This window comes from Acidisoma sp. L85, assembly GCF_009765865.1.
GTDB lineage: Bacteria > Pseudomonadota > Alphaproteobacteria > Acetobacterales > Acetobacteraceae > Acidisoma.
Window position 1 is genome coordinate 128,597 of record NZ_LMUQ01000061.1, and the last position, 57,671, is coordinate 186,267.

Consider the following 57,671-nt stretch of genomic DNA (forward strand, 5'->3'; position numbering starts at 1 on the left):
ACCATGCATGCCGGCTGGGATCCAGGCCGGCATGCCGCCAAAGCCGCGCGAAGGCGAGTTCGACCGGCGCGTAGGACATGTAGGCGCAGTAGGAGAGCCCGCCGAGCGCCGTAAGGCCCGGCACCCGGCCAAGAACGCGGTTTCGATTGGCCGCGAGCGAAAGAAGGCAAAGGAAGATACCGCCCACCGCCACGGCATCGGCGGCGGAATCTGGCGTCCCAGCCAAAATGCCGAGCGTCGCCACCATAAGCCCCACAAGACCCGCCAAAGCCGCGTTACGCTGCCCCATGGCCGGCAGCATGATGGCGATCGCCATTCCGGCCAGGAACTCCGGAAAAAACCGCCAGAGCGCACCGGCATAGGTCAGGTTGAGACCGGCGGGCGAGAGTAGCGCCACGGCCCCCAGCGCGGCCCACAGGACCAGGGAGCCCAAAGCCGCAATCCTCACTCCGAAACCCGAGACAAGGCTCAGAAGGAGAGGAAAAGCCAGATAGCCGGCCCATTCCGTGCTGACCGACCAGGACGGATAGTTCCAGCTCCAGCCTTGGCTGGCGCCCCAGCCATTCAGCATGAGGAGCTGCAGGAAAAACTCGCGTCCACTGGCACGACCTGCCTGATGTGGCGCAACGCCTGCCGCCTCGGCGAGCAGGAACCAGCCGCCGAGCAGCAGAAGCAGGGTGAGGTGGACAGGATAAAGCCGGACGAGACGGCGCCACCAGAAGAGCAAAACGTCGCGGGGTCGCAGTCCCAGGCTTGGATAGCGATGGGCGAGCACACAGCCCGAGAGGATGAAGAAGCCATCGACGCCGAGGTAGCCGCGCTTCACCCAGGGACGCAGAAGCGGAAAAGCCAGATGAAGGTCGAGATGATAGGCCAATACCCAGAGCGCAAGTAATGCGCGCGCGGCCGTCAAATCCGGCAACTTCCGCGAGCTATCATCAACTAACAGACCAGCGGTATCTTCGTTGTAGGAATATTGGTTCGTAACTACGCGACTAGGTAAATGTTTCGATAAAAATTCGTGCACAACGACACAATAGCTCGTGACAGGAGGCTGCCCGCTAGATAAAGAAGTGCCCGCGACGCCATCGCGCCGCGGGCCAAGTTTAGGGAGGAAACGCCAGTCACACGACAGAATGAGGACCTAACCTCATCCGTGACTGAAGCATGCGGAGATAATCCGCCCTCGTCCATTAGAAAAGTCTGAAGTTTTCCCGGTTTTTTTCGAATACGAACGAGTTATGCCCGTTTCGTAATCAGTCTTGCGTTGGATGCCTCAGACGATGGCAGGCCCGCGTCAGCGGGCCTGCCATTTCTATGTCAGCGCTTCCACCATCCGCGCTTCTTTTCCGCACCCACCGTATCGACTCCAACCACCACCGGCTGGATCACCGGAGCGGCCGAACGCTCGGCTTGTTCAGCATAGGGATCGGACGCCGGGGCCTCGGTGCCATCGGGCGGGATCAGTGGCGCGGGGTCGAAGACATTGCTCCTGATGCCCGAGTTGAGCGGCGGCTGGTGCACCATCTCCTCCTCAAGCTGAGCATCCTCCTCGCTTGGCATGCGCGGCGTCGGCGCCGCAGCCGCACGAGCGCGTGGCGCAGCGCGCCGACGAGGCGCCGGCGCGCTGTGAACTTCGTCCGGCGCCAATTCGCCTAGCAGCTCCAAAGGCGCCGCGGCCTCCTTTGGCTTCCGGGCCCTTGGGGTGCGCGCGGGAGCGCGCCCCTTGCGCGCCACCGGCGCCACTTCGACCGCTTCAGCGGGCACCACGTCGGCAACGGGCGCCGCAACCTCGGGCGTCTCGACCGCCGGACTCTCAGCCGCGACGGCCATGTCCGCCGTCGAAGCTTCGTCGGCCGCGAAAGCCTCGGCGGCTGCCACCGCGCTTTGCTCCGGGACATCAGACGGCGCGAGTCGCGTGGGTTGTGGCTCCGGCACAAAGTCTAGCGCCGCGAAGAGCTCATCGACCTGCCCCGCATAGGGATTGGCCGGGGTTGGACCGCGATACGGAACCGGCTCACCGGTGCCGCTAACCTCGCTGCGCCGCCCGCCACCGCGACTGCTGCGCCGGCGGCGGCCACCGGTCGTCTCCGCCATAGCCACCGGCTGCGGCATCTCGGGCGATGGCCCGATCGGCGGCATGATGTCGGGACCAGGGCCGCTGGGATCACCCGGAATCTCCGGCCCCGGACCATTCGGCACAGGCAATTCGGGTTCGCGGCCCGGACGCTCCGGTATTTCGGGTCCCGGACCGGGAACCGGACGATCGGGCAGCGGCGGAACGCCCGGATCCCGTGGCCCGGGCGAAGGCTCGTCCGGAGAGATCGGCGGGATCGCCGGCTCCTGCGGCGCGGGCGTGGGATCGGCTGCCTGAAGCAGGTCGCCGTCTTCCTCGTCGTCGCTCTCGAAGCCGCCTTCCGACTGGAACTCGCCTTCGCCCTGGAACGGCTGCGTATTATTCGCGGCGCCAGCCTCCTGGCCTTCCTCACGACGGCCGCCACGACGGCGGCGGCGACGGCGACGGCGACGCTCCTGTCCTTCCTCGCCACTCGCGCTCTGCTGCGCATTGGGCTGGACCTGCGCCTGCACCGCGGCAGCGATGATGGCCGCCTCGGGAACGGGCACGGATTGCGGTGTCGAATGCAGCACTGCGGCGGTTTCCCCTGCTTCATCCTCCGCGGCGGTGTCATAGACCGCAGTGGCGGAGGTGTTCATGGCGATCGGGCCGCCGATCTGCGGCGCCTCGCCACTCTGCACATAGGGTTTCGAACGCTCGATGCGCACCTGCGGCGCCAGTAAACTCTCGTCCTGCAACAGGATGATCTGGATGCCGTGAATACGCTCGATCGCCGCCAGACGCTCGCGCTTGAAGTTGAGGATATACATCGCGACCGCACCGGCGAGATGCACCTGCAACTCGGACGCACGGCGTCGCGCCGCCTCTTCCTCAAGCGCACGCAGCACATGGATGGCCGAACTTTCGACGCTGCGGACGTGCCCGAGGCCAAGGCAATGCGGGCAAGTCACGAAGGCGGTCTCGGCGAGCGACGGGCGCAGCCGCTGACGGCTCATTTCGAGCAGGCCGAAATGGCTGATCTGGCCAATCTGGATCCGCGCGCGATCGTTTTTCAGCGCTTCCTTGAGGCGCCGCTCCACCATCGCATTGTGCTTGCGGCTCTCCATGTCGATGAAGTCGATCACGATCAGCCCGGCGAGATCCCGCAGGCGGAACTGGCGCGCCGCCTCATCCGCCGCTTCGAGATTGGTGCGCAGCGCTGTCTCCTCGACATTGCGCTCGCGCGTCGAGCGGCCGGAATTCACATCGACCGCGACCAGCGCCTCGGCCTGGTTGATCACCAGATAGCCGCCGGATTTGAGCTGCACGGTCGGGCTCATCATGGCGTCGAGCTGCAACTCGACCTGATGCTTGGCGAAAAGCGGCAGGTCGCTGTCGCGCCATAGCTGGACCTTGGAGACATGCTGCGGCGTCAGCATCCGCATGAAGTCGCGCGCGGCCTTCCAGCCGGCCTCGCCATCGACCAGCACTTCCTCGATATCGCCGGTATAGCCGTCGCGGATCGCCCGTTTGATAAGGCTCGCCTCCTCGTAGATGAGGGACGGCGCCACCGATTGCAGCGTGTGGTCGCGAATATCGTCCCACAACCGCAACAGATACTCGCAGTCGCGCCGGATCTCGGGCTTCGGCCGGTTGGCGCCGGCGGTGCGGACGATCATGCCCATGCCCGCCGGCATATCGACTTCCTTAATGACCTCGCGCAGGCGCTTGCGATCGGCGAGCGAGGTGATCTTGCGGGAAACCCCGCCGCCGCGCGGCGAATTGGGCATCAGCACGCAGTAGCGGCCGGCCAGCGACAGGTAGGTGGTCAGCGCCGCGCCTTTATTGCCGCGCTCCTCCTTCACCACCTGGATCAGCATGATCTGGCGGCGGTGGATGACTTCCTGGATCTTGTAGTTGCGCATGAAGCGGGTGGACTGGCGCCGCTCGGGCGCCTCCTCGCCGCCATCATTGCCCTCGGCGCCGCCGATATTCTCCGGCGCCTCCTCGGTCGCGTCATCCTGCGCGACGGAAACATGGCCCTCAGGCTCCGCGAAGGACGGCAGATCCGCCTCGGCCAGTTCGGGAGGCGCCTCAGCCGAGATTACGATATCCCGCGCCATCGCCGCAGGCTGCGCCCTCGGCGTGGATGTCGCTTCGCTTTCTTCCTCGGCCGGCGGCTCGACTGAAGCGCCTATAAGGGCTTCGGCCGCAACGGTCGGCTGTTCGGCGGGCGCGTTTTCGAGTTCCGCTTCAACCGCCGCCTCGAAGGCGGGCTCGATCGCATCGAATTCCGAAATGATCGGGGCTTCGCTCTGCGCTTCGGCAAAGCCGGACACCTTGCGGCCCCGCGAGGCCGCGCGATCCTGAGCGGCTTCCTCGGCCGCCTCAGCCTCCTCCTCGGCGCGCAACTCGGCCGCCTCGATCTCGAGCAGGCGCTGCCGGTCGGCGACGGGGATCTGGTAATAGTCGGGATGGATTTCGCCGAAAGCCAGGAAGCCGTGGCGATTGCCGCCGTATTCGACGAAGGCGGCCTGAAGGCTGGGTTCTACCCGGATGACCTTCGCGAGGTAGATGTTACCCTTGATCTGCTTCTTGGTGGAGGTCTCGACGTCGAAATCCTCGAGCTTCGTGCCGTCCAGGATAACGACCCGGGTCTCCTCCGCATGGGTCGCGTCGATGAGCATTCTTTTCGTCATGTACTGAAAAACTCCGGCGTGCCCGGAATGCGGGCACGGCCGCCGATACGCGGCGACTTGCAATGAGTGAAATAAGGTGGCGGCTGGTCCACGGATCGGACGGCCTTGCTCTCACAATGAGGCTCTGAAAGGCCGTCGTCATCGAACGTGTCCCTACCACCGGGGGATGCGCCGCTCGCTCACGAACGGCTGTGTTGATAAGGCGCGGTCCTGGCTCGCTCCCGCACCGCGTCACGCTCGCGGCGCGCCGCGGAGGCGGAAACGGATGAGGCCGGGTTAGACCCGTTTGCCTGAACACGCAGAAGCGGGGAGCCGGAGCCGACGATCGGCACATCCAGCACACGCCCTGCCTATAAGGATGAGCCAAACCGCCAGGGGTTGCAAGGCGACCCGATCGCCGAGGCCGATTATGCCGCAAATTAATATCGGCCATCTCAAAGGAAAGATGATTTCGCGAAGCTCACCTGTTAAGTTCTGCCCCGTGAACGCTCAAAACACTCAGGGAAATGCGCTTCCTGCCTCCCACGCCATGATCGAGCGTAGACTCGTATTGGGCACGGGCGTTATCGCGAGCCTGTTGTTGCCGAGCTGGATCCTGCCCGCCCTTGCCCAAGCGGAGACCCTGAGAAAGCGGTTGCACCGCGGCGGCAAACACGCCCCCGCGACGGTCGCGCGCTCTTCCAAGCATTCTCCGGTCGTCATGCTCGACCCGGGTCACGGCGGCAAGGATCCGGGCGCCATCGGCGTCGCCGGCACCTACGAAAAGCACGTGGCGCTCGCGGCCGCGCATGACCTCAAGTCGCGCCTCGAGAAGGGCGGCCGCTACCGCGTGCTGATGACCCGCGCCGGCGACCGCTTCATCCCGCTGGAGGAACGCGTCGGCCTAGCTCAGCAGCACGGCGCCGATCTCTTCGTATCCATGCATGCCGATTCGGTCCCCGACCACAGCGTGCGCGGCGCGAGTGTCTACACGCTCTCCACCAACGCCTCGGACGCCCAGACCGCCGGCCTCGCCGCGCGCGAGAATAGCGCGGACCGCTTCGGCGGCCCAGGTTTCACCGGGGTCTCCCCCTCAGTTGCCCGGATACTGGCAAGTCTGGTCGGCCAGGAGACGCGGATCGGCTCGGCGACCTTGCAGCAGGACATGGTGCGCTGCCTGACCGGCGGCACGCAGATGCTTAACCAGCCATCCCGCCACGCCGCCTTCGTCGTGCTGAAATCGGCCGAAATTCCCAGCGTCCTGGTCGAGATGGGCTTCATGTCCAACTTCAAGGACGAGACGGCGCTGCGCCAGCAATCCCACCGCCAGCAGATTACCCAATCGATGTCGGATGCTGTGGATTCCTGGTTCGCCGCCCGCGATGGTGCTCGCATGGCTGGCTGAAGACCAGTCATCCAGCCTGCGGAAGGGCGCCCGGCTGAGGTGTCGCAGCCAACAGCCTGTCGCTGTCGTCCTTGAGGGTAACGCCACTGATTTGCCGCGCCAGAGCCTGGTCGATCAGCCAGCCCACCCGCCGCGCCGCCTCATCCAATACCATGCCTTCTGGCCGGATATTGGAAACGCAGTTGCGATCCGCATCGGTCCGGCCGAGCCGGGGCCCAAAGGTGACGTAAGCGCCCAGACTATCCGGCGAGGACAGACCCGGCCGCTCACCGATCAGCACCAGCATGAGCTTGCTTTCCAACAACTCGCCGACCTCGTCCCCCAAAGCCACCCGTCCGCGCGGCGCGAGGCAGATCGGACCCACCGTTCGGCCGCCGCGCAGAATGACCGGAACCATCAGCGCGAGCAGTGTCGCCGCGTGGCTGCCCGTCGCCAAGGCGGAGAGCCCGCCCGCGACCAGGATCGCGACCTCGGCACCCGGCCCCGCCGTCTTGAGACGAAGCGCCGAATCGGATGCCAGACGACGGCCAAGATCCGGCCGCGTCAGGTAAGTCGCCTGATCCATACAGCGGCTTTCGACATGCAGCACGGTCAGGCCAAGAGGCGTCATCGCTTCCGCCACCGCATCCAAATCCAGCGACGCATGCACCGCATCCCGCGCCAAGGCATGGGCGGCGCGGAAAGCGAGATGGTCGGTGGTTGCTATCCCAGGTCCCGCGCGGCCGAGCCCGATACGCGCGGCGGTCAGGCCGCGAAGATGGCTCCAGCGATCACCGCCGCTCATGCCGCGATCAGTTTGTGGAAGCGCTCCGGCATTTCCAGTGGCCGCACGCGTCCGGCCGCATCCATCAGCCCGGCGCGCTCCAGCCACGCCTCGAATTCCGGCGCGGGCTTCAGCGCCAGCATCTGCCGCAGCGCGAGGACATCGTGGAAACTCGTGCTCTGATAACCGAGCATCACGTCATCCGCGCCGGGCACGCCCATGATGAAGGTCAGGCCGGCCGCGGCGAGCGTGGTCATCAGCAGGTCCATGTCATCCTGATCCGCCTCGGCATGGTTGGTGTAGCAAACGTCGCAACCCATCGGCACGCCGAGCAGCTTGGCGCAGAAATGGTCTTCCAGCCCGGCCCGGATGATCTGCTTGCCGTCATAGAGATATTCCGGCCCGATGAAGCCCACGACGGTATTGACCAGCAGCGGCGAGAAGGCGCGGGCGACGGCATAGGAACGCGCCTCGATCGTCTGCTGATCGCAACCATGATGCGCGTCGGCGGACAGCGCGCTGCCCTGGCCGGTCTCGAAATACATCACGTCCTGACCGATGGTGCCGCGCCCGAGCGAAAGCGCCGCCTCGCGCGCCTCGCGCAAGGTCGAAAGGCCGAAGCCGAAGCTGGTATTCGTGGCCTCCGTGCCGCCGATCGACTGAAACACCAGATCGACCGGCGTTCCGCTATTCATCAGCTCGATCGCTGTCGTCACATGCGTCAGCACGCAGCTTTGCGTCGGCACTTCCAGCCGCTGGCGTAGATCATCGAGCATGCTCAGCAGGTCATGCACACGCTGCGGACTGTCTGAGGCTGGGTTGATGCCGATCACCGCATCGCCGCAGCCCAGCAGCAACCCATCAACGATGCTGGCGAGAATGCCGGCGGGGTCATCGGTCGGATGGTTCGGCTGCAGGCGGGAGGCAAGACGGCCCGGCAAACCGATCGTATTGCGGAAGCGAGTGACCACGCGCCGCTTGGCGGAGATCAGGATGAGATCCTGAATGCGGCAGATCTTCGAAACCGCCGCGACCATCTCGGGTGTGAGGCCCGGTGACAGCGCCCCCAGCGCCTCGCCATCCGCCTCATCCGATAGCAGATGATCCCGCAAGCCGCCGACAGTGAGATGGCGGATCGGCGCGAAGGCGGCGGCATCGTGACCATCGACGATGAGCCGCGTGATCTCGTCGCTCTCGTAGGGCACCACGCTCTCGCTGAGAAACGCCGCGAGCGGCAGAGCGGCCAGCGCCATCTGCGCCGCCACGCGCTCCGCCATGCTGGCCGAGGCCACGCCCGCAAGCACATCGCCCGAACGCAAAGGTGTCGCGCGTGCAAGCAATGTGCGGAGATCGGAAAAGCTATAACGCGTGCCGCCGACGGTCTCTGCATACATGGCAACCGGTTCCCAATCCGCTCGGACGCCGAGCACTGCCACGGCACCACCCCCAACCCTCCCTTGGCGGGAGGGGAGAGGTTTTCCCTGGCTAGATTTGCCTCCCTGCAAGGGAGGGGCCAGGGAGGCGTCGCTTGGAGCGACCATAAGGCTGAAAGCGAGGCGCACCCAACGCCCCTTGTCAAAGCGTTCCATCCGCAAGCCGCAACACTCGTTTCGCGGCAGGCAAGCTAATACCCGAGCTTAGACCTTTGGCGCGGCCATGCTATCGGGTGCCCTTCCGCCATCCGAGGCCTGCGGCAAATAGTATGACGAGCCCCCGGCGGATGCCGAACCTAGGACCCGCAGGACCGCGCCGCATCCCGCTCGCGCCCAAGCGCCGAATCGTCGCCCGCCGCCGTCCGCTCGAATGGTCGCTCGCCGTCTCGCTGTGCCTGCACGCTGCGATACTGCTCTATTTCATCATCAATATCCCGCTGAAGCCGCCGCCTGAGGCGACGCCTTCGCCCGCCGTCGATGTCGTCTTCGAGGGCGGCGAGAAGAAAAGCAGCGCGCCGAAAGGCGTGCGCGGTCCCGCGCAGCGGGCGCGCGAAGCGGCGCCACAGGGCGCCGTGCCCCGTCCACCCTCTCGAGTAGCGGAACAAGCCGCGCCGGCGCCCGAGCCGCTCCCGCAACCGCCCCCGCCAGCACCTCCCGCGCCGACTCTGCCGCAACCGCCTGCCCCGCCACCTCCGGCGCCGACTCCGCCGAAACCCACTCCACCGAAACCGACGCCGCCGACACCCATTCCGGCGCCGAAGCCGCCAGCAACACCTAAGGCCCCGCCCCTGCCCAAACCGGCGCCCGTTTTGCCTTTGCCGCAGATCAAGCTGCCGCCACCTCCACCGGCTCTGCCGCCAGCTCCTGTCCCGCCGCCGGCTCCGCCGGTTGAGAGCGAACAGCCCGAGGTCAATCTGGCGCTTCCGCCCGAGCCGCCTTTGCCTGAACTTCCGCCGCCGCCGCCGCCGCCGCCTCGGCCACCAGCCCCCCCATCGCCCCGGCTTGCGCGCCAGGCGCCCTCACGCCGCAGCACCTTGGGTGGCGGCGTCATGATGAACGGTCTCTCCTTCAACGGCGGAGGCAGTCTCAGCGGCGGCCGCAGCACGCGCGGGCTGAACCTATCGCTCGACCAATCGGAGGCCCCGGCGAATGGCGCCGATCTCGCGATTACCGGGGCGATCGGCGCCGACTGGCGCGCCGCCTTCGCGCAATGGGTGGAAGACCATAAATACTATCCGCCAGGCGCGGGCATGCTCGGGCAGGAAGGGCACGTCGTCGTCCATTTCACGGTCGATCGCACCGGCCATGTGAGCGCCCTGTCCTTTGTCACCACCTCCGGCTACGCGCTGCTCGACCAAGCCTGGCTCGGACTATTTCGTGGCGCCGACCTGCCGCCCTTCCCGGCGGGCACCAAGGCGGACAGCGTCGCGATCACCGCCTCGATGCATTACGAGATCATCCGCCCTTAGAGAGTGGGCGCCTTCAGTTTGGCCGTGCCCATTCCTCCCGTCATGCTCGGCGAAGGCCGGGAATCCACGGCTTGCTTTCTGCGCCAAGGCAAGACGTGGATGGCACGCCTTCGCGTGCCATGACGGATCCTCGGTCGCGGTTGAGTATCAGATTAAGCATCCCTCGCGCCCCAACGCGCCGCGTCAATGCATCGTCGCGGCTTGGCGGGGGTTAGACGCCGCGTCGGTCGCGAGCACCTCAAGGCGCATAGAGGTCTCCGGCGCAAGCAGTCTCTGATCCGCCCAGACAAGGACCTGAGCCAGTACCGACGCCGCGCATTGCGCCGCCATCGCCGCCTCGTCGCGCAGGATCGAGCGCAGCAGGATCATCGACTCCAGTGACCGCGCCTGCTGTTGGAGGGCAACCACATGCAGCAGCCGCTTCTCGTCGGCAGACACCGAGCGGTCGCACAGACAGCGAATCGCGATCGGGCGATAGGCCCCCGCCGGCGTTGCCAGCGCCATCATCATCGCGCCGAGCGGCGCCACCGCCTCGCGGCATCCCAGCATCTCCAGCACAGCACCCGTCTCTGGCGAATCGGGCAAACCACGGCGGCGCGCCGCAAGCCAGGCCCGCATCGCCAGCAGCAAAGCGGTCTCCACGGGGGGCAGATGGTGCTGATCATGATGAGCCACGAGTGACGCTCCGATGCAATTGCGAGGCATTCGCAATTGCAATCTACGGAAACGGCTGAGATTGCACAACCGCCCGCCGGTTCTGACGTCAGAACTGATGTGGCAAGTCAGCCTTTCGCGGGAACCGGCACCACGCTCATCGTGGCGGCTGGCGGGCCATAGACATCCCGCGCGCGCTTGAGAAAGGCATAGACCATCCGGCGCACCGCCTCGGTGAAGACAGCGCCGATGGCCATTTGCAACACCCTGCTGCGGAATTCGAAATCAACGAAGAAGTCGATCAGGCAGCCGCGCGGATCCTCGGAAAACTTCCAGCGATTGTTGAGGTAACGGAATGGGCCGTTCTCGTAGCGCACGGTGATATGCCCTGGCCGGTCCAGGGTCACGCGGCTGGTGAAGCTCTCGCGGAACGGGCCGAAACCGATGGTGAGGTCGGCGACAAGTTCCGCATCGGTGTGGCTGCGGATGCGGGCGCCGACGCACCAGGGCAGGAACTCGGGGTACCGCGCGACATCCGCGACCAGGTCGAACATCTGGTCCGGCCGATAGGGCACATGCTTCTGCTCCGCGTAACGCGGCATCAGGCGCCCATGGCGGAGAGTGCTGTCAGCCGCTCGGCCCGCGCCGCCTTCAACGCCGCGAAATCGGCATCGGCGTGGTAGGAGCTGCGGGTCAGCGGCGTGGACGACACCATCAGGAAGCCCTTGGCGCGGGCGAGCGTCGCGTAGTCGCCAAAGGCGTCGGGCGTCACGAACTCGGTGACGCTGACGTGCTTGGGTGTCGGCTGGAGGTATTGGCCGAGCGTGATGAAATCGACATCGGCGATGCGCAGATCGTCCATGACCTGACCGATCTCGGCGCGCGCCTCCCCGAAGCCGACCATCAGGCCGGACTTGGTAAAGATCGCGGGGTTCAGCATCTTCACCTGGTCGAGCAGCCGCAGCGACTGGAAATACCGCGCACCCGGCCGGATTGTCGGATAGAGGCGCGGCACGGTTTCCAGATTGTGGTTGAAGACATCGGGCGCCGCCTCGGCGACGATCTCCACCGCGCCGGGCTTGCGCAGGAAGTCGGGCGTCAGCACCTCGATCGTAGTACCGGGAGCCGCGGCTCGGATGGCACCGATCACCGCCGAGAAATGCCGCGCCCCGCCATCGGCCAGATCGTCCCGGTCGACCGAGGTGATGACCACATGGCGCAGCCCGAGCTTAGCCACCGCATCCGCGACACGCACAGGCTCGCCGGCATCCAGCGCATCGGGCATTCCGGTGCGAACATTGCAGAACGAGCAGGCGCGCGTGCAGGTCTCGCCCATGATCATCATGGTGGCGTGACGCTGCGACCAGCACTCGCCGATATTCGGGCAGGCGGCTTCCTCGCAAACCGTCACCAGCTTATTGGCGCGCATGAGTTCGCGCGTCTCGTGGTAGGTCGGATGGTTGGGCGCGCGGACACGGATCCAGTCGGGCTTGCGCGCGATGGCATTGTCAGGGCGGTGCGCCTTCTCCGGGTGGCGGAGGGTCGCGGTGCCGCCTTCGCGGTGGTCGATCAGAATGCGGGTCGCCATCAGTCTCCCCACGGAGCGGATCAGTAACTAACAGTCATGCTCGTCGGAACAAACCTGACGGGGCGAGCGGGATTAGAAGTGTATGGCGCGGCCCCAGGCGTCAAGCACGGCCTCATGCATGGTCTCGCTGACCGTGGGATGCGGAAAGACCGTCTCCATAAGCTCCTGCTCGGTCGTTTCCAGAGTCCGCGCGATGACATAGCCCTGGATGAGTTCAGTGACCTCGGCCCCCACCATATGGGCGCCCAGCAGCGCGCCGGTCTTGGCATCGAAGACAGTCTTGACCATGCCCTCGGGCTCGCCCATCGCGATGGCCTTGCCGTTGCCGATGAAGGGGAAGCGGCCGACCTTCACCTCATAACCGGCGGCCTTGGCCTTAGCCTCCGTCAAGCCGACGGAGGCTACTTGCGGCCGGCAATAGGTGCAGCCGGGGATATTGCCGATGTCCATGGGATGGACATGCTGTCCGGCGATTTTCTCGATGCACACGACACCCTCATGACTCGCCTTGTGAGCAAGCCACGGCGGGCCGGCGAGATCGCCTATGGCATAGACGCCCTCCTCCTCCGTCCGGCCGAAGCCATCGACTGTGACGTGGGTCCGATCGACCTTCACCTTGGTGCCTTCGAGGCCGAGGTTCTCGACATTGCCGACGATACCGACAGCCGAAATCACCCGGTCGACGGTAAACTCCTCGGTCTTGCCACCCGCCTCGACTGTGACGGTGACGTTATCCGCGCCTTTCTTGGCGCCCTTAACCACCGCGCTGGTGATGATCTTCATCCCCTGCTTCTCGAGCGCCTTGCGGGCGAAGGCGCCGATTTCCTCATCCTCCACCGGCAGCATGCGGTCGAGCGCTTCGACCACCGTCACCTGGGCGCCCATGTTCAGATAGAAGCTGGCAAATTCGATGCCGATGGCGCCGGAGCCGATCACCAGCAGGGTCTTCGGCATCATTGTCGGCACCATGGCCTGCTTATAGGTCCAAATCAGCTTCCCGTCGGCCTCGATGCCCGGCAGTTCGCGGGCGCGGGCACCGGTCGCCAGGATGATATGCGGCGCCTTGAGGGTGACGACAGGCTTGCCGTCCTTCTCCACCGCAAGGGTGTTCTTGCCGGCGAGCTTGCCCTGGCCGTCAAAGACCGTGACCTTGTTCTTCTTGAGCAGGAAGCCGACGCCCGACGCGAGCTGCTTCGCCACCGCGCGTGACCGCTTCACAACCTTTTCGAGGTCGAAGGTGATTGCCTCGCCGGAGCTGAAGCCGAATTCCGGCAGATGGTGCAGCAGGTGGTTTATCTCGGAGGTGCGGAGCAGCGCCTTGGTCGGGATGCAGCCCCAGTTGAGGCAGATACCGCCGAGATGCTCGCGCTCCACCACCGCGGCCTTGAGGCCGAGCTGGGCGGCGCGGATGGCGGCGACATAGCCGCCGGGTCCGCCACCGACGACCACGACGTCGAATTGCTGTTCGGCCATGGTGGCCACTCCCTATGTTAAACCGGCCGAGGGCCGCCACTTCGTCAGACCCGGCAGAGGCCGAGTGTCGATGTCTTAGCGCCGGTCGCCCCGCCTCAAGGCCTCACCGCTGGCCCATCACATAGGCGCGACCGGTCCATTCCGGTCATGCTTCAGCCACGGGCCAGGGCTTCCAGCGCTTCGCCTTCCAGGCGCTGGCGTGTCCAGCCGGACTTAGGCCGCGCGCCGATGCCGCGATAGAAGCGGAGGGCGTTTTCGTTCCAATCCAGCACGTCCCAATCCATGCGGGTGCAGCCTTGCTCGACGGCTCGCGCGGCGAGGAAGCGAAAAATCATGCGCGCTACGCCCTGGCCCCGGCGTGCAGGCTCGACGAAAAGGTCTTCGAGATAGAGGCCGTGGTGTCCGTGAAAGGTGCTGAAGTTGTAGAACCAGAGGGCGAAGCCGACCGCAACGCCATGGGATTCGGCGATAAGCGCCTCGGCCCGTGGCGGCGAACCGAACAGCGACTGCGAGAAATCCGCTTCCGTTGCGGTCACCTCATGCGCCAGACGCTCGAACTCCGCCAAGGCACGGACGAAGCGAAGGATCGTCGCCTCGTCCCCAGGACGAGCCAATCGGAGCGTTACGGCGCCCGGCGTGTCCACGGCCCCCCGCCTAGAGCATGAGGTTCAGCGGCTCTTCCAGAATCGCCTTGAACGCCTGCAACCATTCGGCCCCGAGCGCGCCATCGACCACGCGGTGATCGACGCTGAGCGTGGCGCTCATCACGGTGGCTATGGCCAAAGCGCCATTCTTCACCACCGGCCGCTGCTCGCCCGCACCGACAGCCAGGATCGCAGCCTGTGGCGGGTTGATGATGGCCTGGAAGTCCTTCACCCCGAACATGCCGAGATTGGAGACTGAGAAACCGCCGCCCTGGAACTCCTCCGGCTTGAGCTTGCCGGCCCGTGCCCGCAGGCCGAGGTCCTTCATCTCGTTGCTGATCGTCGCCAGACCCTTCTGATCGGCGCGGCGGATGATCGGCGTGATCAGCCCATCTGGAATAGCGACTGCGACCGAGATATCAACGTCGTCGTAGAAAGCGACGCCTTCTTCGAGGAAGCTGGCATTGACCTTCGGCACGCGGCGCAGCGCGAGCGCCGAGGCTTTGATGACCATATCATTGACCGACAGCTTGAACGCCCCGCCGCCATCCTTAGCGGAGCGGGCGTTCAGCTCGCCGCGCAGCTTCAACAGCGCATCGAGCTCGATATCCATCGTCAGGTAGAAATGCGGGACGGTCTGCTTGCTCTCGGTGAGGCGCTTGGCGATGACCCGGCGCATCGAGGTATGCGGCACGAGCTGGTGCGGCGCGGTGATCGAGGCGGCCTTTGGCGCCGCGGCAGCGGGTGCCTTCGCGGCGGCTGGCGCTGCTGCGGCAGGTGCCTCCGCCTTCGGCGCGGCTGCTGGCTGGCTTTGCGCCGCCTCTACATCGGCGCGGACAATCCGTCCGTTTGGCCCGCTACCGGTAACGCCCGAAAGATCGACGCCGTGTTCCTTAGCGATGCGTTTTGCCAGAGGCGAGGCGATGATGCGGCTACCCCCCGCGCCGTTCGGCTGAGACTGTGCAGCCGGTTGCGCCGCCACCTGAGCGGGAGCCGCTTGAGCCGGGGCCGGCTGCGTGGGAGCGGTCTGTGCGGCAGGCGCGACTGTGGTCGGCGCGGACTTCGGCGCGCCGGTTGCTGGTGCCGCGACATCATCCGGCACCGCCTCACCCTCGGCCACCAGGATCGCGATCGGGGCGTTGACCTTCACCCCCTCCGTGCCGTCGGCGACCAGGATCTTGCCGAGTACGCCCTCATCGACCGCCTCGACCTCCATGGTCGCCTTGTCGGTCTCGATTTCTGCGATGATGTCGCCGGCCTTCACCGTCTCGCCGGTCTTCTTGAGCCATCGGGCGAGCGTGCCCTCCGTCATGGTCGGCGAGAGAGCGGGCATCAGGATGTTGGTCGCCATCGGCGTGCTCCCTCAAACTATCTTGCGAACGGCGTCGACGACCCAATCGGGCTGCGGCAAGGCCAGTTTTTCGAGATTGGCAGCATAGGGCAGCGGCACATCGAGGCCATGCACGCGAACCGGCGGAGCATCCAGCCAGTCGAAGCAATGCTCGATGATCTGCATCGCGATCTCGGCGCCGATGCCGGCGAAGGGCCAGCCCTCCTCAACCGAAACCAGACGGCTGGTCTTCTTCACGCTCTCGACGATGGTCGCGGTATCGAGTGGGCGGAGCGAGCGGAGGTTGATGACCTCGGCGCTGATCCCCTGTTCGGCGAGCTTCTCGGCAGCCTGAAGCGCCACGCCCACCATGATGCTGAAGGCAACGATGGTGACGTGCTCGCCGACCCGCTCGACCTTGGCCTTGCCGATCGGCAGCACGAAGTCCCGCGAGGTCGGGCAAGGGAAGCTCTGGCCGTAGAGCATCTCGTTTTCGAGCACGATGACCGGGTTCGGATCGCGGATGGCGGCCCGCAACAGCCCCATGGCATCGGCCGATGACCAGGGCGCAACGACCTTGAGGCCGGGGCAATGGGCGTACCAGGACGCATAGCACTGGCTATGCTGGGCGCCCACGCGCGAGGCGGCGCCATTGGGGCCACGGAAGACGATCGGCGCGCCCATCTGACCGCCGGACATGTAAAGCGTCTTGGCGGCCGAGTTGATGATCTGGTCGATCGCCTGCATGGCGAAGTTGAAGGTCATGAACTCGACAATGGGCTTAAGGCCGGTCATCGCGGCGCCGACGGCCATGCCGGTGAAACCGTGCTCGGTGATCGGCGTGTCGATGACCCGGCGCGGCCCGAATTCCTCGAGCAGGCCCTGGCTGATCTTATAGGCGCCCTGGTACTGGGCGACTTCCTCGCCCATGAGAAAGACATTCTCGTCGGCGCGCATCTCATATGCCATGGCGTCGCGCAGCGCCTCGCGCACGGTCATGGAGGTGGTGGCACCCCAATCCTTCTCGGGCTCCGACTTGGCAAGCGCCGGGCCTGGCGCGGCGGCGGCAGGTGCCGGAGCGGCAGGCGCTGGCGCCTTGGCTTCCGCCGGTTCCGCCTTGGCCGGCGCTGGAGCCGAGACGGCACCCGGCTCGCCGCCGATTTCGGCGATCGGCGTGTTCACCGCGACACCCTCAGTGCCTTCCTCGACCAGGATCGAGGAGAGCTTGCCCTCATCGACGGCCTCGACCTCCATGGTCGCCTTGTCGGTCTCGATCTCGGCGATGACGTCGCCGGCGCGGATTTCCTCGCCCACCTTCTTGAGCCAGCGGGCGAGCTTGCCTTCTGTCATGGTGGGGGAAAGCGCCGGCATCAGGATCTGCGTCGCCATCAGAGTCAGGCCTCCACCAGGATGTCGGTCCAGAGTTCGCTGGCATCCGGCTCCGGACTGGACTGCGCGAAATCAGCGGCGTCCTGAACCACGGCCTTAACCTCGTCGTCGATCTGCTTGATATCGGCCTCATCCACACCCTGCTCGGTCAGCAGCGCATGGACGGATTCAATGCAGTCGCGCTCACTACGCATCTTCTGCACCTCTTCCCGCGTGCGATATTTCGCCGGGTCGGACATCGAGTGGCCGCGATAGCGATAGGTCTTCATCTCGAGGAGGAACGGCCCCTTCCCCGCGCGGCAATGCGCGATGGCCTGGGTTGCCGCCTCCTTCACCGCGATGACGCTCATGCCATCGACCTGCAGGCCGGGGATGCCGAAAGCCTGGCCGTTCTTGGAGAGGTCCTTGGAAGCCGAGGCCCGCTCGACGCTGGTGCCCATGCCGTAGCGGTTGTTCTCGATCACGAAAACCACCGGCAGCTTCATGAGCGCCGCGAGGTTGAAGCTTTCGTAGACTTGGCCCTGGTTGGAGGCGCCCTCGCCGAAATAGGTCACGGACACATTGTCGTTGCCGCGATACCAATTGGCGAAACCGAGGCCGGTGCCGATGCTGACCTGGGCGCCGACGATGCCGTGGCCGCCGTAGAAGCCCTTGGCTTTGCTGAACATATGCATCGAGCCGCCCTTGCCGCGGGAATAGCCCGTGGCGCGGCCCGTGAGTTCCGCCATCACGCCGCGCGCTTCCATGCCGGTCGCCAGCATGTGGCCGTGATCGCGATAGCTGGTGACTACCTCATCGCCTGGTTTCAACGCGGCCTGGATGCCCACCACTACGGCCTCCTGGCCGATATAGAGGTGGCAGAAGCCGCCGATCAGACCCATGCCATAGAGCTGGCCGGCCTTTTCCTCGAACCGGCGGATAAGGAGCATATCGTGATATGCCCGGAGCAGATCGTCCTTGCCCATCGATGTTTCCCGAATTTTGGTGCGTCGCTTGGGATCGGCTGCAAGTGGCATCCCATTCTCCGTGCTGGCCCGACCGTGCCAGAGGCTGGCGGCGGCGGCGGTCTCTCGAAGCGATAGCTATGTACCGCGAGCGGCACGGCCTGCAAGACCCCTAACCCCTTATGCTGCAACGCAATAATAGCAGTTAACCGAATACTGGTTAACACGCTTGGAATGCAATCCTTGGCTGTGGCTCGGTCGCTGGGAACCCCTCGAAACCGGTCCTGCGGCGGCAGGCGACACGGTCGCCGCAATCCACGTCGAAAACGCAAGTGTAACGGAATTTTTATCTTGCGGCGCTAGTTCCTGAGCGGGCGGCAGCCCAGCCGCAAGCGCAGGTAAATCAATTCGATGCCGGTTTTCATCCCCGACGACACCGCCGATGCCGCCGTCGAGGGCGCCCTGGCTCGCTCGACCTATTCGGTGGATGGCGCAGGGATCAAGGTCGGGATCATTTCCGACAGTTTCGATGCGGATGGCAGCTATGCCGCGGATGTGACCAGCGGCTACCTGCCAGCGGGGATCCAGATCCTGACCGACAACGCTGATGGCACCAACGAAGGCCGCGCGATGGCAGAGTTGATCCACGAGACGGCGCCCGGCGCGGCGATCGCTTTCGCTGATGTGACCGACGGCACCGGCGATGCGACCCAAGGGAACTTCGCCGCCGCCGTGGACGCCTTGGCGGCAGCGGGCTGCAACATCATTGTGGACGACGTTTCGACAAGCGACGAGCCGACCTTCCAGCTCGGCAACGACCTCGACACCGCGATCGCGAGTTTCATCGCGGATGGCGGCGACTACTTCACCGCCGCTGGCAATGACGGCGCCGATTACGACCAGACGACTTTCAGCGCTGGGCTCACCACCATTGCCGGCCTGGGCGAGGTAACCGCCGAGAGCTTCGCGCCGAGGGTGTATCAGGACGCGCTGACCTTGGCGCCGGGGGCGACCGAAGTGGATGTTCGCCTCAGTTGGGACCAGCCTTTCGCGAGCATCGGCGGCGGGGGCGCCTCAGGTGAAGGCTCCGACGACAGCCTGAGTCTCTACCTTATGAACGGCAGCGGCCAGATCGTGGCGGAGTCGGTCGCCGACCAGTCAGGCGGCAATCCGTATCAGGATCTCGACTACACGGCGCCTGCCGGCTCCGACGGGCATTTCTCGATCGTGGTTGCGCTGGCGGATGGCCCGGCGCCGACAACGATCCGCCTGGATCTGGCGAATGATCCGGGCACGCTCGCTTTCCAGGGCGGCGGAGACGGCGATCTCTCCGGCCAGTCGCTAGTCCCCGGCGTCAACAATGTCGGCGCCGTCGATGTCGATGAAACGCCGTCCGAGGATGTGTCGCCGCCGGTCGTTGAAGGTTTCTCGCAATATGGCGGCGGGGAATTGCTGTTCGACGGCAATGGCGTGACGCTACCCATACCGCAGGCGACATCGGGGATCGCCTTCGTCGCGCCGGATGGCGCGACGACGAGTGTGGGACGGCAATTCGCGCCGTTCTATGGAACCTCCCCGGCAGCGGCGGTGGCGGCCGGAGTCGCGGCGCTCATGCTCGAGGCCAATCCAGCGCTTACACCTGCCGAGGTGACGGCGGGGCTCGAAGCCTCCGCCATATCGATGGCGTCACCGGCGCAGAGCGGCGCAGGTTTGATCCAGGCGCCGGCCGCGGTCGCCGAGGCGCTCGGGATGGCGTGTTTCGCCGCGGGCACGCGCATCCGCACGCCCTCCGGCGAGGCAGAGGTCGAAACGCTGCGGGTCGGCGATCTGGTCTCCGTCGCGCGGGGCGGGGCGGAGGCGATTCGCTGGCTCGGCCGGCGCCGGGTGGATTGCCGGCGGCACGTCTCGCCGCATGCCGTTTGGCCGGTTCGAATTGGGGCGGAAGCCTTCGGGGCAGGTGCGCCTCTCCGCGATCTGTTTTTGTCGCCGGACCATGCCGTTCATGCGGAGGACGTGCTCATCCCGATCAAGCATCTCATCAATGGCGTCAGCGTGCGGCAGGCCGGGCGGGACGAGATCCACTACTTCCACATCCAGTTGCCGCGTCATGAGGTGATCCTGGCGGAGGGGCTGCCGGTGGAGAGTTACCTCGATTCCGGCGACCGGCAGGTCTTCGACGAGGGCGTGAGCGACGCACATCCGTTGTTCGGCGGGCTGCGGCAGGATCTGCCCTTGTTGTGGGATGGCGTAGCGGTCGCCGCGCTTTGCGTCACCGGGCCGCCGGTCGAGCGGGTGCGAGAGGCGCTGACGCGACGGGCGGAGGCAATGCGGGCGGAGGTGGAGTGAGCGGGTTGGGGCTGAAAGTCGTGTTGTGGGTTGTGTTGACCAGTTCCGCAGGTGTCCCGTTATGCTCGGCGCAGGCCGGGCATCCACGCCTTACTTGCTCCACGAAGGCAAGGCGGGATGGCACGGGGTGCCCCGCACGCCTTCGCGTGCCATGACGGTGTGTGCGGCGAGCGGCGGCTTACAAAGCCCCCGTTGCAAACGCATTGTTAGCTGCGCTCAGCACCGCCTTCATCGAGGCCTCGCCGCTATCGACATCGATGCCGACGCCATAAACCGTGCGGCCATCCGGCAGAGCGCATTCGATGTAAGCCGCGGCCTGGGTGCCGGAGCCTTTGCCGATCGCGTGCTCGTCGTAATTGACGATGTCGAGCGCAATGCCGCAGCCTTGCCGCAGCGCATCGGTGAAGCTGGAGAGCGGGCCGTTGCCCGTGCCCTCGATAACCCGCCCCACACCGTTGATCTCGATCCGGCCGACGAAACGCCTGCTGCGGTCCGCCCCGGTGACTGTGTAGTCGACCAGGACGAGCCGGCCATCGCCGTCGAGGTGGTAGGCACGACGGAAGGCGGCGACGATATCGGCGGTCGTCGTTTCCCGTCCGGTGCCATCGGCGATCTCCTGCACGACGCGGCTGAAGGCGATCTGCAGGCGGCGCGGCAGGCGGAGGCCCTGATCCTGCTCCAGGATCCAGGCGACGCCGCCCTTGCCGGACTGGCTGTTGACGCGGATCACCGCCTCGTAGGAGCAGCCGATATCGGCCGGGTCGATCGGCAGATAGGGCACTTCCCAGGTCGGATCGTTCTGCTTCGCGCGAGCGGCGAAGCCCTTCTTGATCGCATCCTGATGCGATCCCGAGAAAGCCGTGAAAACCAAGTCCCCCGCATAGGGATGGCGGGGATGGATCTCGATCTGGTTGCAATGCGCCACCGTCCGCACCACCGAAGGCACGTCCGAGAAGTCGAGCTTCGGATCAACGCCCTGCGTGTAGAGATTGAGCGCCATCGTCACGATATCGACATTCCCGGTCCGCTCGCCATTGCCGAACAGGCAGCCTTCGACGCGATCGGCACCAGCCATCAGGGCCAATTCCGCCGCCGCGATGCCGGTGCCGCGGTCGTTATGCGGATGCACCGAGATAATGGCGCTGTCGCGGCGCGACATGTGGCGGCAAAACCACTCGATCTGGTCGGCATAGACGTTGGGAGTCGCTACCTCCACCGTCGCGGGCAGGTTGAGAATGATGGGGCGATCGGGCGTCGGGCGCCATTCGTCCATCACGCGCTCGCATACCTCGAGGGCAAATTCCGGCTCGGTGAAGCTGAAGGTCTCCGGCGAGTATTCGTAGGTCCAGATGGTGCCCGGCCGCTCCTCCGTCAGCTGGCGGATCAGCCGGGTGCCGGAGACGGCGAGATCGATCGTGCCCTGGCGATCCTGGTTGAAGACCATGCGGCGAAACAGTTCGGACGTCGCGTTGTAGAGGTGGACGATGGCGCGATGCGCGCCGTCCAGGCTGTCGATGGTGCGGCGGATGAGTTCCTCGCGGGACTGGGTCAGCACCTGGATCGCGACATCCTCAGGGATCAGACCCTCGGTGATGAGCATGCGAACAAAGTCGAAATCGGTCTGCGAGGCGGAGGGGAACGCGACCTCGATCTCCTTGAAGCCTGACTTGATCAGCAGATCGAAGAAACGCCGCTTGCGCTCCCCATCCATGGGATCGATTAGCGATTGGTTGCCGTCGCGCAGATCGACGGAACACCAGCGCGGCGCCTGGGTCAGGCGGCGCGACGGCCATTGTCGGTCGGGCAGATCGACGGTGGCGGCGGCGTGGTATTTGGTGGCTGGGGCGCTCAGCATCATGGGGCGCTCTTTCTTTCCGTAACGGTCTCGGGGCTCGGGCGGCTGGCTACGGTCGCGCGCTGGCCGTCAGCGAGCGCGACCGCACCGAAGTCGCGCGAAACGCGCGCCGGAAGGTTTTAGGCTCGGTAGCCGATTGGTGCAGGGAAACATTGAGACTTCGCAAAGATCGGAGGAGAGGAGTGCCGGGCGCCGGATCAGCGCGCGGCAAGGCGCGACCTTCTTTAGAAGGCCGGGGTGGTAAGTCGCCCCAACAGCGCCTTGGCGCTGATATTCCTACGATCGCTCATGTCGTGATCATTGCCCGCGCAGAAGCGGCGCTGCAAGCGAAAGGGCGCGAAAGCGGCATGCGTCCGCCGAATGGCCGTCAGCCGGTCCGCCGCAGCGCCTCGCCCATCCGCGTCAGCGATTGCTCCTCGAAGTCCAGTTCTTCGAGCAGCAAGCGCACCGTCTCGTCATTAAGGCGGCGCGCAGTACGGAGCCTGCGTAGCTCGACCCGCTCGGCACGCACGGCGCGTAGCCGGATCGCCATCTCGGAGCGTTGCTCGGCCAAAGCGCCGTCATGGGCGACATCGTGATCGTCGTGGCTTTGCAGGCGGCGGCCGTAATCCGCGAGCACCATGTCACTGGCGCTTTCATAGGCAAGCAGGGCGTCGCCGGTCCGCCGGGCAAGCGCCTGGGGGCGGAGACGCTGCATTTCCTGGACGGCCGCCTCCGCCATTTCGCGGCGGGCCTGTGCGGCCTGCTCCGCGATCGGGTCGGTTTCCGGCATGTGCATCAAAGGCAGCAGCAGCGGAAGACCGACCGCCGCGATCACGAGCGAGAAGAGGATGACGCCGGCAGCGACCGCGATCAGCACGGCCCGCGCCGGAAATTGGTGGCCGTTCGCGGTGACGAGCGGGAGAGAGAGAATGCCCGCGAGGGTTACGGCACCGCGCACCCCCGCGACAGCGAGGCCCATCATCTCCGGCATCCCCGGATTGGGGAATTTTTTGCGGCGGAGGGAGTAGACCAGCCGGCGTGCCGCGATCGAGACGACGACCCAGACCAACCGCAGCGCATATAACGTCACGGTCACGACCAGGGTCAGCGCCAAAAGATCCCAAGGCGAATAGCCCGCGGACCGCGTAAGCCGGATACCGTCGCGAAAAATCTCCGGAAGCTGCAGCCCGAGCAGCAGGAAGATCACGCCGTTGAAGGCGTATTCGACAACACCCCAGATCGCCGCGGTCCCCAGACGGGTGTGGCTCTTGCCTCCGCCGAAGGGGTTCATGGCATTGCTGGTGAGGCCAGCGCTGACCGCGGCGAGAATGCCAGAGACGCCGATTTCCTCGGAGATGAGATAGGCGACGAAGGGCAGCAGCATGACGAAGGTGACGTAGATCGCCGCCTCATCGATCCGCCGGGTGAGCACGTATTTGTCGAGGAGGGCGAAGCCGTAGCCCAGCGCGGCACCAACGGCGAGGCCGCCCACCGCGATGACGACAAAACTCGCCGCCGCATAGCCGAAGGAGAAGGTGCCCGTCACGACAGCGGCGACGGCGAAACTGAAGGACACCAGGCCAGAGGCGTCGTTGAGCAGCGCCTCGCCTTCCAGAATATGCATGAAGCGGCGCGGGGCGGGCCTTCCGGCAAGGACACCGCTGACGGCAACCGCATCGGTGGGAGAGAGTGCGGCGGCGAGCGCGAAGGCGGCCGCCAGAGGAACAACGGGCAGCACCCAATGCACGACATGACCTAAGCCCACGACCGTGAAGAGAACGAGGCCGACGGAGAGCGCTAGAACCGGCCCGCGCTCCTCCATCAGCTCGCGCTTCGGGATGCGATAGGCGTCGGCGAAGAGCAGCGGCGGGATGAAAAGAAGGAGGAAGACGTCAGGATCAAAATCGACGCGGAGGCCGGCATAGGCTGCCAGAGCGCCAATAGCGACTTGCAGCAGCGGCAAAGGCACGCGCACCACGCCGACCGCCAGATTGCTGAGGGCAGTTACGAAGAGCAGCAGGAGGATGGTGGTGACGAGGTGCATCTAGCGTTTCGCTAGAGCGTGATGATCTAATGCGGAGCCGCGCCCCAGAGATCCGTCATGGCACGCGAAGGCGCGCCATCCACGCCTTGCCTTTGTTTCGCAAGCAAGGCGTGGATGCTCGGCCTTCGCCGAGCATGACGTAGTGGAATGAGCGAGGTTAGACCTAGAGACATCTCGCTGCAGGCTCGTCGTCAGGAGCCTCGGCCTCCGTCCCGTCCATCTCATGCTTGGCGAGAGCCGCGCGTCCGCGCCTCGTCTTCGGCCCCGTCGCGATGTGATTCGATTGGAGGCCCGGTCATCGCCGGCATCACCCATCCCGCGCAGGAAGGTGCCGGAGGCGGATCACCGGCCTAAGCCAGGACCCGCCCCGCGACGGCATCGAGCTTGGCGAGGAGCGCCGGGTCGCGATGCGCCGGGGCGGTGATGAGGCTGTGATTGAGTGCGCGGTCGCAGCCCGAGTGGCAGACATGCCGGTTAAGGTCCAGCGACGGCACCAGCTTGCGGACGAGGTTGCGGGCATTGTCCGCATTGGCGAAGAGCGTGCGGACCACTTCATCCACCGTCACTGCGTCATGGCCTTCGCGCCAGCAGTCATAGTCGGTGACCATGGCGACCGTCGCGTAGCAAAGCTCGGCCTCGCGGGCGAGTTTGGCCTCGGGCATATTGGTCATCCCGATGACGCTGCAGCCCCAGGAGCGATAGAGGGTGCTCTCGGCATAGGTCGAGAATTGCGGCCCTTCCATCGTGATGTAGGTGCCGCCGCGCGTGACCGGCAGGCCGAGTTCACGCGCCGTTTTCTCCAGCGCATCGCCGAGCCGGCCGCAGACGGGTTGCGCCATCGAGACATGGGCGACGCAGCCTCGGCCGAAGAAGCTTTTCTCCCGCGCGAAGGTGCGGTCAATGAACTGGTCCACGATCACGAAATGGCCGGGTGGCAATTCCTCCTTGAGGCTACCGACGGCGGAGAGCGAGATCACATCGGTCGCGCCGGAGCGTTTCAGCGCGTCGATATTGGCGCGGTAGTTGAGGTCGGTCGGCGACAGCGGATGGCCTCGGCCATGGCGCGGCAGGAAGATGCAGCGCAGCCCGTGCAGCCGGCCGAACAGCAGGGAATCGGAGGGATCGCCCCAAGGTGTCTCGACCCGCCGCCACTCCTTCTCCTCGAGATCCGCGATATCATAGAGGCCGGAGCCGCCGATGACGCCGAGCACGGTTTCCACGGTGTCAGTCACGCGGCAGGCCCGTCCAGATGCGGCGCTTCAGGAGGTAGGTCAGCAACGTGAGGAAGGCGAGGAAGAGGATGACCTGGACACCGGTGATGCGCCGCTCCTCCAGCGAGGGGTCGGAGGCCCAGGCTAGGAAGGTCGCGACGTCGTGCGACATCTCGGGCACCGTCGCCTTGGTGCCGTCCGCGAAGGTCATCTGGCCGGCGCGCAATGGGTTTGCCATGGCGATCTGGTTGCCGGGAAAGGCGTCGTTCCAGTTGCGGTTGTTGAACATCGCGGCGCCGGGAGGCGCGTCACCGTAGCCGGTGAGGAGACGGTAAACGTAATCGGCGCCGCCCTGCCGCTGGCGGGTGATCAGCGCCAGATCGACCGGATAGGCACCGTTGGATGCGGCGCGTGCGGCCTGGGGATTAGGCCAGGGGTCATGGAAGAAGTCCGACGCGATGCCGGGCCGCAGCACGGCCAGTCCATTGGAGTCATAGCCGCCGGGAACCATCGCATTCGCGGCAACCGCGGCAGCCTGGTGATCCGAAAGTCCAATGCCCTCAAGATCACCGTAGCGCAGGTGGCTCAACGCGTGGCAGGCGGCGCAGGCCTGCTGATAGACCTGGAAGCCGCGCTGCAGGGAGGCGCGGTCGAAGGTGCCGAGCGGTCCCTCGAAGCTCCAGCGCTGCGGGTCCGCCGCCCTCGCGGTCTGGTTCGCCGCGAGAAGAGACACGCCGCCCAGGGCGAGCACGGCGAAAAGCGTGCGGGAGAAGCGGCGCATCACGAGGTCTCCAGCCCGCGCGTGCCGGGCAGCGTCGTCACGGATGGCCAGGCGCCCGATGCGGGGCCGCCGAGCCTCGGCGAAGCAGGCACCGGCAAGGGTGTCGGGGTTTCGATCGCGCCGATCAGCGGCAGGACGATGAGGAAGAAGACGAAATACAGTAGCGTGAACAGCCGATCGAGCAGCAGCCAACCCGTTGTCGTCGGATGCGCGCCAGCCCAGCCGAGCAGGATGACGAGAACGATGAAGGCCCAAAACGCCGGGCGGAAGATCGGGCGATAGCGGGCACTGCGCGTCGCCGAGGTGTCGAGCCAGGGCAGCGCGAAGAGCACGGCCCAGGCGGCGAGCACCAGCACGAGGGCGATGAAGGAATTCTGCGCGCAGCGGGTGATCGCGTAGAAAGGCAGCAGATACCATTGCGGCACGATGTTGCTTGGAACGACCAAGGGATCGGCGGGCAGGAAGTTCGCCGCATGCTCGAAGGTATAGGGGATGAAGAACACCACCACCGAGCAGAGGATGAGAAACACCAGCACCGCGAGACCGGCGCGCACCGTGTAATAGGGGTGGAAGGGCAGCACATCCTCGGCCGCGACGGCCTCGACACCGTCGCGGTTGCTCGGACCGTTCTCGCGAATGGCGCGGATATGGACATAGACGGCACCGACCACCGCGAAGGCGAAGAGGATGTGGAAGGTGTAGAAATGGGTGAGCGTCGCGGCACCCAGCGTATCGCCGCCGAGGATCCAGCGCACCACGCCATGGCCGACGAAGGGGATGCCCCCCAGCGTCCAGGCCAGCGCCAGCGTGGACCAATAGGACATCTGGCCCCACGGCAGCAGATAGCCGGTATAGGCCGTGATCTGCATCAGGATGAGCGTCACGAGGCCAAGCTGCCAGATGCGCGCGCGCGGCGCCTTGTAGGTTCCGTAGTAGATACCGCGCGCCAGATTCACATAGGCGACGATGAAGAAGATCGAGGCTCCCGCCATGTGCATGAGCCGGATGAGCCAGCCGTAGCTCACGTCGCGCATCAGATACTGGATGGTCGCGAAGGGATCGACGCCGACGACATAGTTCATCGCCAGGAACACGCCCGTCAGCATCATGAGGCTGAGCGAGACCGCGGCCAGGATGCCGAAATGCCAGAGAACCCCCTGGTTGCGTGGCAGGCGGGTCTCGCCATAGGGGAAACTGGCTCCGGGTGGCGTCTCGACAAAGAGGTTGCGCGCCCAGTTGGCGCGCGTCGCGGGAGCGGCGACGGAGCCTTGGGCGGTCTGAGGCTCTTGGGCCATCGTCTCAGTGCTCCCGGTCAGCCGATGGTGATCTTCGTGGCGGACACGAAATCATAAGGTGGCACGCCGAGATTCTGCTTCGCCGGGCCGCTGCGGACACGACCGGAGACGTCATACTCGCTGCCGGTGCAGGGGCAGACCCAGCCGCCCCATTTGCCGCGATTGTCGGAAGGCTGGTTGCCGGTGGCGACACAGCCGTCAGGCCCACAGGTTCCGTAGACGACGATCCACTCGGGGTGGCCGGTCTTGACGCGGGACAGGTCAGACGCGCGATCGCGGAGCTGGAGAATATCGACATTGGCCATGGCGGTGATCTCCGCCGGGCTGCGGTGACGGACCAGGATGGGCTTGCCCTGCCAGATCACGGTGATGCCGGAGCCCACGGGGATCGCCGCGAGATCGACGCTGACCGCGGTTCGCGCCATGAGGTTCTTCGACGGGTCCATGGTGTCGAGGAACGGCCATATCGCCGTGCCGAGACCGACCACGAGCGAGGCGCCAAGTGTCATTTTGAGGAAATCGCGGCGCGGACCCGGATGGTCCTCGTGATGCGCCGCCGCCGCGGCTCCGGTCGCCACCGTTTCGGGAGCAGGTCCAGCCATCCACCACCTCGATCCATGCCGGACGCCGTCCGAAGGCACCACGTCGCCCGCTGCATGCTTCAACAGCAGAGACGGACGCGTGGCAAGTCGTTGACCGGATACTAGAAGCCCGGCCCGATCCCTGGCAACACGCCAGGGCAACACAGAGAGCCCGAACGATGGACGATCCCGCCTCGGAGGCGAGCGAACATGCCGCATTGCGCGAGCCCGTGGCCGAGTGGTTCCGCGATCTGCGCGACCTGATTCGCGCCGAATTCGAGGCGATCGAGGCGGAGCAGACTGGTCCGCTCGCCGATCGCGCCGCCGGGCGATTCGAGGAAAAGCCATGGCAGCGCCCGACCGAAGATGGCAGCGACGGCGGCGGCGGCGTGATGAGCGTGATGCGTGGCCGGGTGTTCGAGAAGGTCGGCGTCAATATCTCGACGGTCTGGGGCGAATTCGGCGAGGAGATGCGCCGGGCGATCCCGGGCGCCGCGGAGGATCCGCGGTTCTGGGCCTCGGGGATCAGCGTGGTGGCCCATCTCCAGAGCCCGCTCGTGCCGGCGGTGCATATGAACACGCGGATGATCTTCACGCGGGAGGGCTGGTTCGCGGGGGGCGCGGATCTGACGCCGATGCGCCTCGAGTCGCCATCGGCGGTTGAGGATGCGGCGGCGTTTCACGAGGCGTTGCGCGGGGCCTGCGAGGGCTACGGGGCGGAACTCTATCCGCGATTCAAGGAGTGGTGCGACCGCTACTTCTATCTGCCGCACCGGAAGGAGCCGCGCGGTGCGGGTGGGATTTTCTACGACCACTATCGCAGCGGCGACGTCCAACGCGATTTCGCCTTCACCCGCGATGTGGGGCTCGCCTTTCTGCGCGGCTATGCGGCGATTGTGCGCCACCGCATGGGGCAAGCCTGGACCGCAGAGGAGCGCGACCACCAGCTTGTCCGCCGGGGGCGCTACGTGGAGTTCAACCTGCTGCACGATCGCGGCACGCTGTTCGGATTGAAGACCGGCGGCAATATCGAGGCGATCCTGATGAGCCTGCCACCCGAGGTTCGATGGCCTTGAGGCGTGGCGTGGCGCGGTCGCCCCTCGTCCCCCCACTTCTCGTTATCCTCGGCGAAGGCCGAGGATCCACGCCTTTGATCGCGGCGTAAAAGGAAGGCGTGGATGGCACGCCTTCGCGTGCCATGACGGGGGTGGGTGCTTCGGCCGATTGGACAAAGACCCGGCAGGCGGCGCCCCTAACGCGGGCGGACCATTTCGAAGAGGCTCAAGACTTCCGTGTAGTCGCCGCGATAGCCGCAGCGGGCGATGGTGTGGGCGGCGGCAGTGTCGAAACGGCCGTTGGTCAGGAAAGTCGGGTCGATGTGCACGCCAACCACCTGGCCGATGACCATCCAATGCGAACCCTCGCGGCCATCGATGTCCCGCAGGCGCTCGATCGAGATGCTGCGGCATTCGAGTGCCGAGGGAGCGGCGGCCACGCGTGGCGGCTTGACGAGCCTGGAGGGCGCGGCGGCGAGGCCCGCGAGCACCATCTCATCGACATCAGGATCAACCACGGCGGAGGTGATGTTCATCGCCTCGGCGAGCGGGCGCACCGTGAGATTGGCGACGAATTCTCCGGTATCCGAGACGTTACGGACGCTGTCCTTCCAGCCCTCGCTGCAAAACATCACCATGGGCGGCCGGTCGCAGACCATGTTGAAGAAGCTGTAGGGCGCGAGATTGACCACGCCCTCGGTGCTCAGCGTGCTGATCCAGCCGATCGGGCGGGGTGCCACGATCGCCTTGAGGGGGTCATGGGGCAGCCGGTGGCCGCTCGCGGGCTCGTAGAAATGGGTGTCTTGCATGACGCCTGGATATCGTGCCCATGGCGGCTTGGCCATGCACGGCGCCGTCACGCATGGGCGAGTGGCGCCGCCTTTTCTTGACATCCGGCCCCCGGCGCGCGTAAGGGCCGCCGGCTGGAGTGCGGCTTGCCCGCGCCTGGCCTCATAAAAAGAAGCCGCTCCAACGAGGGCGCAGCAAAGAGAGATATAGGACTATGTTCGCAGTCATCCGCACGGGCGGAAAGCAGTATCGTGTCGTGCCGAACGCCATCCTGAAGGTCGAGAAGCTCGAGGCCGAGGCTGGCAGCACGATTACCCTCGATGAGGTTCTCGCGATCGGCGAGGAAGGCGGCGCGGTTTCGATCGGCGCTCCGCTGGTCGCCGGCGCCTCGGTTACGGCGACCGTTGTCGCGCAGGACCGGCTCGACAAGATCATCATCTTCAAGAAGCGCCGCCGGCAGAACAGCCGCCGGAAGAACGGCCATCGCCAGCACGTCACCGTGCTGCGCATCGGCGAAATCGTCGCGGCCTAACCGCTTCATACAGGAGACACAGCAATGGCTCACAAAAAGGCCGGCGGCTCGTCCCGTAACGGGCGCGATACCGCGGGACGCCGCCTCGGCGTCAAGAAGTTCGGCGGCGAGAGCGTCGTTGCCGGCAACATCATCATTCGGCAGCGCGGCACCAAGATGAAGCCGGCGGCCAATGTCGGTCTGGGCAAGGACCACACGATCTTCGCTCTGGTGGACGGCCATGTCCGCTTCGAGAAGAAGGCCGAGCGGGTCCATGTCTCGGTCGTGCCGCTGGCCGTCGCCGCCGAATAGCCGCCGCCTCTTCGATTGATTGGAAAGGGGCCGGCACCGCTGGCCCCTTTCCGCGTTTTCGGCCGCCTCTTCCACCCGCGACGCCTTCGCCACCAAGCCCCCAGGGCCTTCCGCCATGAAGTTTCTCGACCAAGCCAAGATCTACCTCCGCTCCGGTGACGGCGGGAACGGCGCGGCCGCTTTCCGGCGGGAGAAATACATCGAGTTCGGCGGCCCGGATGGCGGCAATGGCGGGCGCGGCGGCGATGTCATCTTCGAGGGTGCGCCCGGCCTGAACACCCTTATCGACTTCCGCTATGCCCAGCACTTCAAGGCATCCAAGGGCGGCAACGGAGCGGGCAGTGACCGCACCGGCGCCAATGCCGAAAACCGGATCATCAAGGTTCCCGTCGGCACCGAGATCCTGGCTGAGGACCGCGAGACGCTGCTCGCCGACATCGACACGCTGGGCAAGCGCGTGCTGGTCTGCCGCGGCGGCGACGGCGGCCATGGCAATGCCCATTTCAAGACCAGCACCAATCGCGCGCCCCGCCGCGCCGATCCCGGCTGGCCGGGCGAGGAGCGCTGGGTCTGGCTGCGCCTCAAGCTGATCGCCGATGCGGGGCTGGTCGGGCTGCCCAATGCCGGGAAATCGACGTTCCTCTCGGTGGTCTCCGCCGCGCGGCCGAAGATCGCCGACTATCCCTTTACGACACTCATCCCGCAACTCGGCGTGGTGCGGCCGACGCCTTACGAAGAGTTCGTGCTCGCCGATATCCCCGGCCTCATCGAGGGCGCGCATGAGGGCGTGGGCCTCGGCGATCGCTTCCTCGGTCATGTCGAGCGCTGCGCGGTGCTGATCCACTTGGTCGATGGCGCGGCGGGGGACGTAGTGGCCGCATGGCGCACCGTCCGTGAAGAATTGCGCGCCTATGGCGGCGGTCTCGCCGACAAGCCGGAAGTGCTGGTGATGAACAAGGCCGATGCGATCGAGCCGCGCGCCCTCTCGGCACGACGCGCGGCGCTGGCGAAGGCTTCGGGGCGGCCGGTGCTGGTCGTCTCGGGAATCAGCGGCCAGGGCGTGCCAGAGGCGCTGCGGGCGCTCATGACGATCATCAACGACGGCCGGACCGCGGAACCGGCGAGAACCGCCGCGACCGCCTGATGTCTCCCCTGCCCCGCATCGCCGACGCCCGACGCCTGGTTGTCAAACTCGGCAGCGCGCTGGTGGTGGATCAAGACGGCGCCTCGCCGCGCTCGGCCTGGCTTGCCGAGGTCGCCGCCGATATCGCCGAGCTACGGCGTGGAGGGACCGAGGTCATCATCGTGTCCTCAGGCGCCATCGCCCTCGCCCGGCGCAGCCTTGGGCTCACCCAGGCGCGGCTGCGGCTGGAGGAGAAGCAGGCAGCCGCCGCTGTCGGCCAGATCCGTCTCGCCCAGGCGTGGAGCGAGTGTCTGTCGGCGCAAGACCTTACCGCCGCGCAACTGCTGCTGACGATCGAGGATAGCGAGGACCGGCGGCGCTACCTCAATGCCCGTGCGACTTTGACGACATTGCTCGGCCTCGGCTGCGTGCCGGTGATCAACGAGAACGACACGGTGGCGACGGCGGAGATCCGCTTCGGCGACAATGACCGGCTGGCCGCGCGTGTCGCCGAGATGGTGCAGGCGGATCAGTTGGTGCTGTTCTCCGACATCGACGGCCTCTACACCGCCGATCCACGCCGTGATCCCGCTGCGACGCATATTCCCGTCGTCCAGGGCGTGACCGCCGAGATCGATGTGATGGGGGGCGAGCCGCCACCGGGCTATTCGTCCGGCGGGATGCGGACCAAGCTCGCCGCCGCGCGGATCGCGACCGGGGCGGGCTGCGCCATGGCAATTGCGCTCGGCCATATGCCGCATCCGTTGCGGGCCTTGGCGGAGGGCGCGCGCTGCACCTGGTTCTTGCCGAGTGCCGATGGCCGCTCCGCGCGGAAGCGCTGGATCGCCGGCAGTTTGCAACCCTTGGGCGCCGTCACCGTCGATGCCGGCGCAGCCCGCGCCTTGGTCGGCGGGCGGTCGCTGCTGCCGGCCGGGGTGCGCGCGGTGACCGGCGCCTTCGCGCGGGGCGATGCCCTGCGCGTGCAGGGGCCCGATGGGGCGGAGGTCGCGCGCGGCCTCTCTGCCTATAACAGTGAGGACGCCCGGCGCATCATCGGCCACCGCTCCGAGGAGATTGAAGCGATCCTCGGCTGGCGCGGTCGCGACGAATTGATCCATCGCGACGATCTGGTGCTCGTTTAGCGCGAGACGCTGCCCTCGGTCCGAAACCACTCCTCCGCAAAATCGCCACGAAGCCTCGGCATCACCAAGGCATGGATCAGATGACGAGCATTGCCCCGGCCACGGAGCGCATTCGCCAGGACCGCATCGCCCCTGCTGGCAAGGAGGAAATCGATGCGCTGACCGGTATTCGTGGGGTCGCCGCCTGTCTGGTCATTGCCTACCACGTCTATCCCTCGGAGCAGTTCCCGTGGGGGCTGCATCAACTGGTGGCGCGGGGCTATCTCGCGGTCGATATCTTCTTCGTGCTGAGCGGCTTCGTGATGGCGCTCAATTACGGGCGTATGTTTCATGACGGCCCGACCGTGCGTGGCACGCTGATCTTTCTGATGCGGCGTGTCGCGCGGCTCTATCCGCTCTACATCGTCTTCCTCGCGGCGCGTGTGGCTTATTCTTTCGCCGCCTATGGCAGCATTCAGGTGCCGCACTACTGGTTCGCGATGAATCCGGAGCATCCGGTCAAGGACCTCATCGCCAATTCGCTGATGATCCAATCCTGGGGAATTTCTCGGGCGATCACCAATCCAACCTGGTCGATCAGCACCGAGTGGGGGGCCTATTTTCTCTTTCCCCTGATGCTGGCACCGATTTTGTTTCGCCGCTGGCCCTTGGCGCTAGGCGCGGCGCTGATCGGCGTTGGGCTCGTCCTACTGGCCGGCTTCCTCACGCTGCATGACGGGATGGGCCATAACGGGCGGCTCGACGCTTTCGACGGGCGGACGCTGGTGCCTCTGGTGCGCTGCCTGGGCGGCTTCATCCTCGGACTGGTGACGTATCGGATCTATCGCTGGGCGCCGGTGGCGCAATTCGCAGGCGGTGGTTTGGGCTGGCTGGTGGTCGTGCTGCTGCTGGGCGGAATTCTGCTGCACGTGACCGATCTCGTGCTGTTCCTGCTGTTTCCGCCGCTCGTTCTGTGCCTCGCCTGCGATCGTGGCGCGCTGGGAAGGTTCTTTGCCTGGGGGCCGATCTTCCAGTCGGGCGTGCTCTCCTATGCGATCTACGTGCTGCACAATGTCTGGATCGGGCCGCTGAACTGGGCGCGCATCGTGCTGCCATTGCAGATGCCGCATTGGGTGGCGGAAAGCGTGATCGCCTTCTGCTTCGTCGTCAGCCTGTTCGGCGTCGCGATGGCCGCGCATCGCTGGGTGGAGGTACCGGGACGCCGCGTGGTCCGGCGACTGGGCGACTGGCTGCTCAGGCCACGCGGCGACACCCGTCTCAGTCGTGGATGAAGGTCGCTTCGATCTCGCCGAACTCGATGCCGAACTTCGTTCCCCATGCGCGGTTCATCATGATCTTCGGCGCCACCATCCATTGCCAGTCGTCGAAGTCGAGCGTGTGGTTCGAGCCACTGCTGGCGAGGTCGAAGGTGTAATGCATGCGATAGGCATTGCCTGATTCGCGCCCTCGCGTGACGCCCACGACGTCCGGCGTGCGTCCGATCCATGTGCCGTCGGCATCGCGCGTGTAAGTCCAGTCGCGATCCTGCGTTTTGCCATCCGAAAAGAGATAGTGCTCGTGCAGCCGTAGTGTCTGCCCGTCCCAGACACCGTTTTCATCGGCGGTGAATTGCTTCACGACGTCGCCGCCACGCGAGAAGAAGAAACCGTAGCCTCTCGAATGGCCGTTGTAGAATTGCTCGACATGGAACTGCGGGGTTCGATCAGCGAAGGCGGTAACCGGCTGCCGCGCACAGCCGGCGAGCAGGAGAAGGGCCGAGCCGGTCGCGGCGAGGCGGGTGGCAAAGCGCATGAGGCGTCTCCGTGATTCGGCCAATTAACGACGGAGTGGTCTCGGCGGATGCGGGCCTAGCCGATGACGTGATGACTAAGCCCGGTATTTGGCGGTTGCGCTCGAAGGGCTGGGCCGTGCCAGAGGATGGTGCTCCTCGACGAGCTTCTGCAGCCGTTCTGCCAGGAGATGCGTGTAAATTTGGGTCGTCGCGATATCGGCATGACCGAGCAGCATCTGCAGGCTGCGCAGATCCGCGCCCCGCGCGAGAAGATGGGACGCAAAGGAATGCCGCAGCACGTGCGGCGAGACACGCGCCGGATCAATGCCTGCTTTCAGGACGAGTTGCTTGAGTTGCAGAAAGAAAGCCTGGCGCGTCAACGGCCGAACTCCGTCGCGTCCGGGAAATAGCCAGCGGCCCGGCTTGTTACGCGCCTGGCGCAGTGTCAATGCGGCTTCTCGCGCCGCGTCCGAGAGCGGCACGATGCGCTCTTTGTTTCCTTTGCCGCGCACGAGGAGCATTTCGGCATTCGCCGTTAGGGCGGCGGCGGGCAAAGCGAGCATCTCCGAGATGCGCAGGCCGGTCGCATAGAGGATTTCCAGGCCCGCGCGCATCGCAAGCCCGGGCAGGCCCGGCGCGGCGGCGGCTTCCTCCAGCAGCCGATCGACCTCCGCCTCGGTGAGGTTCTTCGGCAATGACGGATGAAGCCTCGGCGAATCGAGGAGCCGCGCAGGGTCGTCCTTGCGCAGGCCCTCCCGCAGAAGAAATTTGTGGAACTGGCGTATCGACGCGAGGCGCCGCGCCTGGGTACGTGCCGACAGGCCGGCGGCCGTGATGGCGGCGAGGTAGTCGCGTAAAGCCGCCTGATCCGCGCCGCCCAATCCCAGGCCGCGTGCCGCCAGATGCGCCGCCAGATCCTCGAGATCGGCGCGATAGGCGGCGAGCGTGTTGCGCGCGGCGCCGCGCTCGGCGGCCATCATCTCGAGGAAGGCTTCCAGGTGGCGGGTGCCGCTACCGCTCATGGGGGCACGGCTTCCCGTCGCGGCATGAAGGCGAGCGCCGCCAGAAGGCCAAGGGCGCCGCCGATCAGCGTCTCCCAGCCGCGCGACAACAGCAGGCCGATGGAGGAGGCCTGGCCGGTCGCGTAAAGTGTGATGATCAGCGCGAAGGCATAGGCGCCGCAGGCGATGTCGTAGCGCTCGGGCAGCGCCATGGCATAAATCACCATGGCCACGGCGGCCGCGGCGAAGACCAGCACGGGCAGGTCCGTCGCGACCGGCAAAAGGGCGAGACCAAGCGGCACGCCCACCGCTGTTCCCAGGATGCGCCGCCGCACGCGCAGCAGCGTCGAGGCCCGTGAGCCCGCGATGACATAGGTGCAGGCGGTGATGGCCCAGGCGGATTCCTGCAACCTGACCGCATCGCTCAGAAGCACGATCACCAGTGCCGAGGCGGCCCCCTGCAGACCCATCCGAACGGCGACGCTTTGGGGCGTGAGACCGGCGGGGATCGGCTCTTCACGTGCCAGAGCGGGATGTTCGGCGGGTCCGCTGAGCACCCGGGGCACCACCGCCGCGACCATGGCGACGAGTCCGGCGACGGCAACCATCGGCAAGTCATCGAGTTTCACGCCGGCGGTGAAGGCGTAGAGCTGGCCCATGAAGATCTGCGAGCCGATGCCCGCGCCCAGCACGCCGTAGCGGCGCATATAGCCGACGGCGAAGGCACCGATCAGCAACGCTGCCTCGGGACCCGGCAGGTCCGGCCCGGTCAGCAACGACCCCAGGAGTATCATGAGGACGGCACCGACCATGCCGGCCGCGACGAGAACCAGAAGATCCCGCGACGAGTCCGCCCGCTTGATCCGCGCTTCCGAGACGCTCGCCCAGAGGGCTATGCCGGCGGCCAAGACTGGAATGGCGGCGCGGCCATGCAAGCCCGGGGCGAGTCCCGGCAGGGCGCCGAGCATCCAGGCGACGGCATAGGCGCTGACGAGGCGAAGCCCCTTGATGCGGCGATGCGTGCCGGGGTCGACCCGATCCAGCCAGGCCGTCACTGCAGAGAATGAAAAGCCGTGCACCGATCTCACGGCATCATCGTCACTGGGCGCCGACAGCGCTCGTCGGCAAAGTCTGGTGCACGGGGTGCTGGTGAAGCGGGAGGGGAAATAGCCCAAGCGCCAGGAATCCGCCGATGACCACGATCAGCAGGAAGACGATGAGAATCAGAACATATTGGCGCATCCGGGTGGTCTGCCCTCCGAAACCGAGGCTGTGCTACCCTCAGGTGTGACCACACGCAACAGCTCACTGGATCCCGATGAGGCTCCGGCTCCCTCCCCCCACGCGGGCCCCAGCATCGTGCTGGTGGGCCTGATGGGCGCTGGGAAGACCTCCGTTGGCAGGCGACTCGCGACGCGCCTTGGCCTGCCTTTCGTCGATGCCGACCACGAGATCGAGGCAGCGGCCGGTTGCAGCATCGCCGAGATCTTCGAGCGATTCGGGGAACCGGCCTTCCGCGATGTCGAACGCCGGGTGATCCGCCGCCTGCTGGAGGGACCGCCCGTGGTTCTCGCGACCGGCGGGGGCGCCTTCATGGATCCGACGACTCGCGCCGCGATCCGCGACCGGGGGCTGTCCGTCTGGCTGCGGACCCCACTGCCGCTGCTGCTGCGACGGGTGTCCGGGCGGACGCATCGCCCGCTGCTGATGACCGACGACCCCGCCGCCGTGCTGCAACGCCTGATTGACCAGCGCCATCCCATCTATGCCGAGGCCGACCTGATCATGGATTCCCGCGACGAGCCTTTGGACGAAGCCGCCGACCGGCTGCAGGCGACGCTGCATTCCCTGCAGCTCCCGCGCCGCTTGGAAGTCGCTCTGGTGGGCGGCGGTTACGACGTCGTCATCGGCGAGGATTTGCTGTCGCGCGCCGGAGCGCTGCTGACGCCGGTATTGCCGCAGAAGCGGGCGATCGTGGTGACGGATCGCAGCGTCGCGGCGCTGCATCTGCCAGCGCTCGCCGCCGGGTTGGAAGCCGCCGGCTTTGAGTTCTCGACGGTCGAGGTCGAGCCGGGCGAGGCAAGCAAGTCGATCGAGGGCTGGACCCGGCTGACCGAAGCGCTGCTGGATGCGGGCGTGGAGCGGCGCACGGCGATCATCGCGCTCGGCGGCGGCGTGGTGGGGGATCTGGCGGGGTTCGCCGCCGCCTCGACGTTGCGCGGGCTGCCTTTCGTCCAGGTGCCGACGACGCTTCTGTCTCAGGTCGATTCCAGTGTCGGTGGCAAGACGGGCATCAACACGCCGCAGGGCAAGAACCTGGTCGGCGCCTTCCACCAGCCGCGCCTGGTCATCGCCGATACCGATGTTTTGGCTACGCTGCCGCCACGCGAGCTGCGCGCGGGCTATGCGGAGATCGTCAAGGCCGGGCTGATCGCCGATGCCGAGCTTTACGATTGGTGCGAGGTGCACGGCGCAGCGGTCGTTTTGGGCGACCGCGCGGCTCAGGCGGAGGCGATCTGGCGGGCCTGCGCCTTCAAGGCGCGCGTGGTGGGGGATGACGAGCGCGAGGAGCGACCCAATGACGGGCGCGCATTGCTCAACCTCGGACATACCTTCGGCCATGCGCTTGAGGCCGAGAGCGGCTATGGCGGCGGGCTGTTGCATGGCGAAGCGGTGGCCGTGGGGCTGGGGCTGGCCTTCGCGTTATCCGCGCGCCTGGGGATTTGCGCGCCGGAGGACGGGGCGAGGCTGCGGCGACATCTTCAGGCGGTCGGGCTGCCAGCCTCGATCCGCGATCTCGGGCGGGAGTTCTCCGCCACGCGGCTGATCGCGCATATGCGGAAGGACAAGAAGATGCGGGACGGCGCGCTGCATTTCGTGCTCGTCCGCGGCATCGGGCAGGCGTTCACATCGAAGGACGTGCCGCCCGAGGCGGTCGCGGCGGTGTTGCGCGAGGATGGCTGCGCGGAATAGCGGACGCGTGGCTGTAGCCGCTCTCTTTGGTGATTCGTAACGATCAGCGTGTATCGGCGGCGAATGATCATTTCGCGCGCGTGGCTGAGTCCTGTACTGGCGTTTCTCCTGGCCCTCGCCCCTCACGTTGCGAGCGCCGGCAGTGCACCCGTGCATCGGCGCGTCGTGGTGGATTTGTCGCAGCCGCCTTGGCGAGCAGTCGGGCGTGTGCAGACGGAGCTTGGCGCGCGCTGCACTGGCTTTCTGCTCGCGCCACGCCTGGTGGTGACGGCGGCGCATTGCCTCTACCGCCGCAGCACCGGACGCTTCGTGCAGCCGAGTTCCGTGCATTTCCTCTGGCGCTATGCCGCCGGTGCCTATGCGGATCATGCGCGCGTCGTGAGTTTCGTGGTCGAGCCGGGCTACGATCCGGCGGCGGAGGATCGAAGCCTCGGCGTCGATCGCGTGTTTCTCACGCTCGATCATGCGGTCGGCCCGGCCGGGGATATGGCAGGCCTTTCGCACGTGTCACCGAGACCTGGAGTGCCGCTTCTGCTCGGCGGCTACAACCGTGATCGGGCGGAAGTCGCCGAGGCCGATCCTGATTGTCGTCTGATTGGTTTCGGCGTGGATGCCGGCGGCCACCGGCTGCTGCTGCATGATTGCCTCGGCCTACAGGGCACCAGCGGGGCACCGCTTTTCGCGCGGCAGCCGGATGGTCATTGGGCAGTGGTCGGGCTGGAGGTAGCGATCATAGGCCCGGGTGGACGCACTGGAATCGCGGAACCCCTTGACGCAGAAGCGATGGGTACGGGGCGTTGATCTCCGACAAGCGACGCTTTCCTTCATCACAACACTAGGCCCGCTTTTCCGGAATTTTGTCTCGCCGTTTACGGGGCAATCCGACCCTTGATTGGCAGCCTGCGTCAATCAGGCTTGGGACCGGCTTGTGTCCCCGCGAGCGGGGATTTTCGCCTCTCTCGCAAATGACCGAGGCGCTGTAGAACGACGGCCGGCGCACAGTCGGCTTATCCGCGAATCTAAAGGATTGTACAAAGGAGTGCTGCGTAGAGGACAGCCGCTACCTCAATCGGCTTTCCGTCGCCTGCCATCGCATCACCTGCGACAGGTGGCGCTCAGTCTGCGACAGCAACAGAATTAGGAAAACGAACATGTCTGGCGTCAGCTTCAACAATCCCTACAGTTCCTACGTGAATCAGCAAACGCCTGCGGGTCCGAACGATTTCTACTTTACGCTCGCCAGATACGCCCTGGACAACCGGCGACCCAAACTCTGGTGTGGACCGGAGCCACGTTCGTGACCGGCAATGTCATCAGAGGTGCATTGCAGGACGTGCGATATTTTTGGGACCAGCTGGATCGTCTCCAAGCTTATATGCATGGCGGGAATCCCGTTTTGCCACCTGGCTAGCCAGAGGGCCGTTGGCCCTAGCTCTCTGCCATTCCGGTCCGCCGATCCACCAATGACCGCGACGGGTTAGTCGCATCTGTTCAAATCGCCCGGCCCTTCCATACTGGACTGGGCTGGGTAGATGAAGGCTTCCTGATCCGCCAGCTTCAGCGCAGGATCGGACCCATGGAACGCTTTTCCGGCCTCTCGCTGCTCCGTCACGCCTTTGGCGGCCATCAGGGGTGGAAGCCCTTCTGGCGGGAGCCCGCGCCGAAAGCCGCCTATGACGCGGTGATCGTCGGTGGCGGCGGGCATGGGATCGGCGCCGCCTACTACCTCGCCAAGGAGCACGGGCTGCGGAATATCGCGGTCCTGGAAAAGGGATGGCTCGGCGGCGGCAATACGGGACGCAATACCACCATCATCCGCTCGAACTACCTCTTCCCCGAGAGCGCGGCGCTCTACAACCACGCGCTGAAGCTATGGGAGACGCTGTCGGAAACCCTCAACTACAACACGATGTATTCGCCGCGTGGCGTGCTGATGCTGGCGCATACGGTGCACGACGTGCAGGTGTTCAGGCGGCATGTTCATGCGAACCGCGCGGCCGGGGTCGATAACGAGTGGCTTGATGCGGCGCAGTGCAAGGCTTTCTGCCCACCGCTGAACATCAGCGACAATATCCGCTACCCCGTCGTCGGCGGCGCTTTGCAGCGGCGGGGCGGCACGGCGCGTCATGATGCGGTGGTCTGGGGCTATGCCCGTGCCGCCGATGCGATGGGCGTCGATATCATCCAGAACTGCGGCGTGACCGGAATTCGCCGCAACGCGGCCGGAGCGGTCGAGGGTGTCGAGACCGAGCGCGGGTTCATCGCGACGCCGAAGGTGGGTGTTTCGGCGGCGGGCAATACCAGCGTGGTGATGGCGATGGCCGGGCTGCGCATGCCGCTGGAAAGCTACCCTTTGCAGGCCTTGGTGTCGGAGCCGGTGAAGCCGGATTTCCCCTGTGTCGTCATGTCCAATACGGTCCACGCCTATATCAGCCAGTCCGACAAGGGCGAGATGGTGATCGGCGCCGGAACGGACGCCTATACGAGCTATACGCAGCGCGGCGCGATGCATATCGCCAGTCACACGCTGGATGCGATCTGCGAGCTATTCCCCGCTTATCGCAGACTTCGCATGCTGCGGAGCTGGGGGGGCATCGTGGATACGACGCCTGATCGCTCGCCGATCATCGGCAAGACGCCGGTGCCGGGGCTCTACGTCAATTGCGGCTGGGGCACGGGCGGTTTCAAGGCGACGCCGGGTTCCGCTCATGTCTTCGCGCATACCATCGCGCGGGACGAGCCGCATCCGATCAACGCGCCCTTCAGCCTCGAACGCTTCCGCACCGGCCGCTTCATCGACGAAGCCGCCGCGGCGGCGGTGGCGCATTAGGAGCCGGGACCGATGCTTCTCATTCCCTGCCCCTATTGCGGCGAGCGCCCGGAATTGGAATTCCGCTATGGCGGACAGGCGCATATCGCGCGGCCCGAGAACCCCGCCGCATTGAGCGAGGAGGATTGGGCTGGATTCCTCTATATGCGCGACAATGAGAAGGGCGTGCATGCCGAGCGCTGGCGCCACGTCCATGGCTGCGCGCGCTTCTTCAATGTCGTGCGGGACACCACAACGGATCGCATCCTAGGCAGCTACAAAGCCGGTGAAACGCGGCCGGAGACTCTGCGATGAGCGACGCTTTCCGCACCGCGAGCGGCGGCCGCATCGATCGCGCGCGGCGTCTCGCTTTCACCTTCGATGGCCGCGCCCTTACGGGCTTCGCCGGCGATACCCTGGCTTCCGCGCTGATCGCGAATGGCGTTCACCTGGTCGGCCGCTCCTTCAAATATCATCGCCCGCGCGGCATCATGTCGGCCGGATCGGATGAGCCGAATGCGCTCGTCACCGTCATCCGGGACCGCGCGCGCCAAGCACCGAATCTGCGGGCGACGCAGGTCGAAATCTATGAGGGTCTGACAGCGATCAGCCAAAACCGCTGGCCGAGCCTCGATTTCGATATCGGCGGCATCAACGACCGTGTTTCCCCGCTTCTGCCGGCGGGCTTCTACTACAAGACCTTCATGTGGCCGCGTGGCTTCTGGGAGAAGGTCTACGAGCCGCGTATCCGCGCCGCCGCCGGTCTCGGCCGCGTGCCGGAGGGTCCCGACCCCGATCGCTATTTGCAGCGCAACGCGCATTGCGAGGTGCTGGTGATCGGCTCCGGTCCCGCCGGACTCGCCGCAGCCCTTGCCGCCGCCGAGAGTGGCGGGCGCGTCATCCTGTGCGACGAGCAGAACGAAATGGGCGGCTCGCTGATCGCCGACCACACCTCCAGCATCGCCGGCAAGCCAGCGGCCGTTTGGGTAGCCGAGACACTCGCACAACTCACCGCCATGCCGCGCGTCACGCTGCTGCCGCGCACCACGGCTTTCGGCTATTACCCGCACAATCATCTAGGCCTGGTCGAGCGTGTGACGGACCATCTCGCGACGCCTGATCCGGGCCAGCCGCGCGAAAGACTGTGGCAGGTGCGGGCAAAGGAGGTTGTGCTCGCCTCAGGCGCGATCGAGCGGCCACTGACTTTCCCCGACAATGACCGCCCCGGCATCATGCTCGCCGATGCCGCGCATGCCTATGTCACGCGCTATGGCGCGATACCGGGTGGCCGCGCCGTGCTGGCGACGGCGAATGACAGTGGCTACCGCGCGGCGCTCGCGCTGCACGAAGCGGGCGTCGAAATCGCCGCCGTCGCTGATTTGCGCCAAGCGCCGAGTGGCGATTGGCTGGATGCGGCGCGTCGGGCCGGGCTGCTGGTCGAGACCGGCGCCACGGTTACGGGCACGACGGGGCGAATGCGGCTTGCGTCCGTTTCGCTGGCGAGGGTCGATGGCGAGGGCGGCGTCGGGGGCACGCGCGAGATTGGCTGCGACCTGCTGCTGATGGCGGGCGGCTGGACGCCCTCGGTGCATCTCTTCTCGCAGTCCCTCGGCAAGCTTCGCTTCGACGAGACGTTGCAGGCCTATGTTCCCGGCGCGGCGCCGCAGCGGATACGAGTCGCGGGAGCCGCCGCCGGCATCTACGACCTTGGGAGCGCGCTAGACAGCGGTTTCAGCGCCGGCGCGGCAGCGGCTGGCGGTGACGGGAAGCGCAACTTTGTGGTTGTGGCAGCCGCCGCGGATACCGGCAGCGTGCTCGGCAGCCTGCCGCATGACCGTGATCCGACAAAAGTCCGGGCCTTCGTCGATTTCCAGAACGACAGCACGGCCAAGGATCTGAAACTTGCGGTGCGGGAAGGCTTCCGCTCGGTCGAGCATGTAAAGCGCTATACGACTACGGGCATGGCGACGGACCAGGGCAAGACGAGCAATATGCCCATGCTCGGCATCCTGTCCGAGGCGCAGGGCAAGACCATCCCAGAGGTCGGCTTCACCACCTTCCGCCCGCCCTATACGCCGACGACCTTCGGCAATTTCGCAGGTACCGCACGTGGCGAGCAGTTCGATCCCGTGCGCCGCACGCCGACCCACGCCTGGGCGGTCTCGCAAGGCGCCGTCTTCGAGGATGTCGGCCTGTGGAAGCGCGCGCGCTATTTCCCGCAACGCGGCGAGGACATGCATGCGGCGGTGCTGCGCGAATGCCGCGCGGTTCGTGCGGGCGTCGGCATCTTCGACGGCTCGACCCTCGGCAAGATCGAGGTGGTAGGGCCGGATGCCGCCGAGTTCATGAACAGGATGTACGTCAATCCCTGGACGAAGCTCGGCACGGGGCGTTGCCGCTACGGAATCATGCTTCGCGAGGACGGCTTCGTGATGGATGACGGTGTTGTCGGCCGCCTCGCGCCGGACCGCTTCCACGTCACCACCACGACCGGCGGCGCAGCGGCCGTGCTCAACATGATGGAGGACTATCTGCAGACGGAGTGGCCCGATCTCCGCGTCTGGCTGACCTCCGCCACCGAGCAATGGGCGGTGATCGCCGTCCAGGGACCCGCCGCGCGCGCGGTTCTGGAGCCGCTGGTCGAGGGCATCGATCTATCGGCAGTGGCGCTGCCTCACATGGCACTGGCCGAGGGCACGATCTGCGGCGTTCCGACGCGGCTGTTTCGGGTGAGCTTCACCGGCGAGCTGGGCTTCGAGATCAACGTGCCCTCGGATTACGGCCAAGCCGTTTGGGAAGCGGTCTACGCGGCGGGCATACCGCATGGTATCACCCCTTACGGTACCGAATCGATGCATGTGCTGCGGGCCGAGAAGGGCTTCATCATCGTGGGTCAGGAGACGGATGGCACGGTGACACCCGATGACGCGGGCCTCACCTGGGCCGTCGGCAAGGCCAAGCCGGATTTCGTGGGCAAGCGGTCACTCAGCCGCTCCGGGATGATGGATGCGAACCGGAAGCAGCTGGTGGGACTGATGAGCGCCGATAACGTGACGGTGCTGGAGGAAGGCGTGCAGATCGTCGCCGATCCAAATCAGCCGGTGCCGATGAGCGTGCTGGGGCACGTCACCTCCTCCTATCTCAGCCCAAGTTTGGGCCATCCCATCGCGCTGGCGCTGCTCGCGGGCGGCAGGGCGCGGCATGGCGAGACGCTGCATGTGCCGATGCCGGGCGGCCGGTCGATCGCCGTGCAAGTGGTGCCGCCCGTTTTCTATGATCCGGAGGGAACACGGCTCAATGGTTGAACGTCCCGCCCGGCTGCCTGCCCTGCCCGCCTCGGTGATCGGCGCCGACGGGGTGACGCTCAGCCCCGCGCCCGACGGCGCGCGCTTCGTCTTTCGTGGGCCGGAGGGCGCGGCTCAGGCGGCGGATGAGGCTTGGGGTACGCCGCTTTCGCGTGTCGCCTGCCGCGCGACGATGGCGATGGGCCGGGCGGCGCTGTGGCTCGGTCCCGACGAATGGCTGCTGCTGGCGCCGGGCGAGGAGCCGGAGACGGTGGCGGCACAGCTCGCGGCTCGGCTGCCGGGGATCGGGCATGCGCTGGTGGATGTGTCGCATCGCCAGACGGCTCTGATCCTCTCGGGGGTGCTGGCCGAGACGGTGTTGGCGGGAGGCAACCCGCTCGATCTCGATATCGGTGCGTTCCCGGTGGGGATGTGCACGCGAACCTTGCTCGGCAAGAGCGAGATCGTGTTGTGGCGAACGGGGCGGGAGACGTTTCACATCGAGGTCTGGCGATCCTTCGCGCCGTACGTGTGTGAGTTCTTGCGCGAACACATGCGTGAATTCGGTGGCTGAGAAACGTCGCAACCCTCTTCACCCCACCCTGCAAGGGAGGGGCCGGGGGTGGGTTCTCGCGCGTGCCGAACCTCCCTTTCTGAAACCCTATATCAAACCACCCCCACCCCCTCCCTTCCAGGGAAGGGAGCCACATGCGGCTTTCGGGCCATGATCAGCGTTTTCGAGCTGTTCAAGATTGGGATCGGGCCGTCCTCCTCGCACACCGTCGGGCCGATGAAGGCCGCGTTTGCCTTCGCCAAGGCGTTGGAGCCGGTGGGGCTGGATCGCGTTGCGCGCCTGCGGGTGACTTTGATGGGGTCCCTCGCCTGGACCGGCAAAGGCCACGCAACAGACACGGCGGTGATGCTCGGCCTCGCCGGCGAGATGCCCGATAGCGTGACCGCCGCCGATGCGCGGCGGATCATCGACGACGCACGCGGCGCCCATCGCCTGCTGCTGCTCCGCCGTATGATCCCCTTCGAGCCTGGCACCGACATCATCTTCGACACGGAGGCGGCAACGCCCGTCCACGCCAATACGATGGAATTCGCGGCTCTGGACGCCGCCGGCGCCGTGCTCCATGCCGAACGCTGGTGCTCCATCGGCGGCGGTTTCGTATTGCGCGAGGCCGAGGTCGGCGCACCGCCTCCGGATGATGCAATTGCTCTCCCCTACCCGTTCCGCTGCGGCGACGAGATGCTGCGGATGGGGCAGCTATCGGGCCTCACGATCGCCGAGATGATGTGGGCGAATGAGCGGGCCCTGCGCGGTCAGGCCGAGATCGAGGCGCTCATCGACCGCATTATCGCGGTGATGATGGACAGCATCGACCGAGGTATCGCGGCCGAGGGCGAGTTGCCCGGCGGGCTGAAGGTGCGCCGCCGTGCCCGCGCCTTGCTTGCACGGATGGAGGCGGCAAGCCGGCGCAACGATCCGCTGCCGCATACGATGCTCGACCGCGTGAGCCTCTACGCCATCGCGGTGAATGAGGAGAATGCCGCCGGCGGCCGGGTGGTGACGGCACCCACCAACGGCGCGGCGGGCGTAGTGCCGGCGGTGATGCGGCACTATCGCGACCACTGCCCCGACCCGACCACCGAGGGGTTGCGCGATTTCATGGTGACGGCGGCGGCGATCGGCGCGCTGTTCAAGATCAACGCCTCGATCTCCGGCGCCGAGATGGGGTGCCAGGGCGAGGTCGGCGTTGCCTGCTCGATGGCCGCCGCCGGCCTCTGCGCGGCGCTGGGTGGCACCAATGAGCAGATCGAGAATGCGGCCGAGATCGGAATGGAGCATCATCTCGGCATGACATGCGATCCGGTCGGCGGGCTGGTGCAGATCCCTTGCATCGAGCGCAACGCTTTCGGCGCGATCAAGGCGATCAACGCGGCCTCGCTGGCTTTGCATGGGGATGGCACGCATCGGGTGTCGCTGGACCAGGTGATCGCCACGATGCGCCAGACCGGCATGGACATGCAGTCGAAATACAAGGAGACGTCGCTGGGCGGCTTGGCGGTGAATTTCACGGAGTGCTGAGCCGGTAAGCGGGCGGGGGTGGCACTCTATTCACGATTCCGACCCTGCTTCCCTTGCCGGACGGCAAGAGTTTCGCGCGACACAGGAGAATTCGGATGCCGATCTACGCGACCTTCGGAACCAACGACATCGAGAAGGCGACCGCCTTCTATGACGAACTGCTCGCTATGATCGGCGCCTCGCGGGTTGGCGCGATCGATCGCGGCATCTTCTATGGCCGTGGCATCATGGAATTCGGTATCCTGAACCCGGCCAACGGCGGCGCGGCGGCCGTGGGGAATGGCGCGATGATCGCGCTCGATGCACCGTCGCGCGCCGTTGTGGACGCAATGCATGCCAAGGCCCTGACACTGGGGGCGAGTTGCGAGGGTCCGCCCGGTATGCGGGACGATGATCCCGATGGCTTCTACGGCGCCTATTTTCGCGATCCCGAAGGCAACAAGCTCTGCGCCTTCCATATCGGCCCAGCCTGAGGCCAGCGGCTTCCCCATCCGTTCCGGAAAGGGGATGTTTACCGGAGTGACGTCGGCATGGTCGCGGATCTCTATCGAGGACGGATTGCGGAGGACGGAACGACGACAGGCCTGCGGGCCAAGCCGCCGCTATCCGTCGGCTTCATCCTGGCCGATAACTTCACCCTCTCCGCCTTCTCGCTCTTCGTCGATTTCCTGCGCCTGGCCGCCGATGAGGGCGACCGCAGCCGCCATATCCTGTGCCGTTGGACAGTCATGTCCTCACGCGGCGAGCCCGCGAAGGCCAGCTGCGGCGTCAGCATCGCGCGAAACAGCGCCTTCCTCGATCCGAGAGGCTTCGACTACATCGTGGTGGTTGGCGGCCTGCTGCATGCCGGGCCGCAGATGGATGCCGAGACCACCGCCTATCTGACCGCGGCGGCGAAAGCGGGCGTGACGCTGATCGGCCTTTGCACCGGCGGCTTCATGCTTTGTCGCGCCGGGCTGATGAAGGACCGCCGCTGCTGCGTGAGCTGGTACCACCACCAGGACTTCACCAGCGAATTCCCCGACCACAAGGTCATCGCCGACCGGCTGTTCTTCGTCGATGGCAACCGCATCACCTGCTCCGGCGGCGCCGGCACCGCCGATCTGGCGAGCTTCCTCATCGAGCGGCACATCGGCCGCGCCGTCGCCCAGAAGGCGCGGCATGTGCTGCTGCTCGACCGCGCCCGCTCCGGCAGCGAGGCGCAGCCGCACCCGCCGGTGGCCGAGGAGATCGTCTCGGACGAGCGGGTGCGCCGGGCCTTGCTGCTGATGGAGCAGCATGTCGCCGACCCGCTGCCCATCGCCGAACTCGCCTCCCGCCTCTCGATCTCGCCGCGCCAGCTGGAGCGGCTGTTCCAGAGCGTGATGGGCGTCCGCCCGGCCTCTCACTACCGGCTGCTGCGGCTGCGCTATGCGCGCTGGCTGTTGGACCATACGGATCTCTCGATCACCGAGATCGCGCTGGATGCGGGCTTTGCCGACTGCGCCCATTTCTCGCGCAAATTCAAGGCGCTGCACGGCATCACCCCGACCGACTGCCGGCTGCGGGAGCGCCAACCTCAGGTCGAGCCCGAAGATCTCGCGATGATGGTGACGCGCCGCCCTGAACATCTGGCGGGCATGCGTATCTTCGAGTAGCGCCCGGGCGCGGATTTTGGCAAAAACCATGTCGCATTGGCGCAACCCGGGAAGCTGCGGCGCGATCAGGATGCGCTGGGATGCCGACCCGAGACCCGACGCCGCCGGCATCCATTAGAGAGTGGGAGATCAGGGACATGACCGCCCTGGGCAAGAGCCTCATTTCCGACGAGACGCGCGCGGCCCTCCGCTCCCTCATCGCGCGCCGCCAGCCGGGCCACAGCCTGGAATCGCCGTTTTATACCAGCCCCGAAATCTTCGCGGCCGATATGGAATACATCTTCGGCCGCCACTGGATCTATGTCGCGGTCGAGCCGGAGATCGCCGAGGCCGGAGACTACGTGACGGTCACGCTGGGCCTCAATTCCATCGTCATTCTGCGGAACGACGACATGGAGCTGCGGGCTTTCCACAATGTCTGCCGCCATCGCGGCTCCAAGCTGGTGCATGAGGAGAGCGGTGCGGTCGGCAATCTGGTCTGCCGTTACCACCAGTGGACCTATAATCTCGAAGGCAATCTCATCTACGCCGAGCATATGGGCGAGGATTTCGACACCAGCTGCTTCGGGCTGAAACCGGTGCATGTGCGCTCGGTCGCCGGCCTGATCTTCATCTGCCTGGCCGCCGAGCCGCCGGACGATATCGACGCCATGGAAGCGGCAATGAATCCCTATCTGCTGCCGCACGACGTGAAGAACTGCAAAGTGGCGACCTCCTTCGACCTCATCGAGCGTGGCAACTGGAAGCTCACCATGGAGAATAATCGGGAGTGCTACCATTGTTCCGGCAACCATCCGGAGCTGACCATTCCGCTTTTCGCCTATGGCTTCGGCTTTGCGCCCGGCCAGATGGACGAGACGGAACTAGCGCAGGCCGAGCGCTATGACACGCTGGTGCAGACATCCCATAAGCATTGGGAAAGCTGCGGCATCGCTTCGGCCGAGGTCGATCACCTCGACGACATGATCACCGGTTTCCGCACGCAGCGGCTGCCGATCGATCAGGCGGGCGAGAGCCAGACGCTCGATACGCATGTGGCGTCGAAGAAGCTGCTGGGCGCTCTGACGGATAGCAAGCTGGGCGGTCTGTCGTTCTGGACGCAGCCGAATTCCTGGCACCATTTCATGAGCGACCACATCGTGACCTTCACGGCGATCCCAATCGACGCCGAACACACCTTGGTCCGCACCAAATGGCTGGTGCACAAGGATGCGCGCGAGGGGATCGATTACGACCTCGAAAACCTCACCAGCGTCTGGAATGCGACAAATGCGCAGGATGCCGGCTTGGTCGAGATCGCCCAGGCCGGGGCACGCACGCCGGCTTACGAGCCGGGACCCTATTCGCCTTATACCGAGATGCTGGTTGAGAAATTCTGCAAATGGTATCTCGGCCGCCTCTCCGACGGGCTGGCCTGAGCGAAATGGCTGACGCCACGCCCGAGACTCCGCGCATTCTGTCCTCTCGGCGCCAACTCGTCGCGACGGAGCTGGATGCGCGCCTGCCGGACTGGGATTCCGAGGAGGATGACGTGCTGGTCTGCCGCGCGGTGCGGCAGGAAACGCATGACGTGCGGACCTTCGTCTTCTCGGGGCGTTCGCCGCGCCGGCACCATTACAAGCCGGGCCAGTTCATCACGCTGGATCTCAATATCGATGGCCAGTCGGTCAATCGCTGCTACACGATTTCCTCCTCGCCGACCCGGCCGCATCTGATTTCGATCACCACCAAGCGGTTTGCCGGCGGCGTGGTGAGTCCCTGGCTGCATGACACGATGAAGCCGGGCGTCGAGATCCGCGCGATCGGGCCAATGGGCGAGTTCAACTGTGTCGATTTCGCCTCGCCGAACGGAAAGTATCTGCTGCTGTCGGCTGGCAGCGGGATCACACCGCTGATGTCGATGGCGCGCAGCTTCCATGACCTCGCGATGGAGACCGACGTGCTGTTTCTCCACAGCGCGCGCAGCCCCGCCGACATCATCTTCCGCAGCGATCTGGCGATCATGGCGCGCTCGCCCGGGTTTCGCGCGATTCCGATCTGCGAACACGATAGTCCGGACGAAAGCTGGACCGGGCTGCGCGGGCGTATCACCTTGCCGATGTTGCAGATGGTGGCACCGGATTTGATGGAACGGGAGGTCTTCGCTTGCGGCCCGGCGCCCTATATGGCGGGCATTCGCAGCATGCTGACCGGCGCGGGCTTCGACATGGCGCGCTACCATGAGGAAAGCTTCAAGTTCGAGGATCTGGCACCCTTGGACGCGGCGATCGCGCCGCCCGCCAACACGGCCAATGCGGTCGCGACCTACAAAGTCGAATTCACCAAAAGCCGCCGTACCATCGAGGTTCCGGCCGATACCCATGTATTGGCGGCGGCGCGGGCGGCGGGGATGCGCCTACCCTCCTCCTGCACACGCGGCTTGTGCGGAACCTGCAAGAGCAAGCTGTTGTCTGGAGAGGTCGCGATGCAACACCAGGGCGGCATCCGCCAGCGCGAGATCGATCAGGGCATGGTGTTGATCTGCTGCTCCAAACCCCTGAGCGATCTGGTGATCGAGCGATAGGGATCGATTGCGCACTTGCGATTCTGACCATGGTGGCTCGAACAATGTCTTCGATCCTGGACGCACCCGTCACCGTCATGGCACGCGAAGGCGTGGATGCCCGGCCTGCGCCGAGCATGACGAGGTAGCCGATGTCCCTCCTTCTCTACACCACAGTCGGCGTCAGCGATCTGCCGAGAGCCATCGCGTTCTACGACGCCGTATTTGGCGTGCTCGGCGCATCGCGATCACCGGGATCGACCGACGGTTTCTTCAGCTGGGGTCCCGACTACGATGGCGGCGTGAGCTTCTGGATCTGCAAGCCCTTTGACGGACAGCCGCCAACCGCAGGCAATGGCACGATGATCGCGTTGCGGGCTGGCAGCGAGGCGGAGGTGATCGCCTTCCACGACGCGGCGCTGGCCCATGGCGGCACCAGCGACGGCGCGCCAGGCACGCGCAGCTATTACGAGCCGAGCTTCTACGTGGCCTATGTGCGTGATCCGGACGGCAACAAGCTCGCCTGCGTCTTCCATCACCACAAGCCGGACGCCGCCTGACTTTGGCTTAGCTCGACGCGCCTAAAGACCAAAGGCTCCGCTTGACGATCCCGTAGCGGGCAGCCGGTTGACGGCGCGAGAGATTGGGCGTCAGTGCCCGCCGAGCTTTTTCGCAGGCGGCCCAGTCGTTGATATTCGGCAGGGACGGGATGGTGACGAGTTCGCCCTGATCCAGCCCGGCGAGCGCCGCATCGACGAGATTCTCGCTGGTCATCACCATCGTCGGCGGAAGGTTCTCGACAGGCTGGCCGGCGATACCCCAGAACTCGGTCGCGATGGCTCCAGGCAGCACGGCCTGGACACGCACGCCTTTCGCCGCGAGTTCGTGGTGCAGCGACTGGCTGAAGGCCAGAACATAGGCTTTGCTGCCCCCGTAAACGCCATTAAGCAGTTCCGGCGCGATCGCGACGATCGAGGCGATGTTGATGACCGCACCTCTTCCGCGCGCGACGAAACCGGGTGCGGCGGCGAAGGTCAGCCGGGTCAGCGCGGTGACGTTGAGCGCGATCATCGCCTCCATCTTGTCGATGTCGGAGGCGAGCAGAGGCGCCGTCGCCCCGAAGCCGGCATTGTTCACCAGCATGCTGAAGCGGCTCTCGGTGCGGAGCATGGCCTCAATGCCCGCCAAATCGGCTTTGTCGCCCAGATCCGCCGCCACGGTTTCAATGGAACGGCCTGTCTCCTCCCGCAGCCGTTTCGCGAGAGCTTCGAGGCGCTCCCGGTTTCGCGCGACCAGAACGAGATCGCAACCGCGCCGGGCAAGGCGGTCTGCATAGACCGCGCCGATGCCCGAAGAGGCACCCGTGATGAGGGCCGAGCCCTGGTTTTCGAGAGAATCCATAATGCCGCTTCCTCCCTTGCCGGCGGAGCACCAGCGTTCCGCAGAGGTCTAGGTCGATGTGGCGATGGCTCGTATGGCGAATATCCCGATTTTGATGGCATTTGGGAGTCATTCGTACTGCGCATCGGATTTGTCTTGCGCTTCGGCGTGCGACACTCCCGACGGTGCCGCGTAAGTAGTTTATAGGGCGAAGCCTATGTCCTCCGACCTCACACGCCTCTCCGCCATCGACCTCACCCGACGCGTCGCGGCGCGTGAGGTTTCCTGCGTCGAGGTGATGACCGCGTTTCTCGACCACATCGACGCGACTAACCCGTCCGTTAACGCCATCGTCTCCCGCGTCGAGCGCCCCGACCTCCTGGCGCAGGCGGCGGCGCTGGACGGCGGACCGACGCGCGGGCCGCTGCATGGACTGCCCTTCGCCGTAAAGGACCTTGAGGAGACGGCCGGGCTCCGCAGCACGCAGGGGTCGCCGCTGTTTCGGGATCATGTGCCGGAGACCGACAGCATCATGGTGTCGCGGCTGCGGGCGGCGGGCGCGATCTTCATCGGCAAGACCAACGTGCCGGAATTCGGCTACGGCTCGCAGACCTACAATACGGTCTTCGGCACCACCCTCAACGCCTATGACCAGGGCCGCACGGCCGGCGGCAGCAGCGGCGGGGCGGCGGTGGCGCTGGCGACGCGCATGGTGCCGCTGACGGATGGCAGCGATCATGGCGGCTCGCTGCGCAACCCCGCCGCCTTCAACAACGTCTTCGGCTTCCGCCCCAGTCCGCAGCGTATTCCCGAGGCGGATGCGGCGGACGTTCTCAATGCCGGGATGGCGGTGCTCGGGCCGATGGCGCGCAGTGTCGCCGACCTCGCGATGCTCTTCGCGGTCCAGCTTGGCCCAGACCCGCGCGCGCCACTTTCTCTGCGCGACCCCGCGGAGGCGGTGACGGCACCGCTCGATGCTGCGGTGGCGGGCCGCCGGATCGGCTGGCTGGGTGATCTCGGCGGACATCTGCCGATGGAGCCCGGCATTCTGGCGCTCTGCGAGGATGGGCTGCGGGTGCTGGAGGCGCAGGGCATGCAGGTCGAGCCGCTCGCCATCGGGTTCCCGATGGAGGAGGTCTGGCAGGCCTGGATCACGCTGCGAAGCTGGGGCATCGCCGCCTCGCGCGGTGACGATTTTCGCGACCCCGCGCGGCGCGCTCTGCTCAAGCCGGAGGCGCAATGGGAGACCGAGCGCGGGCTGGCGCTCTCCGGTTCCGCGATCAGCGCCGCGCTGGCGGTGCGGACGCGGTGGTTCCGCCATCTGCTGACGGTATTCGAGCGTTTCGACTACCTGGCGCTGCCCTCCGCGCAGGTATTTCCCTTCGGCGCGGAGACGCATTGGCCGCAGGAAATCGCAGGGCGAGGGATGGATAGCTATCACCGCTGGATGGAGGTCGTCGTGACATCGACGATGGGCGCGCTGCCGGCGCTGAATGTGCCGGTCGGGTTCAACCCGGGCGGCCTGCCCATGGGGATGCAGTTGATCGGGCGGCCGTACGCTGACCTCTCCTGCCTGCAACTAGGCCAGGCCTATGACCGGGCGACCCGATGGCCGGAGAAACACCCGCCACCGATCATCGCCAGTCGCTAATCTTCCATTGGCCCGGCGAAATCCTTCTGTTGCCAATTGCCAAGCGGTTCCTATCCTGTCCGCGCTGCTCTCTCCGTACCGAAGGACGACCCGATGAAGACCCAGGCGCGCGTTGTAGTGATCGGCGGCGGCGCCGTGGGCGTGGGCACGCTCTACCATCTCGCCAAGAAGGGTTGGAGCGATGTCGTTCTCATCGAACGGCGGGAGCTGACCTCGGGTTCCACCTGGCACGCCGCCGGGCTGCTGCCGCTGTTCAACCTCAGCTATTCCGTCGGCCAGCTGCACAAGTATTCGCTGGAGCTGTACCGGGGGCTCGAGGCCGAGACCGGACAGAATGTCGGCCTGTCGCGCGTCTCCAATATCCGCCTCGCCCGCACCCAGGACCGGCTCGACGAATATAAGTATTACGCCGGCGTGGCGCGCACCATCGGCGTACGGACGGACTTTCTGACGCCCATTGAGGTGAAGGAAATCTGGCCGCTGATGGAGACCGGCGACATCATCGGCGCAATCCAGCATGTCGATGACGGCTATATCCAGCCCGCCGACCTCACCCAGGCTTTCGCCACCGGCGCCCGCAAGCGCGGCGCGGAAATCTATCGCAATACCACCGTGACGGCGATCACCCAGAAGCCGAACGGCGAATGGCTGGTGACGACCGACAAGGGCGAGATCACCTGCGAGCATGTCGTCTCCGCCACCGGCAATTTCGCGCGCAAGACGGGCGAGATGGTGGGGCTCGATATCCCGGTGATCCCGGTCGAACACCAATACATCGTGACCGAACAGCATCCGCTCATCATGGAGCGCCGCGCCAAGGGATTGCCCGAGATGGGCGTGCTGCGCGAGGCAGACTCGTCATGGTACATGCGCGAGGAAGCCGGCGGGTTGCTGCTCGGGCCGTACGAGGTCGGCGCGCCCTGTTGCTACGTCGATGGTCCCTCGCCGCAGTCCGAATACGAGCTGTTCCAGGAGGATCTCGACCGCCTCGCGCCCTATATCGAGACCGCCATCGAGCGCGTGCCGGCATTCGGAGAGGTGGGCGTCAAGAAAGTCTACAACGGCGCCATCGCCTATACGCCGGATGGCAGCCCGATCGTCGGGCCGGCCTGGCACCTCAAGAATTTCTGGCTCAACGAGGGCCATAGCTTCGGCATCACGGCTGCCGGTGGCGCAGGCTGGCAATTGGCGGAATGGATCGTCGAGGGCGAGCCTTCGGTCGATATGATGGGCGTCGATCCGCGCCGTTTCGGGCCCTATGCCGGGCGCGGCTATCTGCGGCAGAAGACCGAGGAAGCCTATGCCAAGGTCTTCAGCATACACTATCCCGAGGAGGAGCGCGGCGCCGCGCGTGGCCTCAAGCGCTCGCCTTGCTACGACCGCATGGCGGCGAAAGGCGCGGTGTTCGGCACGGTCTATGGCTGGGAGCGGCCGGGCTGGTTCGCGCCGGAAGGCTATGCGCTGTCGGAGGCCGATCTCGCCAAACCGAATGTGCTGGTGAACGAGAACCACGCGGAGCCCGAAAAGGACGGCCGCATCCGCGAGAAATGGAGCTTCCGCCGCTCCAACGCCTTCGACTTCGTCGGCCGCGAGGCAAAGCATGTGCATGAGAAGGTCGGCCTGCTCGACATGAGCGCCTTCGCGAAATTCGAGATTTCGGGTCCGGGCGCCGCCGAATGGCTCGACCAAATCCTGACCAACAAGACGCCGAAGCCAGGGCGCGTCTCGCTGTCTTATCTGCTGACCAAGCGCGGCGGTGTGCGTGCGGAATTCACTGTCTTCGGCATAGGCGCGAATAGTTTCTACCTCGTCTCCGCTGGCGCGCTGGAGCGTCACGACAGCGACTATCTGTTCAAGCTGGTGCCCACCGATGGCAGCGTCACCTTGCAGAAGGTGACGACACAGTATGGCGTTTTCGTTCTCGCCGGACCGCGCTCGCGGGCGCTGCTCGCGAAGCTGACCGAGACGGATCTGTCGAATGCGAGCTTCCCCTGGCTGACGGGCAAGATGATCTCGGTGGGGACGGCGACGGCGCTGGCCATGCGCGTCAACTATGTCGGCGAGTTAGGATGGGAGCTGCACCACCCGATCGAGATGCAGAACTACCTGTTTGACCTGCTGTTCGAGGCGGGTGCGGAGTTCGAGCTGCGGCCCTTCGGCATCAAGGCGATGGACGCGCTGCGGCTGGAAAAGTCCTACAAAATTATCCCGCGCGAGATGTCGATCGAATATTCGGCCTACGAGTCTGGTCTCGATCGCTTCATCTCGCTGAAAAAGGGCGATTTCATCGGCAAGGACGCTTTGCTGGCCTGGAAGGAACGCGGCGTGGGCAATGCGTTTGTCACGCTGGAAGTGCATGACGTGACGGATGCGGATGCGCGCGGGTCGGAGCCAATCCATATCGCCAATGAGCTGGTCGGCCGCACAACATCCGGCGGCTTTGGCTGGCGCGTGAGAAAATCCTTGGCGCTCGCGATGGTGCGGCCAGATCTCGCGAAAGCCGGGCAGGCTTTGGAGGTGACGATCCTGGGTGAGCGCCACCGCGCGACGGTGATCGCCGATTCACCCTTCGACGCAGCGAATGATTCGCTAAGAGGCTGACCACAACCTCGGAACCTCCGCCATGCGATTGCGCGACGCCGCTTTTGCTCTTGCCTTCCTCGCGGCGCCGGCGGTCGCGCATGCGGATACCATGCTTGAACTGTCCGCCGCAGGCGCGGTGGAGGCAAAGCCGGATGAGTTGCGGGCGGCTTTGACGGCTTCGGCAGCGGCGGCGAACGCGGCTGCCGCGCAGTCGCAGGTGAATGACGCAGTCACGCGCGCCTTGGCGGCGGCGAAGACGGCTCCCGCAGTGACGGCGAGCACCGACGCCTATTCCGTCTGGCACGAGACGGATCCGAAGGATGTCTGGCGCGCCAGTCAGGGCGTCGCATTGCGCTCGAAGGATGGCGGCGCGCTGCTCGGCTTGGTGGGAACGTTGCAGGCTCAGGGCCTCGCGGTGAATGACCTAGGCTGGCAACTCACGACCGAGGCGCGAGACGCGGCCTATGCGCAGGCGATGGCGAAGGCGATCACGGCACTTGAGGTTCGCGGCCGGGTGGTCGCCAGGCTGCTGCACCTCACCTTCATCGGTTTCCAGCGGATGAGTGTCGGCGAGGATGGCGGCAGCGCGCGGCCCATGCCGATGATGCGCATGATGGCCACCGCCGCACCGTCCGGCCCGCCGAATGCGCAGGCGGACAGCCAGACGGTGACCGCGACGGTTTCAGGCACCGCGCGGCTGATTACCGGCGAGTAGTACGAACAGCATCTCGTCGCTAGCGGCGAGATGACCCGTTCAGCAGCCACCATCGTCATGCTCGGCGAAGGCCGAGCATCCACGCCTTGTCTGCGTGACATAGGCAAACCGTGGATGGCACGGGGTGCCCCGCACGCCTTCGCGTGCCATGACGGTGGGGAGTCGGCCGATCGCCCGGTTTGCGCTGCTCACACTAGCCGTTGCTCAAAACCCCTCCAGCACGATCTTTCCAATCGCCGTGCCCTTCTCCATCGTCTCATGCGCCCGCTTGAGGTTTGCGGCATTGATCGTGCCGTAATGCTCGCCGCGCGTGGTGCGCAGAACGCCGCGGTCAACCAGGCGCGCGACGAGTTCGAGAATCGTCTGCTGCTCGACCATGT

General features: G+C 65.8%; 49 protein-coding genes (1 of these 49 cut by a window edge). 24 read left to right on the plus strand and 25 right to left on the minus strand.

The features are described 5' to 3' along the window. A partial coding sequence (locus tag GSQ83_RS19035; RefSeq protein WP_158804464.1) for an acyltransferase occupies positions 1-913 on the minus strand: 913 nt, incomplete at its 3' end. A 407-nt stretch (positions 914-1,320) separates the two neighbouring features. Next, entirely contained in the window at positions 1,321-4,755 is a 3,435-nt protein-coding gene (locus GSQ83_RS30645; protein WP_305782231.1) for a ribonuclease E/G, read from the minus strand. Positions 4,756-5,284: 529 nt separating this feature from the next. Here GSQ83_RS30645 and GSQ83_RS19050 point away from each other — a divergent pair. Then, positions 5,285-6,139: an N-acetylmuramoyl-L-alanine amidase gene (locus tag GSQ83_RS19050; protein WP_158804465.1), complete on the plus strand. Its 855-nt coding sequence runs from the start codon at positions 5,285-5,287 to the stop codon at positions 6,137-6,139. A 7-nt stretch (positions 6,140-6,146) separates the two neighbouring features. Here the strand turns inward: GSQ83_RS19050 and eutC are convergent, their stop codons facing one another. Then, entirely contained in the window at positions 6,147-6,923 is a 777-nt protein-coding gene (gene eutC, locus GSQ83_RS19055; protein ID WP_158804466.1) for an ethanolamine ammonia-lyase subunit EutC, read from the minus strand. After that, on the minus strand, positions 6,920-8,296 hold the full coding sequence (locus GSQ83_RS19060; RefSeq protein WP_158804467.1) for an ethanolamine ammonia-lyase subunit EutB: 1,377 nt from the start codon (positions 8,294-8,296) through the stop codon (positions 6,920-6,922). Before GSQ83_RS19060 ends, eutC begins: the two co-directional genes overlap by 4 nt. A gap of 326 nt (positions 8,297-8,622) precedes the next feature. On the opposite strand from GSQ83_RS19060, the gene GSQ83_RS19065 reads away from it, so the two are divergent. Further along, positions 8,623-9,804 (plus strand): energy transducer TonB, encoded by a 1,182-nt coding sequence (locus GSQ83_RS19065; RefSeq protein WP_158804468.1) that lies wholly within the window; start codon positions 8,623-8,625, stop codon positions 9,802-9,804. Between the two features lie 183 nt (positions 9,805-9,987). Here GSQ83_RS19065 and GSQ83_RS19070 read toward each other — a convergent pair whose 3' ends face one another. The 8 genes from GSQ83_RS19070 to pdhA all read right to left on the minus strand — a co-directional run bounded on the left by GSQ83_RS19070 (position 9,988) and on the right by pdhA (position 17,898). Continuing rightward, positions 9,988-10,479, minus strand: a complete 492-nt coding sequence (locus tag GSQ83_RS19070) for a hypothetical protein (protein WP_158804469.1) — start codon at positions 10,477-10,479, stop codon at positions 9,988-9,990. 107 nt (positions 10,480-10,586) lie between these two features. After that, positions 10,587-11,060 carry a type II toxin-antitoxin system RatA family toxin gene (locus GSQ83_RS19075; protein WP_158804470.1) on the minus strand — a complete coding sequence of 158 codons (474 nt, stop codon included), beginning with the start codon at positions 11,058-11,060 and terminating at the stop codon, positions 10,587-10,589. Continuing rightward, positions 11,060-12,046, minus strand: coding sequence for a lipoyl synthase (gene lipA, locus GSQ83_RS19080; RefSeq protein WP_158804471.1), 987 nt, complete (start codon positions 12,044-12,046; stop codon positions 11,060-11,062). Before lipA ends, GSQ83_RS19075 begins: the two co-directional genes overlap by 1 nt. Before the next feature lie 72 nt (positions 12,047-12,118). Continuing rightward, positions 12,119-13,519, minus strand: a complete 1,401-nt coding sequence (lpdA, locus tag GSQ83_RS19085) for a dihydrolipoyl dehydrogenase (protein WP_158804472.1) — start codon at positions 13,517-13,519, stop codon at positions 12,119-12,121. Between the two features lie 152 nt (positions 13,520-13,671). Then, positions 13,672-14,163, minus strand: a complete 492-nt coding sequence (locus tag GSQ83_RS19090; protein WP_158804473.1) for a GNAT family N-acetyltransferase — start codon at positions 14,161-14,163, stop codon at positions 13,672-13,674. Positions 14,164-14,173: 10 nt separating this feature from the next. Then, positions 14,174-15,514: a pyruvate dehydrogenase complex dihydrolipoamide acetyltransferase gene (locus GSQ83_RS19095; protein WP_158804474.1), complete on the minus strand. Its 1,341-nt coding sequence runs from the start codon at positions 15,512-15,514 to the stop codon at positions 14,174-14,176. A gap of 12 nt (positions 15,515-15,526) precedes the next feature. Next, on the minus strand, positions 15,527-16,882 hold the full coding sequence (locus GSQ83_RS19100; RefSeq protein ID WP_158804475.1) for a pyruvate dehydrogenase complex E1 component subunit beta: 1,356 nt from the start codon (positions 16,880-16,882) through the stop codon (positions 15,527-15,529). Between the two features lie 5 nt (positions 16,883-16,887). Then, a complete protein-coding gene (gene pdhA, locus GSQ83_RS19105) occupies positions 16,888-17,898 on the minus strand; it encodes a pyruvate dehydrogenase (acetyl-transferring) E1 component subunit alpha (protein WP_371418042.1) in 1,011 nt (336 codons plus the stop codon). A 339-nt stretch (positions 17,899-18,237) separates the two neighbouring features. Here pdhA and GSQ83_RS19110 point away from each other — a divergent pair, with 339 nt between their 5' ends. Next, the gene (locus GSQ83_RS19110; protein ID WP_158804476.1) at positions 18,238-20,172 is read left to right on the plus strand and encodes a Hint domain-containing protein; all 1,935 of its coding nucleotides are present in this window, start codon (positions 18,238-18,240) and stop codon (positions 20,170-20,172) included. 178 nt (positions 20,173-20,350) lie between these two features. On the opposite strand, the gene leuA is transcribed toward GSQ83_RS19110, so the two are convergent. From leuA to petA, 6 genes are all read right to left on the minus strand, one after another. Continuing rightward, positions 20,351-22,027 carry a 2-isopropylmalate synthase gene (gene leuA / locus GSQ83_RS19115; RefSeq protein WP_158804847.1) on the minus strand — a complete coding sequence of 559 codons (1,677 nt, stop codon included), beginning with the start codon at positions 22,025-22,027 and terminating at the stop codon, positions 20,351-20,353. A gap of 367 nt (positions 22,028-22,394) precedes the next feature. Further along, entirely contained in the window at positions 22,395-24,053 is a 1,659-nt protein-coding gene (locus tag GSQ83_RS19120; RefSeq protein WP_158804477.1) for a Na+/H+ antiporter, read from the minus strand. A gap of 350 nt (positions 24,054-24,403) precedes the next feature. Beyond that, positions 24,404-25,285 (minus strand): S-methyl-5'-thioadenosine phosphorylase, encoded by an 882-nt coding sequence (locus tag GSQ83_RS19125; RefSeq protein ID WP_158804478.1) that lies wholly within the window; start codon positions 25,283-25,285, stop codon positions 24,404-24,406. Continuing rightward, positions 25,278-26,045 carry a cytochrome c1 gene (locus tag GSQ83_RS19130; protein ID WP_158804479.1) on the minus strand — a complete coding sequence of 256 codons (768 nt, stop codon included), beginning with the start codon at positions 26,043-26,045 and terminating at the stop codon, positions 25,278-25,280. Before GSQ83_RS19130 ends, GSQ83_RS19125 begins: the two co-directional genes overlap by 8 nt. Continuing rightward, positions 26,045-27,340, minus strand: a complete 1,296-nt coding sequence (locus GSQ83_RS19135; protein ID WP_158804480.1) for a cytochrome b N-terminal domain-containing protein — start codon at positions 27,338-27,340, stop codon at positions 26,045-26,047. The genes GSQ83_RS19130 and GSQ83_RS19135 overlap by 1 nt, the downstream gene beginning before the upstream one ends. A 17-nt stretch (positions 27,341-27,357) precedes the next feature. Further along, positions 27,358-27,942: a ubiquinol-cytochrome c reductase iron-sulfur subunit gene (gene petA / locus GSQ83_RS19140; RefSeq protein ID WP_158804481.1), complete on the minus strand. Its 585-nt coding sequence runs from the start codon at positions 27,940-27,942 to the stop codon at positions 27,358-27,360. A 158-nt stretch (positions 27,943-28,100) separates the two neighbouring features. On the opposite strand from petA, the gene hemF reads away from it, so the two are divergent. Then, on the plus strand, positions 28,101-28,997 hold the full coding sequence (gene hemF, locus GSQ83_RS19145) for an oxygen-dependent coproporphyrinogen oxidase (protein WP_158804482.1): 897 nt from the start codon (positions 28,101-28,103) through the stop codon (positions 28,995-28,997). Between the two features lie 176 nt (positions 28,998-29,173). Here hemF and GSQ83_RS19150 read toward each other — a convergent pair whose 3' ends face one another. After that, a complete protein-coding gene (locus GSQ83_RS19150) occupies positions 29,174-29,821 on the minus strand; it encodes a flavin reductase family protein (RefSeq protein ID WP_254065791.1) in 648 nt (215 codons plus the stop codon). A 158-nt stretch (positions 29,822-29,979) separates the two neighbouring features. On the opposite strand from GSQ83_RS19150, the gene rplU reads away from it, so the two are divergent. The 5 genes from rplU (at position 29,980) to GSQ83_RS19175 (ending at position 34,124) form a co-directional block, all read left to right on the plus strand. Further along, a complete protein-coding gene (gene rplU / locus GSQ83_RS19155) occupies positions 29,980-30,297 on the plus strand; it encodes a 50S ribosomal protein L21 (protein WP_158804483.1) in 318 nt (105 codons plus the stop codon). A 24-nt stretch (positions 30,298-30,321) separates the two neighbouring features. Further along, positions 30,322-30,588 (plus strand): 50S ribosomal protein L27, encoded by a 267-nt coding sequence (gene rpmA / locus GSQ83_RS19160; protein ID WP_158804484.1) that lies wholly within the window; start codon positions 30,322-30,324, stop codon positions 30,586-30,588. A gap of 115 nt (positions 30,589-30,703) precedes the next feature. Beyond that, on the plus strand, positions 30,704-31,732 hold the full coding sequence (gene obgE / locus GSQ83_RS19165; protein WP_158804485.1) for a GTPase ObgE: 1,029 nt from the start codon (positions 30,704-30,706) through the stop codon (positions 31,730-31,732). Then, entirely contained in the window at positions 31,732-32,853 is a 1,122-nt protein-coding gene (proB, locus tag GSQ83_RS19170; protein ID WP_158804486.1) for a glutamate 5-kinase, read from the plus strand. The genes obgE and proB overlap by 1 nt, the downstream gene beginning before the upstream one ends. A gap of 80 nt (positions 32,854-32,933) precedes the next feature. Further along, positions 32,934-34,124, plus strand: a complete 1,191-nt coding sequence (locus tag GSQ83_RS19175) for an acyltransferase (protein ID WP_158804487.1) — start codon at positions 32,934-32,936, stop codon at positions 34,122-34,124. Here GSQ83_RS19175 and GSQ83_RS19180 read toward each other — a convergent pair. The 4 genes from GSQ83_RS19180 to GSQ83_RS19195 all read right to left on the minus strand — a co-directional run bounded on the left by GSQ83_RS19180 (position 34,111) and on the right by GSQ83_RS19195 (position 36,867). Next, positions 34,111-34,644, minus strand: coding sequence for a DUF3833 family protein (locus GSQ83_RS19180; protein WP_158804488.1), 534 nt, complete (start codon positions 34,642-34,644; stop codon positions 34,111-34,113). The two genes, GSQ83_RS19175 and GSQ83_RS19180, sit on opposite strands and share 14 nt — an antisense overlap. Before the next feature lie 75 nt (positions 34,645-34,719). Then, positions 34,720-35,646 carry a site-specific tyrosine recombinase XerD gene (locus GSQ83_RS19185; protein ID WP_158804489.1) on the minus strand — a complete coding sequence of 309 codons (927 nt, stop codon included), beginning with the start codon at positions 35,644-35,646 and terminating at the stop codon, positions 34,720-34,722. Further along, positions 35,643-36,713 (minus strand): FUSC family protein, encoded by a 1,071-nt coding sequence (locus GSQ83_RS19190; protein WP_158804490.1) that lies wholly within the window; start codon positions 36,711-36,713, stop codon positions 35,643-35,645. The genes GSQ83_RS19185 and GSQ83_RS19190 overlap by 4 nt, the downstream gene beginning before the upstream one ends. A 10-nt stretch (positions 36,714-36,723) precedes the next feature. Further along, positions 36,724-36,867: a hypothetical protein gene (locus tag GSQ83_RS19195; RefSeq protein WP_158804491.1), complete on the minus strand. Its 144-nt coding sequence runs from the start codon at positions 36,865-36,867 to the stop codon at positions 36,724-36,726. Between the two features lie 45 nt (positions 36,868-36,912). On the opposite strand from GSQ83_RS19195, the gene aroB reads away from it, so the two are divergent. From aroB to GSQ83_RS19255, 12 genes are all read left to right on the plus strand, one after another. Beyond that, on the plus strand, positions 36,913-38,598 hold the full coding sequence (gene aroB / locus GSQ83_RS19200) for a 3-dehydroquinate synthase (RefSeq protein ID WP_371418046.1): 1,686 nt from the start codon (positions 36,913-36,915) through the stop codon (positions 38,596-38,598). A gap of 63 nt (positions 38,599-38,661) precedes the next feature. Next, a complete protein-coding gene (locus tag GSQ83_RS19205; RefSeq protein ID WP_158804492.1) occupies positions 38,662-39,399 on the plus strand; it encodes a serine protease in 738 nt (245 codons plus the stop codon). A 775-nt stretch (positions 39,400-40,174) separates the two neighbouring features. Then, on the plus strand, positions 40,175-41,428 hold the full coding sequence (locus GSQ83_RS19210) for a sarcosine oxidase subunit beta family protein (protein ID WP_158804493.1): 1,254 nt from the start codon (positions 40,175-40,177) through the stop codon (positions 41,426-41,428). Between the two features lie 12 nt (positions 41,429-41,440). After that, positions 41,441-41,722, plus strand: a complete 282-nt coding sequence (locus GSQ83_RS19215) for a sarcosine oxidase subunit delta (RefSeq protein WP_158804494.1) — start codon at positions 41,441-41,443, stop codon at positions 41,720-41,722. Beyond that, positions 41,719-44,712: a sarcosine oxidase subunit alpha family protein gene (locus GSQ83_RS19220; protein WP_158804495.1), complete on the plus strand. Its 2,994-nt coding sequence runs from the start codon at positions 41,719-41,721 to the stop codon at positions 44,710-44,712. The genes GSQ83_RS19215 and GSQ83_RS19220 overlap by 4 nt, the downstream gene beginning before the upstream one ends. Next, positions 44,705-45,265 carry a sarcosine oxidase subunit gamma gene (locus tag GSQ83_RS19225; RefSeq protein ID WP_174246692.1) on the plus strand — a complete coding sequence of 187 codons (561 nt, stop codon included), beginning with the start codon at positions 44,705-44,707 and terminating at the stop codon, positions 45,263-45,265. Before GSQ83_RS19220 ends, GSQ83_RS19225 begins: the two co-directional genes overlap by 8 nt. 150 nt (positions 45,266-45,415) lie before the next feature. Next, positions 45,416-46,783 (plus strand): L-serine ammonia-lyase, encoded by a 1,368-nt coding sequence (locus GSQ83_RS19230; protein WP_158804496.1) that lies wholly within the window; start codon positions 45,416-45,418, stop codon positions 46,781-46,783. A gap of 95 nt (positions 46,784-46,878) precedes the next feature. After that, positions 46,879-47,256 carry a VOC family protein gene (locus tag GSQ83_RS19235; RefSeq protein WP_158804497.1) on the plus strand — a complete coding sequence of 126 codons (378 nt, stop codon included), beginning with the start codon at positions 46,879-46,881 and terminating at the stop codon, positions 47,254-47,256. 57 nt (positions 47,257-47,313) lie between these two features. Then, positions 47,314-48,420: a GlxA family transcriptional regulator gene (locus GSQ83_RS19240; protein WP_158804498.1), complete on the plus strand. Its 1,107-nt coding sequence runs from the start codon at positions 47,314-47,316 to the stop codon at positions 48,418-48,420. A 137-nt stretch (positions 48,421-48,557) separates the two neighbouring features. Then, a complete protein-coding gene (locus GSQ83_RS19245) occupies positions 48,558-49,838 on the plus strand; it encodes an aromatic ring-hydroxylating dioxygenase subunit alpha (protein WP_158804499.1) in 1,281 nt (426 codons plus the stop codon). A gap of 5 nt (positions 49,839-49,843) precedes the next feature. Beyond that, positions 49,844-50,983: a hybrid-cluster NAD(P)-dependent oxidoreductase gene (locus tag GSQ83_RS19250; RefSeq protein WP_158804500.1), complete on the plus strand. Its 1,140-nt coding sequence runs from the start codon at positions 49,844-49,846 to the stop codon at positions 50,981-50,983. Between the two features lie 131 nt (positions 50,984-51,114). Further along, on the plus strand, positions 51,115-51,522 hold the full coding sequence (locus tag GSQ83_RS19255; RefSeq protein ID WP_158804501.1) for a VOC family protein: 408 nt from the start codon (positions 51,115-51,117) through the stop codon (positions 51,520-51,522). Positions 51,523-51,529: 7 nt separating this feature from the next. Here the strand turns inward: GSQ83_RS19255 and GSQ83_RS19260 are convergent, their stop codons facing one another. Next, the gene (locus GSQ83_RS19260) at positions 51,530-52,363 is read right to left on the minus strand and encodes an SDR family oxidoreductase (RefSeq protein WP_158804502.1); all 834 of its coding nucleotides are present in this window, start codon (positions 52,361-52,363) and stop codon (positions 51,530-51,532) included. Positions 52,364-52,559: 196 nt separating this feature from the next. On the opposite strand from GSQ83_RS19260, the gene GSQ83_RS19265 reads away from it, so the two are divergent. The 3 genes from GSQ83_RS19265 (at position 52,560) to GSQ83_RS19275 (ending at position 57,291) form a co-directional block, all read left to right on the plus strand. Continuing rightward, on the plus strand, positions 52,560-53,993 hold the full coding sequence (locus GSQ83_RS19265; protein WP_158804503.1) for an amidase: 1,434 nt from the start codon (positions 52,560-52,562) through the stop codon (positions 53,991-53,993). A 93-nt stretch (positions 53,994-54,086) separates the two neighbouring features. After that, entirely contained in the window at positions 54,087-56,594 is a 2,508-nt protein-coding gene (locus tag GSQ83_RS19270) for an FAD-dependent oxidoreductase (RefSeq protein ID WP_158804504.1), read from the plus strand. Positions 56,595-56,616: 22 nt separating this feature from the next. Continuing rightward, positions 56,617-57,291 (plus strand): SIMPL domain-containing protein, encoded by a 675-nt coding sequence (locus tag GSQ83_RS19275; RefSeq protein ID WP_158804505.1) that lies wholly within the window; start codon positions 56,617-56,619, stop codon positions 57,289-57,291. A gap of 204 nt (positions 57,292-57,495) precedes the next feature. On the opposite strand, the gene GSQ83_RS19280 is transcribed toward GSQ83_RS19275, so the two are convergent. Next, a protein-coding gene (locus tag GSQ83_RS19280) for a zinc-binding alcohol dehydrogenase family protein (protein ID WP_158804506.1) crosses the window boundary here: on the minus strand, positions 57,496-57,671 show its end. It continues 829 nt past the right edge of the window; only the last 176 of its 1,005 coding nucleotides appear in the window; its start codon lies off the right edge, out of view; its stop codon occupies positions 57,496-57,498.

Coding starts and splice junctions, on each gene's coding strand:
- GSQ83_RS30645 (WP_305782231.1), bottom strand. CDS start 4,755: ATGACGAAAAGAATGCTCATCGACGCGACCCATGCGGAGGAGACCCGG.
- GSQ83_RS19050 (WP_158804465.1), top strand. CDS start 5,285: ATGATCGAGCGTAGACTCGTATTGGGCACGGGCGTTATCGCGAGCCTG.
- eutC (WP_158804466.1), bottom strand. CDS start 6,923: ATGAGCGGCGGTGATCGCTGGAGCCATCTTCGCGGCCTGACCGCCGCG.
- GSQ83_RS19060 (WP_158804467.1), bottom strand. CDS start 8,296: ATGTATGCAGAGACCGTCGGCGGCACGCGTTATAGCTTTTCCGATCTC.
- GSQ83_RS19065 (WP_158804468.1), top strand. CDS start 8,623: ATGCCGAACCTAGGACCCGCAGGACCGCGCCGCATCCCGCTCGCGCCC.
- GSQ83_RS19075 (WP_158804470.1), bottom strand. CDS start 11,060: ATGCCGCGTTACGCGGAGCAGAAGCATGTGCCCTATCGGCCGGACCAG.
- lipA (WP_158804471.1), bottom strand. CDS start 12,046: ATGGCGACCCGCATTCTGATCGACCACCGCGAAGGCGGCACCGCGACC.
- lpdA (WP_158804472.1), bottom strand. CDS start 13,519: ATGGCCGAACAGCAATTCGACGTCGTGGTCGTCGGTGGCGGACCCGGC.
- GSQ83_RS19095 (WP_158804474.1), bottom strand. CDS start 15,514: ATGGCGACCAACATCCTGATGCCCGCTCTCTCGCCGACCATGACGGAG.
- GSQ83_RS19100 (WP_158804475.1), bottom strand. CDS start 16,882: ATGGCGACGCAGATCCTGATGCCGGCGCTTTCCCCCACCATGACAGAA.
- pdhA (WP_371418042.1), bottom strand. CDS start 17,898: ATGCCACTTGCAGCCGATCCCAAGCGACGCACCAAAATTCGGGAAACA.
- GSQ83_RS19110 (WP_158804476.1), top strand. CDS start 18,238: ATGCCGGTTTTCATCCCCGACGACACCGCCGATGCCGCCGTCGAGGGC.
- leuA (WP_158804847.1), bottom strand. CDS start 22,027: ATGCTGAGCGCCCCAGCCACCAAATACCACGCCGCCGCCACCGTCGAT.
- GSQ83_RS19120 (WP_158804477.1), bottom strand. CDS start 24,053: ATGCACCTCGTCACCACCATCCTCCTGCTGCTCTTCGTAACTGCCCTC.
- GSQ83_RS19130 (WP_158804479.1), bottom strand. CDS start 26,045: ATGCGCCGCTTCTCCCGCACGCTTTTCGCCGTGCTCGCCCTGGGCGGC.
- GSQ83_RS19135 (WP_158804480.1), bottom strand. CDS start 27,340: ATGGCCCAAGAGCCTCAGACCGCCCAAGGCTCCGTCGCCGCTCCCGCG.
- petA (WP_158804481.1), bottom strand. CDS start 27,942: ATGGCTGGACCTGCTCCCGAAACGGTGGCGACCGGAGCCGCGGCGGCG.
- hemF (WP_158804482.1), top strand. CDS start 28,101: ATGGACGATCCCGCCTCGGAGGCGAGCGAACATGCCGCATTGCGCGAG.
- GSQ83_RS19150 (WP_254065791.1), bottom strand. CDS start 29,821: ATGGCCAAGCCGCCATGGGCACGATATCCAGGCGTCATGCAAGACACC.
- rplU (WP_158804483.1), top strand. CDS start 29,980: ATGTTCGCAGTCATCCGCACGGGCGGAAAGCAGTATCGTGTCGTGCCG.
- rpmA (WP_158804484.1), top strand. CDS start 30,322: ATGGCTCACAAAAAGGCCGGCGGCTCGTCCCGTAACGGGCGCGATACC.
- obgE (WP_158804485.1), top strand. CDS start 30,704: ATGAAGTTTCTCGACCAAGCCAAGATCTACCTCCGCTCCGGTGACGGC.
- proB (WP_158804486.1), top strand. CDS start 31,732: ATGTCTCCCCTGCCCCGCATCGCCGACGCCCGACGCCTGGTTGTCAAA.
- GSQ83_RS19175 (WP_158804487.1), top strand. CDS start 32,934: ATGACGAGCATTGCCCCGGCCACGGAGCGCATTCGCCAGGACCGCATC.
- GSQ83_RS19180 (WP_158804488.1), bottom strand. CDS start 34,644: ATGCGCTTTGCCACCCGCCTCGCCGCGACCGGCTCGGCCCTTCTCCTG.
- GSQ83_RS19185 (WP_158804489.1), bottom strand. CDS start 35,646: ATGAGCGGTAGCGGCACCCGCCACCTGGAAGCCTTCCTCGAGATGATG.
- GSQ83_RS19195 (WP_158804491.1), bottom strand. CDS start 36,867: ATGCGCCAATATGTTCTGATTCTCATCGTCTTCCTGCTGATCGTGGTC.
- GSQ83_RS19205 (WP_158804492.1), top strand. CDS start 38,662: ATGATCATTTCGCGCGCGTGGCTGAGTCCTGTACTGGCGTTTCTCCTG.
- GSQ83_RS19210 (WP_158804493.1), top strand. CDS start 40,175: ATGGAACGCTTTTCCGGCCTCTCGCTGCTCCGTCACGCCTTTGGCGGC.
- GSQ83_RS19215 (WP_158804494.1), top strand. CDS start 41,441: ATGCTTCTCATTCCCTGCCCCTATTGCGGCGAGCGCCCGGAATTGGAA.
- GSQ83_RS19220 (WP_158804495.1), top strand. CDS start 41,719: ATGAGCGACGCTTTCCGCACCGCGAGCGGCGGCCGCATCGATCGCGCG.
- GSQ83_RS19225 (WP_174246692.1), top strand. CDS start 44,705: ATGGTTGAACGTCCCGCCCGGCTGCCTGCCCTGCCCGCCTCGGTGATC.
- GSQ83_RS19230 (WP_158804496.1), top strand. CDS start 45,416: ATGATCAGCGTTTTCGAGCTGTTCAAGATTGGGATCGGGCCGTCCTCC.
- GSQ83_RS19235 (WP_158804497.1), top strand. CDS start 46,879: ATGCCGATCTACGCGACCTTCGGAACCAACGACATCGAGAAGGCGACC.
- GSQ83_RS19240 (WP_158804498.1), top strand. CDS start 47,314: ATGGTCGCGGATCTCTATCGAGGACGGATTGCGGAGGACGGAACGACG.
- GSQ83_RS19245 (WP_158804499.1), top strand. CDS start 48,558: ATGACCGCCCTGGGCAAGAGCCTCATTTCCGACGAGACGCGCGCGGCC.
- GSQ83_RS19250 (WP_158804500.1), top strand. CDS start 49,844: ATGGCTGACGCCACGCCCGAGACTCCGCGCATTCTGTCCTCTCGGCGC.
- GSQ83_RS19255 (WP_158804501.1), top strand. CDS start 51,115: ATGTCCCTCCTTCTCTACACCACAGTCGGCGTCAGCGATCTGCCGAGA.
- GSQ83_RS19260 (WP_158804502.1), bottom strand. CDS start 52,363: ATGGATTCTCTCGAAAACCAGGGCTCGGCCCTCATCACGGGTGCCTCT.
- GSQ83_RS19265 (WP_158804503.1), top strand. CDS start 52,560: ATGTCCTCCGACCTCACACGCCTCTCCGCCATCGACCTCACCCGACGC.
- GSQ83_RS19270 (WP_158804504.1), top strand. CDS start 54,087: ATGAAGACCCAGGCGCGCGTTGTAGTGATCGGCGGCGGCGCCGTGGGC.
- GSQ83_RS19275 (WP_158804505.1), top strand. CDS start 56,617: ATGCGATTGCGCGACGCCGCTTTTGCTCTTGCCTTCCTCGCGGCGCCG.